A 55,753-nucleotide genomic window follows, 5' to 3' on the forward strand; every position below is an offset into this window, starting at 1 on the left:
GGAGCATGACGATCGAGTCCTTGCCCCCGGAGAACAGCAGACACGGACGCTCGAACTCCGCCGCCACCTCGCGCATGATGTGGATGGCCTCGGCCTCGAGTACGTCAAGCTGCGACGTCGTGTAGTCATGCGGCGGCATCAGTAGGCTGCCACCACGTCGAGCAGCATGAACGGCCGTTCGCGCCGCGGGTCGTGGTAGGGCCGCAGCGGCGCGGTGTCCGCCTTGTGCGCGTTGCCCCGCTCCCATGTCTCGAACGCCTGCCTGCTCTCCCACTCGCTGACCACCACGAAGTCGGCCCTGTCGTGCGCGGGGCGCCACAGCTCGCTGCCCAGCAGGCCGGGCGTGCCCCGCAACGTGCCGCTGATCGAGTGGAAGGCGTCGATGAGCCGCTGCTCCTCGCCCTCCGGGGCGCGGTACCAGAGCAGCACCCGCACTCTCGACGGGCTCATCCGACCTCCTCGCCGGACTTGAGCAAGTGACCCACCACGTGCATGGTCGAGATCGTGGCCGACTCGCGATAGGGGTGGAGCAGCGCGCGGTGCTCGCCGTGCTCCCAGCTCTCCTCGAACTCGCGAAACCGCTGCTCGTCCACCCAGTCGCTGCTGATGTAGTAGACGCCTTCCTCGCTCGTGCTGCGCATCAGCCAGTGACCGAGGTTGGCGGGATGATCCGTGACGGCGGCTCCCACCGACCGCCAGACCTTCTCGAACTCCTGCTCCATGCCGCTGTGGATGTGCATCCTGAGCATCACGCGGAAGCCGGGGCTGGTCATGTCAGGTACCTCCGTCGACGTTGATGGTCTCGCCGGTGATGTAGCTCGCCAGGTCGCTGGCCAGGAACGCGACCACGCCGGCGATCTCCTCGGGCCGGCCAAGGCGGCCGAGGCTGATGATCCGCTGGTACTGGGCGGTGCGCTCGGGAGGAAGCTCGGTCGTGTCGATGATCCCGGGCGCCACCACGTTGACCCGGATGCCCCGCGGGCCGAGCTCCTTGCAGAGCGTTCGGGCGAAGCCGACCAGCGCCGCCTTGGACGCCGTGTAGTGGGCCCGCATCGGCAGCCCGACCATGGCCACCTTCGAGCCGATGTAGATCAGGGACGAGCCGGGCCGCAGCAGTGGCAGCGCCTGCTGCGTGACGGTGAACGCCCCGGTCAGGTTGGTGTCGATGATCCGCCGCCACTCGTCCAGTTCGAGCTCGGGGAAGGGGATGTGGGAGATCGCCCCGGCGTTGCTCACCACGACGTCGAGGTGGCCGAGGGCGGATTCGCACTCCTCGATCAGCCGGGTGACCTCGGCGGGGTCCGCCACGTCGGCCTTGATGAGGCGGTGGTCGCCACCGGTCGTCTTGAGCTCGCGCGCGAGGCTCTCCACCGCGTCCGATTCGGTGCGATAACAGGCCAGCACGTCGGCGCCGGCCCTGGCCAGCCCGAGCGTCACCGCTCTGCCGATTCCCCGGGTGCCGCCCGTCACGAGAGCGGTCTTGCCGTCCAGTCGGATGTCCATGTTCCCTGCCTATCAACGCTGTCTACCACCCGCGGAAGGTCGCCTCCCCCGTGCAGGGGAGGCCGCGATCGGTACGTCAGCGGGAAGACGGCCGCCCGGGGACGGGGCCAGGCTGGCGCTGAACCCGAGCGACCATGGAGGATCGCCATGCAGCGACTGGCCATCATGTTCAGGATCAAGCCCGGTACCGAGGACAAGGTGCGCGACCTGCTCGCCAACTACGCGCCCCCGGTGCGGGTGACGGCCGACGGCACCAGGATGCTCAGCACGTCCGTCTTCATGAAGGACCGCATCGTGGTCCGGATGATCGAGATCGAGGGCGACGTGCCCTCGCTCATGGCGCACATCGCGCAGGACCCCAGCATCCAGTACGTGGAGAGCGAGCTGGACAAGTACGTGGTGGACGAGGACCGGCGCAGCGCGAACACGCCCGAGGGCGCCCGCGAGTTCTTCCTGCGCATGGGCATGGAGCACATCACCACCCGGCTGGCCCCGCTCGAGGGTGTCGAGGCATGAGCGAGGGCGGGACGTTCCTGGTCACCGGCGCCACCGGGCCGGTGGCCGAGGCCACGATCGCGCTGCTGGCCAAGCGGGGCGACGCCCTGCTGCTCACCGGCCGCAACGAGGCGCGCCTGGCCGAGCTGGAGCGCACGTACGGCACGCCGGGCAGGATCGAGACGTTCGCCACGGACGTGACGACCGAGCAGGGCGCGACCGCGGCGGCCGAGGCCGCGCTGTCCCGGCTGGGCCGGCTCGACGGGCTGATCCACATGGTGGGGAGCTTTCATGCCGGCCCCGTCTTCCTGACCCGGGTCGCGGAGTACGACCGGCTGATGCGGGTCAACTTCCTGTCCGCCGTCTGTGCGACGCAGGCCGTCCTGCCCCATCTCGGCAATGGCGGCCGGCTGGTGTTCTTCGGCTCGCCGCTGGCGAGCGAGCCGCTGGCCGCGCTCGGCGGGTACGCGGCCGGCAAGGCGGCGCTGCTCGCCTGGATGCGCGCGCTCTCCCACGAGGTGAAGCACCAGGGCATCCACGCCAACGCGGTGATCATGACGATGGCCGACACGCCGCAGGCCAGGCAGGAGCGGCCGCACGTGGACTTCGACCAGGCGATCACGCCGGAGCTGGTCGCGCGGGCGGTGGCGTTCCTGACCGGCGAGGGCGCCGACGGCCTGTACGGCGGCCTGGTGCCGGTCATGGGAAGGTTCGGCTTCAGCAGCGCGCTGGCCGGCCCGCCGCCGAAGGCGGGCTGATCGCATGCTCATCGACGTGCACGGCCACCTGGCACCGCCCGGCGAACGGGCGGGCGGGCCGCCGGGGCTGCACGACCCGGAGGCGATGATCGAGGCCAAACTGGCCCTCGGCGTCGAGATGACGATCATCGGCAGCCCGGTGGGAGCGGGCTCCATGCTGCCGGGCACGGGAGCCGCGAACTACCGCCAGGACGCCGCCACCGTACGGGCGCACAACGAGGCGCTGGCCGAGCTCGCCCGGCGGCACCCCGCCCACCTGCGCTGCTACGCCTACCTCGACCCCTTCGCAGGCGAGGCGATGCTGGGCCAGGCGGCCGAGCTGCTGGCTGAGCCCGAGTTCGTCGGGCTCATCGTCAACACCAGCGTCGAGGGCCGCTTCCTCAGCTCGCCGCGGGCGGACGACTTCTTCGCCTTCGCCGCCGAGGCCGGCGTGCCCGTGCTGCTGCATCCGCCCGCGGAGCCGGTGGGCGCCGACGCGGTCCTGGACCTGGGACCCGGTGTGGTCGAGCACCTGGCCCGGCTGAACGACGTCACCATGGGGGTCGCGGCCCTCGTGTGCGCGGGCCGGCTCGAACGCCATCCCGGGCTCCAGCTCATCGCGCCCGGTGGCGGCGGCGCACTGGGCCTGCTGGCGGAGAAGCTCGACCTGGCCATGGCGCCGCGGCCCGGCCGCGAGGAGCAGGCGCCCCGACGGCTGCCCAGCCGGTCACTGCGCAGGATCCTGGTGGACACCTCGTGTCCCAACCGGGCACAGCTGCGGGCCAACCTCGACTTCTTCGGGGTGGAACAGGTGCTGTTCGGCACCGACGCGCCGCCGCTGATGGGCGAACTGGAGCGGATGGTGGGGATCGTCTCCGAGCTGGCGCCCGGCGCCCTGGCGGCGAACGCCGAGCGCGTGTTCGGGCTGGGGGTGCGGGCATGAGCGGGCCGGTGCGGGCCGTGCTGACCATGGCGGTGCCGCCGGCGCGGGCCGAGGAGTTCGAACTCGCCTGGAAGCAGGTCGCCTCCTGGGCCCGGGAGCAGCCCGGCTGTCTGCGGCAGTCACTCTGTGTAGTTGACGGCGCCTACGTCATCACGTCCGACTGGTCCGACGAGGAGTCCTTCCGTCGCTTCGAGCGCAGCCCCGAGCAGGACGAGCGGACGGCCGGACTGCGGAGGCTGCGCACTTCGGCACGGATGGAGGTGCAGCGCATCCTGCATCATCACTGATCCCGGCCGAGCGTGGCCCCATGGAATGCCGCCTTCGCGAAGGCGGCATTTACCATGCCCGGAAACCCCCGTTTAGTGGCGTGTTTTATAACACAATGTTAATTGAATTCCTTCTTGTTTCATGACTTAAATACTCATAATGTTGGGCGTGCGTGATCACGGGGTCTCTGCCGCATTGATCGCTTTGCCACCGATTATGGGGAATTGGGGGCGGCGGCGGGCCTCTTCGGGGAAGGACAGGGGGTAACTACGCTGACGTGTCTGCAGAAAGTCGTAGTCGTACCCGGGCCCAATATCATGGAGTTCCTGCTGGGCATCGTGATCGGGCTGCTGATCGCCGCGGGGGTCTGGCTGACCAGGCGGCGCACCGTGAGCCGGCGTCCCGCGTCCGCTGACACGCTCGAAGAGCGGCGGCGCATCGCCAGGGAGTTGCACGACGGGCTGGGGCACGGGCTGATCGTCATCGCCATGCACGCCCGGCGCCTGCCCGCGCTCGCACCACAGACCAGGCCGATCGCCGAGGCCATCGACGAGACGGTGAGCGACATTCTCGGCCAGGTCCGCACGGTCATCGGTGTGCTGCGCGGCAGCAAGCAGCGGTCCGTGTCCGACCGGCCCGCGCCGCTGTCGGCGCAGGTCGCCGCCCTGATCTCCAACCTGCCGAGCGACGCCGCCGCCGTGCGGTTCGCGGTCAGAGGCGTGGAGCACCAGGTGGACGGGCGTATCAGGGACGTGGTGCTCAGGCTCGTACAGGAGGGCCTGACGAACGCCTTCAAGCACGGCAAGGATCTGCCCGTACGCGTCGATCTCGGCTTCGGGGACGACGAGCTGGAGGTGAGCGTGGTCAGCGGCGCGGGCGAGCTGGCCGAGCACGTGCATCAGCTGGCCGGTTACGGCCTGCTCGGCATGAGGGAAGGGGTGGTCGCGGCAGGCGGTGGGTTCGAATGCGGTCCATTGACCGACGGGGGCTTTCTGATCAGGGCCTGGTTGCCGACCGAGGAGAGAGTGCATGAAGCGCGTGCGTCTGGTGATCGTTGACGATCAGCCGTTGGTTCGCAGGGGGCTGCGGGCGACGTTCGATGATGTGGCTGATGTGGTGGTGGTGGGTGAGGCGGCCAACGGGGTGGAGGCGTTGCAGGGTTTGCGTGGGGGGCGGGTGGATGTGGTGTTGATGGATATCAATATGCCGCGGATGGGGGGTTTGGAGGCGACGCGGCGGATCTGTGAGGGGGAGGGTCCTCGGGTGATCATTTTGACGATGTATGACCAGGATGAGTTTGTGTTCGAGGCGTTGCGGGCGGGGGCGTCGGGTTTTGTGTTGAAGGATTCGTCGCCGGAGTTGCTGGTGGATGCGGTGCGGATGGTGGCGTCGGGTGAGGGGTTGCTGGCGCCGTCGGTGACGCGGCGGTTGATCGAGGAGTTCGCGCGGCGGCCGGTGGTGTCGGCGGCGGTGGTGCCTGATCTGGTGGGGTTGACGGATCGGGAGCTGGATGTGTTCCGGTTGCTGGTGCGGGGTTATCGCAATGAGGACATTGCGCGGTTGCTGGTGTTGGGGGAGTCGACGGTGAAGTCGCACGTGCAGCATCTGTATCAGAAGCTGGGGGTGCGGGATCGGGTGCAGGTGGTGATCTACGCCTACGAGAACGGGCTGGTGCAGCCAGGACGCGGCTGGGACTCCATCGAGGGGACGACCTCGTCCACCGCAAAGGGGAGACTGGAGTTCATGTCGGCGGCGGGAGACACACGCTGCGCAGCTACCTAGCGTGGCGCTGTCCGGATCCCGACGACGAGGAGATCCTCGTGACCGACAGGAGTCTGATAGTGGCCCGCCTGGAGCCGGGGGCGGCGGCCGACGTCGCCCGCCTCTTCGGGGCCTCCGACGCCACCCCACTACCGCTCGAACTGGGCGTCGTCCGCCGCCACCTGTTCCAGTACCACGACCTGTACTTCCACTACGTGGAGTTCGACGGAGACGCCCGTGCCCAGGTGGGCAAGGCCCGAGGCCGGGCGGACTTCCAGCGGCTCAGCGCCGACCTCGACCGTTACGTCAAACCGTTCGACCCGGCCACCTGGCGCAGCCCGGCCGACGCCATGGCCAGTGAGTTCTACGGGTGGGAGCGGCGCTCATGACACTCACCCTCGACGGCGCCACCACGTCGTGGACTGCCTGCGCCGGCTGCGGAAGCCTGCTCTACGTGCCCAAGCTGACGCGCGGCAAGCACGTCTGCCCCGACTGCGGCCACCACCACCGGCTGGGCGCGCGAGAGCGCTTGCGCCTGCTGCTGGACGAGGATTCCTTCCAGGCCGCCCCGGCCGTGGAGGGCGGCGACCCGCTCGGTTTCGCCGACTCCCGCCCGTATCCCGAGCGCCTGGCCGCCGCCAGGCGCGCCACCGGGCTCACCGACGCCGTGCTGCACGGCAAGGGCACACTCGGAGGCCGCCCGCTCATCGCGCTGGCCATGGACTTCGCGTTCATGGGCGGCAGCATGGGATCGGCGGTGGGCGAGACGGTGGCCAGGGCCGCCGACGAGGCGCTGGCCACCAGGAGCCCCCTGCTGCTCGTCGCGGCCAGTGGAGGCGCCCGCATGCAGGAGGGCAGCCTGTCGCTCATGCAGATGGCCAAGACCGCCCAGGCGGTGCGCCGGCTGCGCAGGGCCGGCGTGCCCTCCGTCTGCCTGCTGACCGATCCCACCTTCGGCGGGGTCACCGCGTCGTTCGCCACGCTGGCCGACATCCTGGTGGCCGAGCGCGGCAGCCTGATCGGCTTCGCCGGGCCCCGCGTCATCGCCGCCGCCACCCGCGAGCGCCTGCCCGAAGGGTTCCAGACGGCCGAGTACCTCTTCTCCCGCGGCATGCTCGACCGGGTCGAGTCACGCGAGTCGGTGCGCCCGCTGCTGGCACGCCTGCTCAACCTGCTGGACGGGGCCACGCCACCGTACCGGGACCAGCAGGGCGCGCCCGCCCACGACGGCGGCGAGACGGCGGCGAGCGCCTGGGAGACCGTCCGGCTGGCCCGCGACATCCAGCGGCCGAGCACGCTCGACTACATCAGCCACATGTGCGAGGACTTCGTCGAGCTCCACGGCGACCGGGTGCACGGCGACGACCCGGCCATCGTCGGCGGGCTCTGCTCCCTGGGCGGCGTCAACGCCATGATCATCGGCCACCAGAAGGGGCACGACACGCAGGAGCTGATCTCCCGCAACTTCGGCATGGCCCATCCCGAGGGCTACCGCAAGGCGCTGCGGCTCATGCGCCTGGCCGAGTCGTACGGCCTGCCGGTCATCACGCTGATCGACACCCAGGGCGCCGCGCCCGGCATCGGTGCGGAGGAACGCGGCCAGGCCTGGGCCATCGCCTCCGCCATCGCCGGGATGGGCGAGCTGACGGTGCCGATCGTGGCGACCGTCACCGGAGAGGGAGGCAGCGGCGGCGCGCTGGCGCTCGGCGTGGCCGACGAGGTGCTCATGATGCGCAACGCCTGCTACTCCGTCATCAGCCCGGAGAGCTGTTCGACGATCCTGTGCGGAGAGCCGTCCAGGGCGGAGCAGATGGCCGAGTCGCTCCGCCTCACCGCGCCCGAACTGCTGCGCCTGGGCGTGATCGACGGCATCGTGCCGGAGCCCGAGGGGGGCAGCCAGGCCGACCACCTGCAGGCCGCGGCGAACCTCAAGAGCATGATCCTCGACTCGCTCGGCCGGCTGTCCCGCTACGACCCGCACGAGCTGGTACGGCGGCGGCACGACAGGTTCCGGGCACTGGGATCGGTCTCGGATGTCTGAGCAGGCGTGGAGCGAGGAGTTCAAGCTGCTGCGCGCGGAGGTCAGCAGCCTGGTGAAGACCATTCCCGGCGCGGTGTCCACCGTCGTGCTCCGGTCCGGCGACCGCAGTGTGGAGGTCAGCTGGACGCACCAGGAGGGTCCGGTCACCCGGGCCTCCGGGGAGCCGGAGCCGCCCCGGGACGAGGTCGCCGACCCGGCGATCAGATCAGTCGTCGCACCGCTGGTCGGCACGTTCTACGTGGCCCCCGAGCCGGGCGCGGAGCCTTTCACCCGGCGCGGTGCCCGGGTGGAGTCCGGGCAGACCGTGGCCATAGTGGAGGCGATGAAGCTGATGAACCAGGTGCCGTCCGAATGGTCGGGAGAGGTGGTGGAGGTGCTGGTCGCCGACGGCCAGCCGGTGGAGTTCGGCCAGGAGCTGGTCCGCGTCCGGGTGGACGGCACATGACCGCGCCGCCGTTCCGCAAGGTGCTCATCGCCAACCGCGGCGAGATCGCCCTGCGAATCGCCAGGACCTGCAGGGAGCTGGGCATCGCCACGGTCGCGGTCTACTCCACCCCCGATCGCGACAGCGCGGCGGTGAGGTTCGCCGACGAGGCCGTGCACATCGGACCCGCCGCGCCCAGGCGCAGCTACCTGTCCATGCCGGGCCCCATCGAGGCGGCGCTGCGCTGCGGCGCCGACGCGGTGCACCCGGGCTACGGCTTCCTGTCGGAGGACCCGGACTTCGCCACCGTGTGCGCCGACAACGGCCTGACGTTCATTGGCCCGCGCCCCGAGGTGATGGCCGCGGTCGGCGACAAGGCCAGGGTCCGGGAGCTGATGCGCGCCGCCGGGCTGCCCGTGCTGCCCGGCAGCGACGGGGCGGTTCCGACGCTCGCCGAGGCCGGGCGGGTGGCATCGGAGATCGGCTATCCGGTGGTGGTCAAGGCGGCCGCGGGAGGCGGCGGCAGGGGCATCGGCGTCGCCAGGAGCGCGGCCGAGCTGCCGCGCGTGCACCAGGAGACGGTCGCGCTGGCCAGGGCGGTCTTCGGCAACGGCGAAGTCTACCTGGAGCGGTACGTGGAACGGGCCCGCCACGTCGAGGTCCAGGTGCTCGGTGACGAGGCGGGCAACGTCGTGCACCTGGGCGAACGCGACTGCTCGCTGCAGCGGCGCAACCAGAAGCTCGTCGAAGAGGCCCCCTCGCCCGGTCTCGACCCGCGCACGCGTGCCGCGCTGGGCGAGCACGCCGTCGCGGGGGCCAAGGCCGTCGGCTACACCGGGGCGGGCACCATGGAGTTCCTGGTGGACGAGGCGGGGACCGTGACGTTCATGGAGCTGAACGCCAGGATCCAGGTCGAGCATCCGGTCACCGAGGCGCTCACGGGGATCGACCTGATCCGCGAGCAGATCAGGATCGCCGCCGGGCTGCCGCTCGCCGTCAAGCAGGAGGACGTCCGCCTGTCCGGCACCGCGATCGAGTGCCGCGTCAACGCCGAGGATCCCGAGGCGGACTTCCGGCCGGCGCCGGGCCGGCTGGAGGTCTTCGACGTGCCCGGCGGCCCGTGGACGCGGGTCGACTCGGGTTTCGTGCGCGGCGACACCGTGCCGCCGTACTATGACTCCCTGCTCGCCAAGCTGATCGTCTGGGCCCCGACCAGGGCGGAGGCGCTCGCCAGGGCCGACCGGGCGCTGGCCGAGTTCACCGTGGCCGGGCCGGGCGTGGTCACCACGATCCCGCTGCTGCGCAGGCTGATCTCGCATCCCGTCTTCGCGGCGGGCCGGCACACCACCCGGTTCGTGCACGAGCTGCTCGACGGGTGACCCTGACGTGGTGGTCAGCGGACCTTCAGCTTTTCGTCAGTCTCGCCGATGATGATGACCTGCGAGATGAATGACACGAAGCGGGGTGGAGGCGTGGCCGAGACCGTCAGGCGACCGGAGGCGCGGCTGCTCGTCATCGAGGACGAACCGGACATCCTCGAGCTGCTCTCCGCCAGCCTGCGTTTCTCCGGGTTCGAGGTGGTCGGCGTCTCCAAGGGGGTGCGGGGGATCGAGGCGGCGCTGCGGCACCGCCCCGATCTGATCATCCTGGACGTGATGCTGCCCGACGTCGACGGGTTCGAGGTGATCAAGCGGCTGCGCTCGGGCGGCGACCGCACGCCCGTGCTGTTCCTGACCGCCCGCGACTCGGTCGACGACCGGATCAAGGGGCTCACTCTGGGTGGCGACGACTACGTGAGCAAGCCGTTCAGCCTCGACGAGGTCGTCGCCAGGATCAGGGCCGTGCTCAGGCGCCTGCGCGACGGCGCCACCACGCCGCCGCCCCGGCTCACGTTCGCCGACATCGAGCTCGACGAGGAGAGCCACCAGACCTGGCGGGGCGGCGAGCCGGTGCAGCTCTCCCCGACGGAGTTCAATCTGCTGCGCTACTTCATGCTCAACGTCGGCAGGGTGCTGTCGAAGGCGCAGATCCTCGACCACGTCTGGCACTACGACTTCCGCGGCGCCGACGCCATCGTGGAGAAGTACGTCTCGGCGCTGCGCAGAAAGGTGGACTACCGCGACCCGCGGCTGATCCACACGCTGCGCGGCGTCGGATACGTGCTCAGGCCACCACAGTGAGCCCGGCAGTGAGCCGGACCCCGCTGCGGGTCAAGCTCACCGTCATCGTGGTGCTCCTGGTGACGGTCGCCGCCATGGTGATCAGCGTGGCGAGCGTGGTGCTGCTGCGCGACCGCCTGCTCGACCGGGTGGACGACCAGATCAGGCGGGTCACGGAGACGCTGCACAACGACATGCGGGACGAGCGCCCCACTCCGCAGGGCCAGTTGCTCGTGTACGTGCCGAGCGACGTCTCCGTGCTGCGGGTGGGCCAGGACGGCACGGTGACCGCCCGCTCCAGGAACGCCGACCCGGACTTCGAGGCCGCGCTGCCGCCGAGCCTGCCCTCGGGCATCTCGACCGTGGAGCGCTGGCGGGTGCTCGCGGACGGCGGGCTGCTCGTCGCCATGCCGCTCACCCAGGTCGATGAGACCGTGACCCAGATGGCGTGGATCGGCGCGATCGTGGCCCTGGCCGTGGTGGCGATCGTGGCCGCCGTCGGCGTGATCGCCGTCAGGGGCAGTCTGCGGCCGCTGGAGGAGATCGAGCGCACGGCCCAGGTGATCGCCGCGGGTAACCTGTCGCACCGGGTCGAGGGCGAGGACCCGCGTACCGAGGTGGGGCGGCTGGCGCGGGCGCTGAACGGCATGCTGGCGCAGATCGAGTCCGCCTTCCGCGCCAGGGCCGCGTCCGAGGAGTACATGCGGCGCTTCGTCGCCGACGCCGGCCACGAGCTGCGCACCCCGCTGACCGCCATCCGCGGCTTCGCCGACCTGTTCAGGCGCCAGCGCGGCGAGGACGAGCTGGTCGCCAGGATCGGCAGGGCCGCGGGGAGGATGAGCCTGCTGGTGGAGGACCTGCTGCTGCTGGCCAGCCTCGACCAGCGCAGGCCACTGCGCAGTGACCGCGTCGATCTGCTGGCGGTCGCGGCCGAGGCCGTGCAGGAGGCGGCGCTGCTCGCGCGCGACCGGAAGATCGACCTGACGGTGAAGGGCGAGAACGCCCCCCTGGTGATCGGCGACGAGTCGCGGTTGCGCCAGGTCATCGGCAATCTGCTGAGCAACGCCGTACGGCACACGCCGCCGGGCACGGCCGTCGAGGTGCGGCTGCTGGAGGGACGGCTCGACGACGGCGGGCCCGCCGTCGTGCTGGAGGTCGCCGACCAGGGCCCCGGGCTGACGCCCGAGCAGGCCGAGCGGGTCTTCGAGCGGTTCTACCGCGCCGACAAGGCCCGCTCGCGCGACGAGGGCGGCAGCGGGCTGGGGCTGGCCATCGTCGCCGCGCTCGCCGCCGCGCACGGCGGCGTGGCCGAGGTGGACTCCGGCCCGGGCGCCACCTTCCGGGTACGCCTGCCGGCCGCTGACTGAACGGTCTGCCTGCGGTCAGGCGGCTTTCAGCCACGCTCGCTTCGATGAGTCCTCGTCCAAAGGATGAGAAGGCTTCTCATCACCATGGTGGAAGACCAGGGAAACAGGGGGTGCCTAGCGTGGCGGCCGTGGAAGAGATGGGTGTTTACCGACAGGGGCCGACCCGGCGCCAGGCGTTCGCGGGCGCGGGCGCGGTGTTCGGCCTGGCGATGGGCGGATGGGGATCGGCGGCGGTGGCGGCCCGCGCGGGTGAGCCGCCACGGGATCCGGCACTGCTGCTGACCAAGTTCGTTGACCGGCTGCCGATCCCGCCGGTGATCAAGCCGCAGCGGCGCGGGTCGCTGTGGGAGCTGACGATCCGCATGCGGGTGGCGCAGCGGCGGCTGCACTCGGAGCTGCCGCCCACCCGCCTATGGACCTACGAGGGCGGCTTCCCCGGACCCACCATCGACGTGGAGCGGGGGCAGCGGGTCAGGGTGACCTGGGCCAACCAGCTCGCGACCCCGTTCCCCGTCAGCGCGGTGCAGGTGTCGGACGAAGGGCTGCCGGCGGACAAGCCACCGGCGAACTACCCGGGCAGGGACGGCGTCGAGCCGATCGCGGACGTCGCCGCGTTACCCGCCTGGGCCGCGGTGCACCTGCACGGCTCGCGCACCGGCGGCGGCAACGACGGCTGGGCCGAGAACGCCGTCTACCCCGGCGACGCCCAGCTGTCGGAGTACCCCAACGACCAGCCGGCCGCCACGCTCTGGTACCACGACCACGCCATGCACCTGACCCGGTTCACCGTCTTCTCCGGGCTGGCCGGCATGTACTACATCAGGGACAAGGAGGAGGCGGCGCTCGGGCTGCCGCGCGGCGCGCACGAGATCCCGCTGGTGCTGTGCGACCGCAACTTCGACCTGGGCCAGGACGGCAAGCTCGACGGCAGGCTGCTCCACAAGGTCATCCTCGAACGGGAGGAGCCTCCGTCGCCGGGATTCTTCCTGGGGCCGTACAACCTGGTCAACGGCATGGTCTGGCCGTATCTCGACGTGGAGCCGCGCTGGTACCGGTTCAGGGTGCTGAACGCGTCCAACGCGCGTACGTACCGGCTCATGGTGCTGGGCCAGGACGGCAAGCCGCTGTCCGGCGCGCTGAAGGTGATCGGCTCGGACAACGGCCTGCTCGGCGCGCCCGCCCCGGTGACGGGCGCGCTCACCCTGGCGCCCGCCGAGCGGGCCGATGTGCTGGTGGACTTCTCCGCTCTCGGCGGCAGCACGCTCAAGCTGGTGGACACCTATCCGGGCATCACCCCGGGCGAGCCCAACCCGCGCAACGGCATACCCGAGCCGGACATCATGCAGATCAAGGTGTCGGACGGGCGCCCGGCCGATCGCTTCACGCTCCCGGCCACGATCTCACCGTCGTTCGATCGGCTGACCCACGACGACGTCCCGGCCGAGCACGGGCACCGGTGGATCGTCGTCCCGCCGTCGGCCACCTTCAGCGGCCAGCCCAATGAGCTGGGCATGTGGGAGATGGCAGAGGTCGATCCGAGCACGGTCACGATCCCGAGCGCCGGAGTCGTCCAGGTGCAGGGGCCGGACGGCAAGGTCAAGACGCTCAAACGGGTGGCGGGCGAGTACGCCGACCACAGCGACTTCGTCATCGCCCGCGGCAGCTGGGAGGCCTGGAACTTCCTGGTGCTGACCCGCCAGCCGCATCCGATGCACCTGCACATGGTCCGCTTCCAGACGCTGAACAGGGACGTCTACGACCGCAGCGGCTGGAACGAGGAGATCCGCGGCACCACCGCGCCGATCAAGTTCCTCCGCGAGGGGCCGCTCGAAGGGCACGAACAGGGCTGGAAGGACGTCGTCCGGGTGCAGGGCGTCGAGCTGGCCACCGTCGTCGGCCAGTTCGATCAGGTCGGCCGCTACGTCTACCACTGCCACATACTCGAACACGAGATGCACATGATGCGTCCCTTCGTGGTGATGCCGCCTGAAGTGCTGAAGCTCCACCCGCCCGGCGGCGGGCACCACTGAACTGTCAGGTTGTTTTCTGGCGGACGGGAAGGGCCTGGTCAGCTTCGGCCGCGAAGGTGAGCGCGGAGGTGATCGAAGATGAGACCACGATGGTCCATGATCCTTATCTGCGCCGCCGCCCTGCTGGCGCTCCCGGCCTGTGCGAGCACGCCGGAGCAGGCGGCGGCACCGCCCGCCGGATCCGCGTCGGCGTCGGCGTCGGCGTCCTCGACCGGCGGCACCGAAGACAGCCTGGCCAGGTGGATGACCTGTATGCGCGACAACGGCGTGCCGGTGGAGGACCCGAGGGAGAGCGGCCGGCTCAGCGCCGCCGACACCGGGGTCAGCCAGGAGGTGCTGGAGAAGGCCCAGGAGGCCTGCCGCCAGTACGTCCAGCCGGCCGCCGGCGACCGGCCCAACGCGAACGACCCCAGCGTGATGGACAAGTACCTGGCCTACGCCGCCTGCATGCGCGACAACGGCGTCGACATGCCCGACCCCAAGGCCGACGCCAACGGCGAGATCGTGATGGAGCCGAAGACGGCCACCGACTCTCCCCAGTACGTGAAGGCGAACAAGGCCTGCCAGAGCAAGCTCCCCGGCGGCGGTCCTGGCGGGGCACGGTGAGCAAGCGCGGAGTGATCGCGTCCGTCACGGTGGCGCTGGTGCTCGGCGCGGGGGCCGCGGCAGCGGCCCTGCTCGCGCCGGGCGGCGGCGCCGCGGCCGGAGGCGAGGCGGCGACGTTGCCCCCGGCCACCGCGACGGTGGAGCGCGGTGATCTGATCGACACCTTGACCGTCAGCGGCGTCCTCGGCCACGGTGCCGAGCAGCCGGTGATCAACTCTGCGGGCGGCACGCTCACCGCGCTGCCCGCGGCGGGCGCGGCGATAGGGCGCGGGGACGAGCTCTACGAGGTCGATCGCGACCCCGTGGTCCTGATGTACGGGCCCAAGCCCATGCACCGCACCCTCGAACTCGGCGTGACCGACGGCGCGGACGTGCGTCACCTGGAGAGGAACCTGAAGGCGCTCGGCCACGATCTCACCGTGGACGACCACTTCGGCCTGTCGACGCTGAGGGCCGTACGGGAATGGCAGGCCGACGCCGGGCTGCCCGTGACCGGCTCGGTCAGCAAGGCCCAGGTGGTGTTCCTGCCCGACAAGGTCCGCGTGCAGGCGCTGCGCGCCTCGGTGGGAGCGCCGGTCCGCAAGGGGCAGACCCTGCTGACCGTCACCGGAGTCGAGCGGTTGGTGACCGTCCAGCTCGACGCCGGCCGCCAGCGCCTGGCCAAGAAGGGCGCCCCCGTGGAGCTCCAGCTCCCCGGGGAGCTGGAGCTGACCGGGAAGATCGCCAAGGTCGGCACCGTGGCCAAGCCGGCCGGTGACGACGGCACCTCCACCGTGGAGGTGCGGATCACCTTGGACGACCCGGGCAAGGCCGGCACGCTGGACCAGGCGCCGGTCAGCGTGGAGCTGCAGAGCGAGATCCGCCGCGGCGTGCTGTTCGTGCCGGTGGAGGCGCTGCTCGCGCTGCGCGAGGGCGGCTACGGCGTCGAGGTGGTCGAGGGGTCGTCCGTGCGGGTCGTGCCCGTGAAGGCCGGGGTCTTCGCCGGCGGCCGCGTCGAGGTGTCCGGCGGCGACCTGCGCGAGGGCATGCGAGTGGGGGTGCCGGCGACGTGACAGCCATCGTCAGGCGAGCGGAGGTGCGGGCACCATGACGCCCATCGTCCGCATCGAGAACGTGGTGAAGACCTACGACGGCGGAGTGGCCGCGTTGCGCGGCGTCGACCTGGACATCTTCCCGGGAGAGCTGCTCGCCATCGTCGGCCCGTCCGGCTCGGGCAAGTCGACGCTCCTGCACATGATGGGCGTGCTCGACCGGCCGACCTCGGGGCGCGTGATCATCGCCGGGCACGACGTCGGGCGCCTGCCCGACCGCGAGCTGTCGGGTCTGCGCGCCTCGCTGCTCGGCTTCGTGTTCCAGCAGTTCCACCTGGCCGCGGGGGTGTCCGCGCTCGACAACGTGGCCGACGGGATGCTCTATTCGGGCGTGCCGCTGTCCGAGCGGCGCCGGCGCGCCGCGCTGGCGCTGGAGCGGGTGGGGCTGGGCGAACGCCTGACGCACCGGCCGCACGAGCTGTCCGGCGGTGAGCAGCAGCGCGTCGCCGTGGCCAGGGCCGTCGTCAGGGAGCCGGCGATACTCTACGCCGACGAGCCGACCGGCAACCTCGACACCGCCTCGGGGGCCGAGGTGCTCCACGTGCTCAGGACGCTCCACGCCGACGGCACCACCGTCGCGATCATCACCCATGAGCACGAGGTGGCCGCCGCGGCCGGCCGGCAGGTCAGCGTCCGCGACGGCCGCATCGTGTCCGACGTCAGGAGCCCGGCATGACCGCGGTGACGCCCGCCCGGCTGACCGCGCGCGACCTGCTCAGGGTCGGGCTGGCAGGGCTCAGGGTGCGGCGGACGCGGGTGGCGCTGGCCTCGCTGGGCATAGCGATCGGCATCGCCACCATGGTCGCGGTCGTCGGCATCTCCTCCTCCAGCCAGGCGGACCTGCTGCGCAGGCTCGACGAGCTCGGCACCAACATGCTCACGGTCAAGGCGGGACAGACCCTTCAGGGGGAAGACGCCAAGCTGCCGGAGCAGTCGGTCGCCATGGTGAGCAGGATCGACTCCGTCTACGCGGTGGCCGCCACCGGTGACCTCGAGGCGAGCGTCTACCGCACCGATCGCATCCCGGCCGACCGCACCGGCGGGATCTCGGTCCGCGCGGCCACGCTCGGGCTGCTGGAGACCGTACAGGGGCGGGTGCGCACGGGCTCCTGGTTCACCACGGCGAGCGAGAGCTTCCCCACCGTGGTCCTCGGCGACCTGGCCTCCCGGAGGCTGGGCGTCACCGCGCCGGGTGCGCAGGTCTGGCTGGGCGGGCGCTGGTTCACCGTGCTCGGCGTGCTGGATCCGGTGCCGCTCGCGCCGGGCATCGACCGGGCGGCGCTGGTCGGCTGGGAGGGGGCGCGCGACCTGCTGAGCTTCGACGGCCACCCGACCATGCTGTACGAGCGCTCCACGCCGGAGTCCGTCGAGGCAGTCAGGAGCGTCCTGCCCCGGACCGTGAACCCGGAGTACCCGGAGGAGGTGACGGTCAGCCGCCCGTCGGACGCGCTGGCCGCACGCGCGGCCACGGCGGGCGCCTTCACCAACCTGCTGCTCGGGCTGGGCGCCGTCGCACTGCTCGTCGGCGGCGTGGGCGTGGCCAACACCATGGTCGTCTCGGTGCTGGAGCGGCGCAGGGAGATCGGGCTGCGCCGGGCGCTCGGCGCCACCAGGGGCCACATCCGCGCGCAGTTCCTCGCCGAGTCGCTGCTGCTGTCCGGGCTTGGGGGCGTGGTCGGCCTGGCGCTCGGCACGCTGGTCACCATCGGGTACGCCGTCTCGAACGGCTTCCCGACCCTGGTGCCGCTCTGGGCGATCGGCGGCGGGCTGGCCGCGGTCGTGGTCATCGGCTCGGTCGCCGGGCTCTATCCGGCCGTACGCGCGGCCAGGCTCTCCCCGACGGTCGCCCTCAGTACCGCTTGAGACCCACCTCCGGGAGGGGGCTCTCCTCCCGGAGGCGCGGCCGGGTATTCATCACGGTGGCGGAAGACCCGGCCCACCACCCGCTCCTACCGTGAGCCGCATGCCAGCCAACACGTTCACCGAGGCAGACCTGAGGGCCCTTCTCCTGGCCGTGGGCCTGGGCCCCGCGCAGGACGACTACACCCTGACCTTCGAGCAGCTCGAACTCGACTCGCTGGCCAGGGTGGAGATCGCCACGAGGATCGAGGACCGGTTCGGCCTCATCCTGGAGATCGCCGCCGAGCAGAGCCCCGCGCAGGTGGCCGAGCTCGTCAACACCAGCCTGGCCGGAGCCGTTTCATGATCGGGCACACCGACAACGCCATCGAGATCGACGCGCCGATCGGCTTCGTCTGGGCGCAGACGAACGACGTACGCACCTGGCCCGACCTGTTCACCGAGTACGCCAAGGTCGAAGTGCTGGAGGAAGAGGCCGCCTCGGTCGTCTTCCGGCTCACCATGCACCCCGACGAGCAGGGCAGGGAGTGGTCGTGGATCTCCCAGCGCAGCTGGGACCGCGACACCTGGACCGTGCGGGCCCGCCGGGTCGAGACGGGCCCGTTCGAGTTCATGAACATCACCTGGACCTACGAGGAGCTCGCCGCCGACCGCACCCGCATGCGCTGGGTGCAGGACTTCCACATGAAGCCGGACGCGCCGGCCGACACCGAGGCGATGACCGAGCACATCAACCGCAACACCCGCATCCAGATGGAGATCATCAAGGACCGGGTCGAGCGCCGCCGCCGGGCCGTGGTCGGCTTCACCGACGTGCCCTCCAACACCCGCCGCGGCGGCGACCTGCGCACCCTGGTCTCGCCGGCCACCGTGGGCGCCAGCTCCGGCTTCCTCGGCGCGGTCCGCCTGGCCCCGGGCGAGAAGGTCGCCGAGCACTACCACCCCTACTCGGAGGAGTTCGTCTTCCTCGCGCGCGGCGAGCTCCGCGTCGACCTCGACGACGAGCCCGTGGCACTGGGCGAGGAGCAGTCGCTGCTGGTGCCCAGGAACGTGCGGCACCGGCTGACCAACGTCGGCCGCGACGAGGCACTGGTGATCTTCCAGCTGAGCCCGCTCGCCCCCCGGCCCGAGCTGGGCCACGTCGACACCGAGGAGGCCACGTGAACGGCGGCCTCAGGCGCAGCGTGGTCACCGGGATCGGGGTGATCGCCCCCGGCGGCGGCAGCCGCGAGGAGTTCTGGCAGCGCATCACCGGCGGCAAGCCCGCGATCCGGCGCATCACCGCGTTCGATCCCGAGCCGTTCCGGTCGCAGATCGCCGCGGAGTGCGACTTCGACCCGTCCGCCTACGGCCTCACCCCACGGGAGGTCAGGCGGCTGGACAGGTTCGTGCTCATGGCGCTGGCCTGCGCCGAGGAGGCGTTCGCCGACAGCGGTCTGACCTCGGCCGACCCCGAGCGGATGGGCGTCTCCCTCGGGACGGCGGTCGGCTCCACCATCAGGCTGGAGGAGGAGTACGTCGTCGCCAGCAACGGCGGCCGCGACTGGGTGGTCGATCCGACGCACGTCACGCCCTTCCTCTACCAGGCGCTGGTGCCGTCGAGCGCGGCCACCGAGCTGGCCGTCCGCTTCCACGCGCAGGGCCCGGCCGCGGTGATCTCGACCGGCTGCACCTCGGGCATCGACGCGATCGCGCACGCCCACACCCTGATCCAGGACGGCGAGGCCGACGTCGTCATCGCCGGCGCCTCCGACGCGCCCATCTCCCCGATCACCGTGGCCTGCTTCGACGCGATCAGGGCGACCAGCCCGCGCAACGCCGACCCGGAGCAGGCGTCGCGGCCCTTCGACGCCGACCGGCAGGGGTTCGTGCTCGGCGAGGGCGCCGCCGTGCTGATCGTCGAGGAGCTCCAGCACGCCCTGGCCCGCGGCGCCCGGGTGTACTGCGAGATCACCGGCTTCGGCGCCCGGGCGAACGCCTTCCACATGACCGGCCTGCGCGCGGACGGCTTCGAGCTGGGTGAGGCGATCATGGAGGCGATGGACCGGGCCCGACTGGCGCCGGAGGACCTCGGCTACATCAGCGCCCACGGATCCGGCACCAAGCAGAACGACCGGCACGAGACCGCCGCCTACAAGCGCGCCCTCGGCGAGGCGGCACGCGACGTCCCGATCAGCTCGATCAAGTCGGTCATCGGGCACTCGCTCGGCGCCATCGGCTCGATCGAGATGGCCGCGTGCGCGCTGGCCATCCAGCGCGGCGTGGTCCCGCCCACGGCGAACCTCACCACCCCCGACCCCGAATGCGACCTGGACTACACGCCGGGCACGGCCAGGGAGGTCACCGTGGATCACGCCCTGTCCGCCGGGAGCGGGTTCGGCGGATTCCAGTCCGCCATGGTCTTCTCGCGCCTGGAGGCCGCGTGAGCCACAGGATGGTGATCACCGGGATCGGCGTGGTCGCGCCCACCGGGCTCGGCGCGGTCGAGCACTGGGAGAACGGTCTCGTGGGGCGCTCCGGCATCAGACCGCTGGCCGACTCCGCCGCGCTGCCGGTGAAGGTGGCCGGCCAGGTGGCGGCCTTCGACGAGACCGAGCACGTCGAGCCGCGGCTGCGGGTCCAGACCGACAAATGGTCGTGGATGGCGCTGGCCGCGACCGAGTTCGCGCTGGCCGACGCGGCACTCGACCCGATGGGGGAGTTCCCGTTCCACCTGTCGGTGGTCACCGCCAGCTCCTCCGGCGGGAACGCGTTCGGTCAGCGGGAGATCGAGGCGCTCTACCGGTCGGGGCCGCGGGCCGTCAGCGCGTACCAGTCGATCGGCTGGTTCTATGCCGCGAGCAGCGGCCAGATCTCCATCCGCCACCGGGCGAAGGGGCCCTGCGGCGTGATCGTTTCCGACGGGGCGGGTGGAATCGACGCGCTCGCCCAGGCCGGGCGGCTCATCCGGCGGGGCGGCCAGGCGGTGATGGTCGGCGGCACGGAGGCGCCGCTGTCGCCGTACGCGCTGGTCTGCCAGGCCGGTCAGGGAACGCTCAGCGGCGAGCCGGACCCCGCCCGCGCCTACCGTCCCTTCGCGCGCGAGGCCGGCGGCTTCGTGCCCGGCGAGGGCGGCGCCATGCTCGTGGTCGAAGAGTGGCGCCGCGCCCACATGCGCCCGGCCGCCCAGGTGTACGCCGAGATCGCCGGCACCGCCGCCACCCACGACGCCCGCCACCCCGCCGCGCCCCCGGCGGACGGCGGGCAGCTGGCCCGGGCCATGCGCCTGGCGCTGGACCGGGCGGGGTGCGACGCCGGCGAGGTGGACGCGGTCTTCGCCGACGGCGCGGGAACCCCGGCGGGCGACGACGCGGAGGCGGCGGCGCTGGCCGAGGTGTTCCGCCGCCGGAGGGTGCCGGTCACCGTCCCCAAGACCATGACGGGCCGCCTCAACTCCGGCGGTGGCGCGCTCGACGTGGCCTGGGCGGCGCTCGCACTGCGTCACGGCGTACTGCCGCCCACGGTCAACGCCGGCGAGCCGGCCCACGACCTGGACCTGGTCACGCGGGCCAGGGAGCTGCCCGGCCTGCGCACGGTGCTCGTCGCGGCGCGCGGGGTCGGCGGGTTCAACGCGGCGGCGGTGCTGCGCGCCCCTGACAGATGAATACGGGCAGTGTCACAGGAAGCAGTCAGCCAGGCGTCAGCGCGATGGAAGGTAGCGGCCCGAGTGTGGCACTACGAGACACGCCAGGGAGGCCGCATGTCCAGTGATGAGCAGGGCCGCGACGGAGGCATCGTCTACACCTACTATCCCGGGCAGGGATCCTGGCAGGTCGAGCAGCCGGAGCCGCCCCCTGAGCGCCGCCGCGGCCGTCTCGGCGCGGCGGTCGCGGGGCTCGTCGCGGGCGCGCTGCTCGCCGCGCTGCTCGGCGGCCTCCTGCTCGACCGCGGAGGGGAACGGGACCGCGTGTCGGCCGCGATCACGCAGGCTCCCGCGCCCAGCGCGACCGCCCCCCGTCCGGCCCTCAGCCTGGCCGACATCGCCGACGCGGTACGCCCAAGCGTCGTCTCGGTGACCACCACGGGCGGCGCGGGCTCGGGGGTCGTGTACGACGCCGAGGGCACCGTGCTGACCAACGCGCACGTGGTCGAGGATGCCCTGGGAGGCGATGTGCGGCTCCGGCTCGCCGACGGCACCACGGCCGAGGCCAGGGTCCTGGGCGTCGACACCTTCTCCGACATCGCGGTGCTCAAGGCCGGCGAAGCCGCGGGCCTGCGGCCCGCCAAGCTCGGCGACAGCGACAAGATCAGGGCCGGCGACGAGGTGCTGGCCATCGGCAGCCCCTTCGGCTTCGACGGCTCGGTGACCGCGGGCATCGTCAGCGCCCTGCACCGGACGCTCTCCGGCGAGGGCGGCCGGGCCGTCCTCGCCGACGCGATACAGACCGACGCCGCCATCAACCCCGGCAAGTCGGGCGGCGCGCTCGTGGACGCGGCGGGGCAGGTGATCGGCATCAACACGGCCATCGCGAGCACCGGCACCGGCAACGTCGGTGTCGGCTTCGCCATACCGGTGAACGAGGCCAGGCGCGTCGCGGACCAGCTCATCGCCGAGGGCAGCGTCGTGCGCGCCCACCTCGGCGTCTCGGTCACCGACGCGTCGGGCAGGCCGGGAGCGCTGATCGACGACGTGGAGCGCTCCGGCGCGGCGGGCTCGGCGGGGCTGCGGCCGGGCGACCTGATCACCGGGCTGGGCGGGACGGCGGTCCGAGCGGAGGCCGACCTCATCGCGGCGGTACGCGCCCGCGTGCCGGGCGAGCGCGTCACCATCACCTACGAGCGCCAGGGTGTCGCGCACACCGTCGAGGTGATGCTCGCCAGCGCGTGAAGGCCGGCCCGGCACCGCGGCGGCCGGCTCAGACCGCGACGCGTCGTTGTGCGAGAAAGCGCACCTGGTCGCCCGGGCGGAGCTGGGCGGCGGCGGGCAGGTCGGCGGTGCGCACCACGGCGATGACCGGGTAGCCCCCGGTGGGTGGGTGGTCGGCCAGGAAGACGATCGGCTGCCCGCTCGGCGGCACCTGGACCGCTCCCGCGACCATGCCCTCGCTCGGCAGCTCTCCCTCCTTGGCCCGCGCCAGCTCACGACCGCGCAGCCGTACCCCCACGCGGTTGCTGTCCTGGCTCACCTCGTACGGTCCCGCGCACAGCGCCGCCGGCGCCTCCGGCACGAACCAGTCGTCGCGCGGCCCCGGCACCACCCGCAGCACGGCCGGCCCAGGCTCCGGCAGGGGCGCCAGGTCCACCGAGATGACGCCCTCGGGCGGACCGACCGGCAGCAGCGTGCCCGTACGCAGCGGCTCGGGCCCCAGCCCGGACAGCGAGTCGGTGGACCGGCTGCCGAGCACCGGCTCGACCGCGATCCCGCCGCGAACGGCCAGGTAGGTGCGCAACCCTCGGGAGGGCGCCCCGAACCGCAGCTCCGTCCCCGCGGGCACCCAGAACGGCGTCCCCATCCCGGGCCGCGCCTTCAGCGTCGCACCGGCCTTCGGGGGTGTGACGGCCTCCGCCGCCAGGGACGCGCCCGCCAGCGCCACCCAGGCCGCGTCGAGGAACCGCAGCCACGCCATGCCGAACGTCAGCTCGATCCCCGCCAGCCCCTCGGCGTTGCCCACGAGCCTGTTGGCCAGCCGCAGGCTCCCGGCGTCCGCCGCGCCGGAGTGCGGCACCCCCAGGTGGGCGTAGCCGGGTCGGCCCAGGTCCTGGACGGTCGCGTACGGGCCGGGCGCGAGCACCTCGATCATGCCGGTGCCGGCTCGAACCGCACGCGCATGCCGGGGCGGAACAGGGACGGCGGGTCGGCGGCCACGTCCCACACCCGCACGGACGTGCGCCCGAGCAGCCGCCACCCGCCGGGCGAGGCCGTCGGATAGACCGCCGAATACGGCCCCGCGATGGCCACGGACCCCGCCGGCACCGACGTGCGCGGCGTGTCGAGCCTGGGCGTCTCCAGCGCCGGATCCAGCCCGGTGAGATAGGCGAACCCCGGTGCGAACCCCAGCCACCCCACCACCAGCTCACGCCCCGCGTGCCGGGCGATCACCTCCTCCACAGGAATCCCCGCCAGCGCCGCCACGGAATCGAGATCCGCGCCGTCATAGACCACGGGAATCGTCACCACCGCACCCTCGGCCGGCGCCCGGACGGCGGCCCTGTCGCGTTCCACGGCGACGACCGCCTCCAGCCGCGCTCGCAGCCGGGCCTGGTCCACGCCGGGGGCCACCACGAGAACGCTCTCCGGCCCCGGCACGATCTCCACGACCCCCGCGGGCCGCTCCGCCCGCAGCGCCGCGTCCAGCCGGTGCGACAGCTCCAGCGAGCCCGTCTCCACGAGCAGCGCGTGCTCCCCGGCCACCCGGATCACGTGAACGCCTGCAGGACGACTCCGGCCGCCAGCAACGCGTCCCGCACCCCCTGCGCCAGCCGGACGGCGTCAGGCGTGTCTCCGTGGACGCAGATGGAACGGGCGGAAACCGGTACGGAAGTGCCGTCCACGGCCGTCACAGAGCCTTCCACGGCCATCTGGCGGGCACGGGCGGCCACCACGGCCACGTCGTGGAGCACCGCGCCCGGCTCCGTGCGCGGCAGCAGCATCCCCGCAGGTGTGTACGCCCGGTCCGCGAACGCCTCGCTCACCGTCGGCACGCCCTCGGCCGCCGCCACCTTGTGCACGACGGAGCCCGGCAGCGTGAGCACCGGCAGCGACGGGTCGTAGTCGGCCACCGCGTCGATCACGGCCGCCGCCTGGACCTCGTCGCGGCAGATCCGGTTGTAGAGCGCACCGTGCGGCTTGACGTAGGACACCCGGCCGCCCATCGCCCTGGCGATGCCGTCCACGGCCGCGAGCTGGTAGAGCACCTCCGCGCACAGCTCCTCCGGCTCGGCCTCCATCTCCCTGCGCCCGAAGTGCGCCAGGTCTCGGTAGGACACCTGCGCCCCGATCGCCACGCCCCGGTCGACGGCCGCCGCGCACGTGCGCCTGATCGTCACGGGGTCTCCGGCGTGGAAGCCGCAGGCCACGTTGGCACTCGTGACGATGTCGAGCAGTGCGAGGTCGTCGCCGAGGCGCCAGATTCCGAAGCCCTCACCCAGGTCCGCGTTGAGGTCGATCACCATGGCACCCATCATGGCAACTCGCCGTCATCTTGGCGCGACGAACAGAGTCTGAGTCGCCGTGCCGACCTCGCCGGTCTCGTCGTACAGGGTGGAGCGGGTCAGCCCGCGGCCGGCCGGGCCGATGACCGTCTCGGCGTCCATGCAGATCCACTCGCCCTCGGGGGCGCGGAACAGGGAGATCGTCAGGTCCACGTTCACGAACACGTGGGTGGCGAAGTCGACGGCGAAGCTGACGCCGTTGCCGCTGTCGGCGAACACCGCCAGGCGCTCCAGCGGGGCCGGCTCCTCGCCCTCGACCAGCGGGACCGTGAGCCTGCCCCACACCGTGGCGGGGCCGAGCTCCATGGGGCCGCCGGTGGCGAAACGCCAGTCGAGCGCCTTGCCGTAGCCGAAGCCGGAGCCCAGCCACGAGCGAGCGTGCTCCTCCGAGGGCGGCGGCACGGGGGCGGGCGGCCCCGGGACCGAGGTCGCGGGCGTGTCCGCCTCGCGGATGCGCCAGGCGCTCGCCCTGGCGTACTCGCGGCCGCCGGACGACACGCTCGCCGACAGGCACTGCACCCGCTTGCCGTCGCGCGTCACGTCGGCCGCGATCTCCAGCTCGGCCACCGGCACCGGCGCGAACACGTCCACGACCAGCCTGGACAGCTCCAATCCAGGGCGCGGCGCGGTCCTGGCCAGCTCGTGGACGATCAGGGCGGTGACCGGGCCCATGTGCTGGGTGCCCGGGTCCCAGGGGCCCTGCGTGTGCTCCGACGCCAGGTAGCGGCCCTCGGCCATGCGCGTGTACATCGACATAGAACTAAATTCTAGGATGGCCGCCGGACCTAGATCTCGTCGGGGATGTCGGCGATGTCGTCGAGCGCCGCGGCCAGCTCGTCCGGGTCGCCGCCGATCCGCTCGGCGATCTCGATCAGCACGTGGAGCACGTCGTGCCGATCGTGGCCGAGGTCGAGCAGGCGCTGCGCGGCCTCCCACAGCTGCGGCGGGTCGCCCTCCCACAGCCGGGTGGCGATCTCCTCGTGCCAGGCCAGGTGCTCCTGGTCGATCGTGCCGTCGTGGTCGATCTCGAGTAACGTACGCCGGTCGGCCTCGTCGGCCGGGTTGAGCCGGTCGAGCTCGATGCCGTTGTGCGTGCCCTGCAGATAGGGAAACGCGAAGACCCGTCTGGCCAGCGCCGACAGGTCGCCATCCGGCAGCAGGCGCTCCAGCAGCGGCCTGTCGAGCCCGAACGACGTCGGATCGCGGTACGCCTCCGGGAACTTTCCTGTGGCCTCCCACACCGCGTCAAGCGTGGCCTTGAGGCCCTGCTCGGGCAGCCCGGTGCGCTCCGCGGCGAAGCGGACCCACGCCGACAGCACGTGCGGCATCGCCTCCTGCTCGGCCACGCTCAGCATCACCTTGCGCGGCAGCCAGTCCAGCAGGAACGTCTCGCACTTGGTCGGGCTGACCCGCATCGGCCGGTTGAAGTCCTGCTCGCAGCCGTAGTCGATGATGTGGTCGGCGCACCGCGAGGCCGCCGACGGGTCGGACAGGTGCTCGGCCGCGTCCGAGGCCAGGAACTCCGCCGCCAGCATGGCCCGCCGCTCGCGGCTGTAAGGCGCCTCGATGTGCAGCGGGGCCGGGCGCTTGCGGCCCGGCGGCAGCGCCTTGATCCGGGCGCGGGCGAAGGCGTGGTAGGCGCTGTAGCTGTCGCTCACCGGGGGCGGCGTCTTCGGCTCCCTGGTGGCCTTCATCGCCGACTCCAGCAGCGCCCTGGCCTGCTCGGGCTGGATCTCCTCGAACAGCAGCATCGGGTTGCCCGCCGCCTCGGCCCTGGCCTGCTCGAGCAGCTTGTCGACCTGCGAGGACACCCAGGCGTCGCGGGCCATGCCGCTCATGTTGTAGTCGACGACCACGACCAGCGCGTGCCGGTCCGTCGGCTGGGCTGTCTCGTTCCAGCGGTAGGCGAAGGTGCAGATCACCGTGTCCTGGTCGCCGTAGGCGTCGCGGGAGACGTAGCAGCCGGCGGGCTTGACGGCGCCGACCTTGTCGGCCCAGCCGGGCCTGGCGACCCCCGACTCCATCATCGCCAGCGCCGCGCCCTCGGCCTTGGCGCCCTGGCGGGCCGTGCCGAGATAGGCCAGGCAGATCAGCAACGTCAGCGAGGCCGGGGTGCCGGCCTTGGCGGCGTAGTCGACCAGCCCCTCCCCGAGCACCTGCTCCACGTCGCCGCCCCTGACGCGCCTGCCCCACCAGGCGCCGATCATGTCGGAGACCATCAGCTCCGCGTCGAGAGCGGTGCGTACGGCGAGCAGCTCACGAGCCGCCTGCACCATCTCCTTGAACACGTCGTCTGGCGGGGTGCTCTCCCGGGGATCTCGTCGGTGTCGGCGCACACCCTCACTCTCTCGTATTCCAGGCGCAAACGGTGCGAGAACTCGGCCCGGTAACCCCGATGTTATCGGGGAAATAGTGCCGGAGGCGCGCTTTGGACATGGTGCCGGAGGTGTGAGCGGCATGGTGCCGGAGGCGCGCTATGGACATGGTGCGGAGGCGCGCTGTGGGCATGGTGCCGGAGGCGTGCTTCGGGCATCGTGTCCGAGGCACGCGAAGGACCTATGCCCGGAGCCGCGCGAACGGCCCTGTGCCCGGAGGCGTGCGATCGGCGCTATGCCGGAGGCACGCCTTATCGGGGTCCCCGCGGCGGAGGCGCCGAGTTCACGATCGCGAGCAGGTGCTCTCGCGCGATGCGTTCCACGATCTCGGGCGTCGCTGAGATGCCCAGATGCTGCGCACACGCGCACACGTCGGCGACACAGCGGTCGATCGTGTCCACGGGTACGGTCAGGAACTCTTCGGCCAGCCTGAGACTGACCGGTTCCCGCAGGAACCGTGTGGCCAGAGCGAGCATAGATGTGAGATTCCTCTGGAGACCCAGGGGCAAACCCCCAGGAATGTCTGCAGGGCGACTTGCGCTCTCATTTCACCTTTTCTCGGGCGGGTGTCAAGCCTCCTCGGAGCTTGTGTTCACTTCACCCGGTGCCCATTCATGCGAAGCTGTCTCCATGCGCATCCAGCTCGCCCAGCGGGACGAGGCAGACGAGCTCCTCGGCCGCAGCCCGCTCGCCCTGCTCGTCGGCATGCTGCTCGACCAGCAGATCCCCATGGAGTGGGCGTTCACGGGGCCTTACACCATCTCGGAGCGGCTCGGGCACGACCTCACAGCCGCGGAGATCGCCTCGTATGATCCTGAGGCGTTCGCCGCGCTGCTCGCCGAGAAGCCGGCCGTGCACCGCTACCCCAAGTCTATGGCGGCCAGGATCCAGCAGCTCGCGGCCTACCTCGTCGAACACTACGACGGACAGCCCGAGAAGATCTGGGCCGACGCCACGGACGGCAAAGAGTTGCTGAAACGACTCATGGCCCTTCCAGGATACGGCAAGCAGAAGGCCCAGATTTTTTTGGCATTGCTGGGGAAGCAGTTGGGGGTCCAGCCGTCAGGCTGGCGAGAGGCAGCCGGAGCCTACGGCGAGGAGGGGTCACACCGATCGGTCGCCGACGTCGTCGACGCCGAGAGCCTGGTCCGCGTACGTGCCGCCAAGCAGGAGGCCAAGCGCGCGACGACGGCCCGATAGCTGCGCTGTAACCTGATCTTGCTGCGCGACGTGGAGCGATTTTGACAGGATGCGTTGACCTTAGAGGCGACCGGGTGGCGGCGGGGGCTTCCGTCCGCACATGCCCATCGCCGATGATGTACTGCAGAATCCGGTCGCCCGGAGCTGCGCTACGCCGATACACGATTATGGAGATGTGCCGCGTGGGAGACCCTGGCACGCGACGGAGGTGCCGACCATGAGCGCCGAGACCTCCGTTCCCCGTCCCCGGGAGTCGGATGTGGACGTCTCAGACTCCGCCCTCTTCCAGGGCATGCTGTCGGAGGCCGAGTTCGCCTTCGCGTTCTTCGACGGCGACAGCCGCGTCCAGCGGGTCAACGAGGTGTTCTGTGATGTCGTCAGCGTGCCCGCCGAGCGCATGCTGGGCCGGCAGCCCGTCGAAGTGCTCGCCCCCGATCTCAGCCAGATCATCAGCCACGCCGTGCAGGCCGTCATCGAGACCGACGCGCCGGTCACCGAGGGCCGTGTGCGCGTGCGGTCGTCGGAGGGCGACACCAGGCACTGGTCGCTGTCGTTCTCGCCGGTCCACGACGACGCGGGCGAGCTGTGGGCGGTCGCGCTGGTCGGGCTCGACGTGACCGAGAGCCGCCAGACCGAGGAGGCGCTGCGCCGCAGCGAGGAGCGCTACCGCTCGCTGGTCGAGGCGCAGTCGCAGCTCGTCTGGATCACCTCGCCCACCGGCGCCGTCGTCGAGGACGCGCCGCAGTGGCGCGCCATCACCGGCCAGGGCCTGGAGGAATACCTCGCCAACGGCTGGCTGGAGGTCGTCCACCCCGACGAGCGCCAGCACACCGAGGAGGCGTGGCGCGAGGCGCTGCGCGGGCGCACCATGTTCGAGTGGAACTACCGGGTGCGCACCCGGGCCAGCGGCTACCGCCACTTCGAGGTGCGGGCCGTGCCGATCATCAGGCACGGCAGGGTCGTCGAGTGGGTCGGCGCCAACACCGACGTGACCCCGCAGCGCGAGGCCGAGGAGATGCGCGGCAGGCTGACCGACCAGCTCGGCGCCGCCGCCCTGCGCACCGCCCGGCTGCAGGGCGCCACCGCCCAGCTCGCCGAGGCGCTGACGGTCGAGCAGGTGGTGCAGGTCATCATCGACGTGGGCCGCACCGCCCTGGCCGCCGACCGCTCGGCGGTCGCGCTGCTCGACACCGACCGCGCGGCGCTCAAGCTGATCAACGGCGAGGGCATCCCCGAGGCGTCCGGCGCCTTCGGTGAGGAGATCCCGCTGTCCAGCTCCAGCGTGATGACCATGGCCGTCAACAGCCGCAGGCCGATGTTCGCCGAGTCGCCGGACAGCCTCAAGGCGCAGCTGCTGGAGGCCGGCGGCGACGAGGAGGTCCTGGCCAACTACCTCGCCCACAGCGACGAGCGGGCCTGGGTGGGGCTGCCGCTGCTGGCCGCGGGGCGGGCGCTGGGAGCGCTCCGATTCTCCTTCACCAGGCCGCAGAAGATCTCCCAGGAGGACGGCGTCTTCCTGGAGGCACTGGCCGGCCAGTGCGCGCTGGCGGTCGAGCGGGCCACGCTGTTCGAGCGCGAGCACCGCACCGCCGAGACGCTCCAGCGCAGCCTGCTGCCCGACCGCCTGCCCGTGGTCAAGGGCCTGGTGCTGGCCCAGCGCTTCCGCTCGGGCAGCCGCCACGTGCAGGTCGGCGGCGACTGGTACGACGCGTTCGTGCTGCAGGACGGGCGTGTCGCGGCCGTCGTCGGCGACGTCATGGGCAAGGGCGTCAAGGCCGCGGCGGGCATGGGCCGCATCCGCAACGCCATGCGCGCCCTGGCGCTGACCAACCCGCCGCCCGCGGCCGTGCTCACCGGGCTCGACCGCGTCTTCGAGGCGACCGAAGAGGAAGAGCAGGTCACGACCCTGGCCTACATGGTCGTCGAGCCTGTCACCGGCGAGGGCACGCTGGCCCTGGCCGGTCATCCGCCACCCGTTCTGGTTTCTCCGCAGGGCACGGCGATCCTGTGCGACGCCGAGCCCGGCACTCCGCTAGGCTGGCCGACCAGCCGCAGGCAGTTCCGGTTCGTGGTGCCGCCCGGCCATACCGCCGTGCTCTACTCCGACGGACTCGTGGAGAACAGGAAGCGCGGGCTGGATGCCGGACTCGCCGAGCTTTGCAGTGTTGTGACCGAAGCGCCGCCTGAGGTCGTAAGTAGTCCGCATATGTTGCTGGACTTCCTGGTTGACCGGATGCTGTCTGGATATGAACAGGATGATGACGTTACTGCGCTCGCAATACACGTCCCGCCAGCCACGAAGAGTGACTGAATGAAACAGTCATAACGGTTGCTTTCGGGTATCAGTGCCCCGCTTACGTACGCACTACTGTCTGGGTCGGCCTAGGGTGGAGGTCAACCGCCGGGAGGTGGCCGTACGGAGTGCGGGGTCATGCCAGAATGCTGTGCAGGTCCGTCGCGGTCCGCACGGCCTCACCGATCTCCGAGAGAGGCAACAGCCCCCCAGCGGGCATCTGGGTCCATTGTCGCCACGCGTTCGTTCGAGAGGTGTTCGTGTCGCCTGCAAGTTCGACTCGCTCGAAGCCACAAGAGCTGAACGAGCCCGTCATTCAGCGACTGCTCGAGCGTGGGCGCTCGCAGGGTTTCCTCGAGTCTGAGGATGTCCGTCAGGCCTTCGAGGAGGCGGACATCCCCATGTCGCACGCCGCCGCGTTTTTGCGGAACCTCAGCAAAGAGGGCGTGACCGTGGTGGTGACCGCCGCGGATTCGGCTGCGCCGAAGAAGTCTCGTGGTCCAGCAAAGCGCCGCACTGCCGCCCCCGTCAAGACCAAGACAGCGGCGGCCGCCAAAGAGCAGCAGCCCGAGACCGTGACCGCGGTCGTGGGAGCCGCTGAAGCCGAGCCGGCCGCCAAGAAGGCGGCCCCTGCCAAGAAGGCCGCCCCGGCGGCGAAGAAGGCCGCGGCTCCCGCCGCCGCCAAGAAGGCCGAGCCGAAGAGCGCTGGGCCTGCCGACAGTAAGCCGAAGGCATCCGAGTCCGACACGGACGACGACGAGGACATCGAGCTCGACGGCGACGTGGCGCTGGAGGACCTCGAGGACATCGAGGTCGACGACACCGACATCGTCGTGGCCGAGGTCGAGTCCGAGTCGTCCGAGGGTGACTCCGACACCGACGACTCCGAGGAGGGGCCAAAGCCCTCCGAGGTCGTGTCGCTGGAGAAGACCGAGGAAGAAGTCCTCATCCTCACCGACGACGACGATGACGCCCCGGTCGCGCAGGTCGCCGCCGCCGGCGCCACCGCCGACCCGGTCAAGGACTATCTCAAGCAGATCGGCAAGGTCCCCCTGCTCAACGCCGAGCAGGAGGTCGAGCTGGCCAAGCGCATCGAGGCGGGGCTGTTCGCCGAGGAGCAGCTCGGCGCCGGTGAGGCCGAGGGGCTGCCGGTCGACGTCAGGGCCGAGCTGGAGTGGATCGCCGAGGACGGTCGCCGGGCCAAGAACCACCTGCTGGAGGCCAACCTCCGGCTCGTGGTCTCGCTGGCCAAGCGCTACACCGGCCGCGGCATGCTCTTCCTCGACCTGATCCAGGAAGGCAACCTGGGCCTGATCAGGGCCGTCGAGAAGTTCGACTACACCAAGGGCTACAAGTTCTCCACCTACGCCACGTGGTGGATCCGGCAGGCGATCACGCGTGCCATGGCCGACCAGGCGCGGACCATCCGCATCCCGGTCCACATGGTCGAAGTGATCAACAAGCTGGCCCGTGTCCAGCGGCAGATGCTGCAGGACCTGGGCCGCGAGCCCACGCCGGAGGAGCTGGCCCGCGAGCTGGACATGACGCCCGAGAAGGTCGTCGAGGTCCAGAAGTACGGCCGCGAGCCCATCTCCCTCCACACCCCGCTGGGTGAGGAGGGCGACAGCGAGTTCGGCGACCTCATCGAGGACTCCGAGGCCATCGTCCCGGCCGACGCCGTCAGCTTCACGCTGCTCCAGGAGCAGCTGCACTCCGTTCTCGACACGTTGTCGGAGCGGGAGGCGGGCGTCGTCTCGATGCGCTTCGGGCTCACCGACGGGCAGCCGAAGACGCTGGACGAGATCGGCAAGGTTTACGGGGTGACCCGTGAGCGCATCCGCCAGATCGAGTCCAAGACCATGTCCAAGCTGCGTCACCCGTCCCGGTCCCAGGTGCTGCGCGACTACCTGGACTGAGCCGTCGCTTCACCGAGCCCCGCACGACATTTCGTGCGGGGCTCGATCATTTCTGCCATCTCTGCGCGCCCGGTCCCGTGACGCCGCCGCTCGGCGCCGTCAGGAGCCCGGTCTCGGCGGTGTCACGAGGCCGGTCTCGGCGTCGGGTGGCGTCGGCGCCGTCAGGAGGCGTCGGTGACGTGCACGTCCAGCGTCCAGGGGCGGTTGGCGCGCGACGGGGGCGTCAGGTCGACGGTGTAACCCATGGTGTCCAGGGTCTTGGCCAGCTCGTCCGGTGTCGACGGGGTGGCGTCCTGGCGCAGCAGGGCGCGGGCGATCTCGCCTCGGGTGGCCTTGGCCATGTGGCTGACGACCTTGCCGTCCCTGAACACCCGTACCGTCGCCGACCGCTCGCCCGGCTGCCAGGCCCCCGCGTAGGTGGCCGAGCGGAGATCCACCACCAAACCGGGGATCCGGTCCAGTTGCTTCGAGATTCGCGGCCGCCAGAAGGCCGCCAGGCCCCCGAGGGGCGGCAGGTTGACGCCCATCGAGAGCCGATAGGGCGGGATCTCGTCTGTGATTCGCACCACACCCCAGAGACCGGAGAAGATCAGCACCGACTCCTCCGCGCGGTTCCTGGCCGTGTCGTCCAGGGTGTTCAGGCCGAGGTTGTCGTAGAGGACACCGGTGTAGAGGTCGGCGGCGGGGAGCGCGGGGGCGGTCTTCAGCGCCGCGTTCTTGGCCAGTTCGCCCGCCAGGCCGGGCGTCAGGCCGAGCACGTCGAGGGCGTCGCGGCGCTTGGAGGCCCGGATGAGCGCGGTCATCACCCGCTTGCGGTCCTTGTCGAGCGCGGGAAGGGAGAGAGGCCCTATGGGAGGCCCGCTTCCCTCGGACGCCTTCCCCTCCGACGGCGGCAGCAAAATCAGCACAAGCACTTACCCTATTCGGGCTCTCATCGCGCTCTACCGCCGCACGTGGCTCGACGCCGGTCCGACGCTTTCCGCCGACAAGACACCCCAGTGGTCCGACGCTTTGCGTCGATGAAACACCCATCCTGTACGGCGGAGCCAACTGGGCTCCACCCGCCGACCAGGGCTGGGCTCTGTCCAGGGTGACGCTTACCAGGTGGGCGTGGCTGGGCGCCGCCACGGCGTCATCTGGGCCGCCCGCTTCGCCGAATCGTCGGCCCTTGCCCGCTGTCGCCGGTCGTCTGCGTAGGTCGCTAGGCTGCGCGGATGAATTTCGACTTGCTGTTTCACGAGGCGTGGCCCGCCTACGAGCAGTCCGTGCACGACGGATGGGTGCTGCGTTACGCGGGAGGTGTGACCAAACGGGCCAACTCGGTGCTGGCTCTGGGGCAGCCGGCCGACCTGGACGGTGCCATTGAGGCGGCCGAGGCGTTCTACGGCGAGCGGGGGCAGCGTTGTGTCTTCTCGCTGGGGCCGAACACCGCGCCCGGTCTGGACGAGAAGCTGGAGAGGCGGGGCTACGAGCTGGTCGACCCAACGGTGATCATGGTCGCTGGTTCCCGCGCCGTTGACGGCGCTGATGCCGGTGCGGGGGCACCGCTCGCGCAGGGGGTCAGGATCGGGAATCAGCCGTGGGCGGAATGGCTCAAGGCGTGGTGGGCCGTGGATGGGCGTTATGGGAGTGGGATCGACGATGCGGAGCGCATCTGTTCCGGCGTGCCGGCCTGGTACGGGGCTTATGAGGAGGGCGGGGTTGTGCTGGCCGTTGGGCGGGGGGTTCCGCAGGGGGACACGCTGGGGATTTCCTGTATGGCCACGTTGCCCGGGGCGCGTCGCCGTGGACTGGCCCGGGCGGTGCTGCGGGGCCTGGTGCGGCATGCGGCTGCAGGGTCCGCCTACCTGAGCGTCACCGCGCCCAATCTGGCCGCTCAGGCGCTGTATCGCGGTGAGGGGTTCGAGGTCGTGGGCCGGTATCACTATCGGGTTCGCTGATCATCTGGTGCGCCTGCGGCAAGGCCTTTACGCAGAACGGCGACCCCGGGCGTGCCCGGGGTCGCCGTCCTGATCATGCAATATGTGGTTATCTCATCACGACCAGCGCCGCCTTAGCGCTCGTCGTTGTTGGCTTTCGAAGGGGTTTCGCTGAGTCGAGCCGACTCGTCCAGGATGTCGGCGCCCTTATCGCGCAGCGCCGCAACGTGCTGACGCCCATGGTGGGCGCAGAACAGCAGCTCCCCGCCCACTGGCAGGGTTGCGCGAATGTAGGCCTGGGCGCCGCAGCGGTCGCAGCGGTCGAGGGCCGTCAGCGGCTTAACGGGGGCGAGAGCTCCAGTCACGTATCGCCTTTCGGGTCACCCCCGCCGAAGCGAGGATCTGGCGTCAGTCACTTGGACAACATCTAACCGGACGTGGAGCTTCCCAACCTCCCCCTCTCTACGCCCAGAGCAGAATGTGTCCCAAAGTAATGACGATCAGCCGGTTGGTAACAGCAAACGTGTCGCCATGGCAAGCTTGTACGCGTGCGCAGGGGAACAACGGTAGGCTACGCACACGTGTTCGATGCTTAGGACCAGGGGAGCTGGAGTGACGCTAGTGGAGGCGGGTTACACGGCTCGTCACCTGTCGGTGCTTGAGGGCCTCGAGGCTGTCCGCAAGCGCCCGGGCATGTACATCGGGTCCACCGACAGCCGCGGGCTCACGCACTGCCTCTGGGAGATCGTGGACAACGGCGTCGACGAGGCGCTTGCCGGTCACTGCGACCGGATCGAGGTCGAGCTCTATCCCGACGGCTCCATAGAGGTCCGCGACAACGGCCGCGGCATTCCCGTCGACGTCGAGCCCAAGAGCGGCCTGGCAGGCGTGGAGCTCGTCTACACCAAGCTGCACGCGGGCGGAAAGTTCGGCGGCGGCTCCTACGGCGCGTCCGGCGGCCTGCACGGCGTGGGCGCGTCCGTGGTCAACGCCCTGTCGGCGCGGCTCGACGTCGAGGTGGACCGCGACGGCCGCGTCCACGAGATCAGCTTCCGTCGCGGCGTCCCCGGGATCTTCGACGGCGACGGGCCCACCGCGAAGTTCAAGAAGAAGTCCGGGCTGCGCGTCGGCGCCCAGCTTCCCAAGAGGGTCACCGGCACCCGCGTGCGTTTCTGGGCCGACAAGCAGATCTTCCTGCCCGACGCCGAGGTCTCGCTCGACGAGATCCACGTGCGCCTGCGGCAGACCGCGTTCCTGGTGCCGGGGCTGACCCTGTCCGTCCGCGACAGCAGGCACGAGGAGCCCCTCGAGGAGGAGTTCCGCTTCGACGGCGGCATCTCCGAGTTCACCGAGTTCCTGGCCCGTGACGAGCCCGTCTGCGACGTGCTGCGGCTGCAGGGCGTGGGCCACTTCCACGAGACCGTGCCGGTCCTCGACGACCAGGGCCACATGACGCCCACCGAGGTGCAGCGCGAGCTGAGCGTCGACGTGGCGGTCCGCTGGGGCAAGGGCTACGAGTCGACCGTGCGGTCGTTCGTCAACGTGATCTCCACCCCCAAGGGCGGCACGCACCTGACCGGGTTCGAGCGCGGCCTGGTGCGCACGATCAACGAGCTGCTGCGCGAGACCCGTCTGCTGAAGAACGGCGACGACCCGGTCACCAAGGACGACATCTCCGAGGGCCTTACCGGCGTGGTCACGGTCAGGGTGCCGGAGCCGCAGTTCGAGGGCCAGACCAAGGAGGTCCTCGGCACCTCGGCGGCCACCCGCATCGTCTCCCACGTCGTCTCACGGGAGCTGAAGGAGCTGTTCACCAACCCGCCGCGCGGCTACAAGCAGCCGCTGCGGGCGGTTCTGGAGAAGATCGTCACGGCTGCCAAGGCCCGCATCGCGGCCCGCGAGCACCGCGACAACCAGCGGCGCAAGAGCGCGCTGGAGAGCTCGGCGCTGCCGGCCAAGCTGGTCGACTGCCGCAGCGACGGCGTGGACCGCAGCGAGCTGTTCATCGTCGAGGGCGACTCGGCGCTGGGCACGGCCAAGCTGGCCCGTGACTCGGAGTTCCAGGCCCTGCTGCCGATCCGGGGCAAGATCCTCAACGTACAGAAGGCGTCCGTGAGCGACATGCTCAAAAACGCCGAGTGCGCCGCCATCATCCAGGTCGTCGGCGCCGGCTCCGGGCGCTCGTTCGACATCGAGGCCGCCCGCTACGGCAAGGTCATCCTCATGGCCGACGCCGACGTCGACGGCGCCCACATCCGCTGCCTGCTGCTGACGCTCTTCCACCGCTACATGCGGCCGATGGTGGAGGCCGGGCGGGTGTTCGCCGCCGTGCCGCCGCTGCACCGCATCGAGCTCACCAACCCCGGCCGGGGCAAGGAGAAGTACATCTACTGCTACTCCGACGCCGAGCTGCAGAGGGTGCTGCGGGACCTGGAGCGGCGCGGCAAGCGGTGGAAGGACCCGGTGCAGCGCTACAAGGGTCTGGGCGAGATGGACGCCGACCAGCTGGCCGAGACCACGATGGACCCGCGGCACCGGATCCTGCGCAGGGTGCGGATCGAGGACGCCGAGGGCGCCGAGGGCATCTTCAACCTGCTCATGGGGAGCGAGGTGGCGCCGCGGCGAGAGTTCATCGTCAACAGCGCCGCCGAGGTCGACCGTGACCACATCGACGCCTAGAGGCGCGTGAGGCGTGCAGGGCCCCCTTACCCCCGCAGGGCCATGCGGGGGCGCGTAGGGGCACTACAGGGCGTTCCTGGGGCGGTTGGGCGGGAGAGCAGCGCCACCCGCAGTCGATGAACGCTGTATGACGACGTTCCGAAGCGAGATCAGCAGTCCGAAGCGGTCAGGCGGCCGGTGCGGACGTCGTAGATCGCGCCGGCCACCGGCATGTCCGCCGGCAGGAACGGGCTGGTCCTGATACGGGTGAGATCGTGGCGGAGCGCCTGGTTCTGGTCGGGCACCGTGTGGAACTCCAGGCTGCGGGTGTCCACCCCGCGCTCGCTGGTGAGAGCGTGTACGTCCGAGTCCGTCACCTTGGCCATGCCGCAGTCCGTATGGGGCATGACGAGCACCCGCTCGACGCCGAGCAGGTAGACGGCCAGCACCAGGGTACGCAGGACGTCGTCCGTCACGCGGGCGCCGGCGTTGCGGAGGATCTTGGCGTCGCCCGCCTCCAGGCCCAGCAGGCCCAGCGGGTCGATGCGGGAGTCCATGCAGGTCACGACCGCCAGCCCGCGGGCTGCCCGGCCGGTGAGCTCGGAGTATCCGAAGTCCTTCGCAAACTTGGTGTTGGCGGCATACAGGTCGTCGAACGCACTCATGTCAGAGATGATCCCGCATGTCCCAAAACGGGTGACTTCCGGGGTCGCGACAGGCTGGACTTCCCGAAGGTCCCACGAAAACACGTCACCTTGCGTGATGATGACGTAGCCGTATGTACGTGATCGAAGAAGGTTAGTCGTGAGTAGGTCCGAATCGCTCGCTGCGTATCTCCGTGCCCAAGCCTGGCGCCGCCTCGACCGCGTGGAGTCCAATGACGGCGGCCGCAACGCCAAGTGCGCGCTGGCCCTCCTCGACACCGCGATCTACGCGGCCGGCCTGCCCGACGACGACCCGCTCATCCTCATGCTGGACGAGGCGGGATGCTTCGGGCCGCTGGGATGTGAGCGGTTCGACCCGGGGGAGGCGGGCACCCGGCTGATCCGGCACTGGGAGGGCGGCGAGCCGCACGAGCTCCTGCTCGCGCTCCCGGCCGCCATCGCCGCCTCGGCCTCGTAACCGGTCGAGGATTGCCGGGGACTGCGGTCTGCGCGTGCGGTGACGGATTGCACCCCGGCGTGGGGGTCAGGGTTTGCGGCCGACTCTCACGTACCACCACTCGCTGCCCGCGAGCTCGGTCTCCCACGGCTCGTCGGGACGCCAGTCCGCCACGTGCGTCACCCCGGGCTCGACCAGGTCGAAGCCGTCGAACATGCGCGCCGTTGTCGGCCTTGGCGTACTCCTCGACCCCGGCGAACGTGGCGGCCGCGAACGAATTGGCCTTGGCGAAGCCGAAGAACCCGATGCGCTTCGGCCCGTTCGAGGCCGTGGCCGACGTGTGGCGCCCGGCTGGGCGCCGCCCGCGTCGGGATTCACGCAGGCGGCGGCCAGCAGGGCCACCGCGGCCAGAGCGGGTAACGCAGTCCACCGGACCATCTCGGTCTCCGTCGCATCGGCGACAGGCGTGGCAGAGGGGAGTGCCGGGACTTCGTGCCTGTGATCATAGAGAAGCCGATGCGAATGGGACTCATGTTTCAGGCGGGTTCGTTGCCCGGCTTCCACTTGATGCCGCAGCCGAGCGACGGGTTCTGCTCCGCGGGCACGTCACCGCCCTCCAGCAGGGCGTTGATGGCCGCCCGCAGGGACGAGCCGGTCACCGGCACGGAGTTGCCCGGCCGGGCGTCGTCGAACTCGCCCCGGTAGACGAGCTGGAGGTGGGCGTCGTACAGGAAGAAGTCCGGCGTGCACGCCGCCTTGTACGCCTTGGCCACCTCCTGGGTGTCGTCCAGCAGGTACGGGAACGTGAATCCGGCCCGGGCGGCCTGCTCCGCCAGGTGTGTGGGGTCGTCGTCGGGATAATTGACGCTGTCGTTGCTGCAGATGGCGACGATCGACAGCCTGGCCCCGTAGTCCGCGGCCAGCGCGCCGAGACCCTTCTCGATATGCCGCACGTAGGGACAGTGGTTGGACAGGAAGACCACGAGAGTGGCGGGAGAGCCCTTGAGGTCTCCCAGCGAGACGCTGCCGCCGTTGATGGCGGTGAGGTCGAAGTTGGGCGCTGGAGTGCCGAGCGGAACCATGAACGAGTTGACAGCCATGGCACCATTTTCGTCCGTAGACAGGCGTGCGAAACGACTCTCACTCTCTCAGAGGTGAATGATGAGCGGCATCGCGGAATTCCGGAGCGTGGTCCTCGACACTCCCGACCCCAAGGGGCTGGCGGAGTTCTACTCCCAGCTGCTGGGCTGGCCGGTCACGTCGGTCGAGGACGACTGGGTGGTCGTGTCCGACGGCGGGCCGCCCAGGCGGCTGGCCTTCCAGCTCGCGCCGGACTTCCGGCGGCCGACCTGGCCGGATCCGGAGCGGCCGCAGCAGTTTCACCTCGACCTCCACGTGGACGACCTGGACGAGGCGGAGAAGCGGGCGTTGGGCATCGGCGCGGTCAAGCATGAGCACCAGCCCAGCGAGGAGGACAGCTTCCGGGTGTTCCTCGATCCGGCCGGCCACCCGTTCTGCCTCTGCCGGGACTGAGCCGCCGCCCGCCGTGACCGGCCCCGCCGCGGGGCGGGGCCGGCGGGCTCCGCGCCGGCGAAGCCCAGCGGATGCACGTGCCACCAGATCGCGTGCTCTTTCCACGACGTCACGCTAGTGAGCCTAGGTAACGCCGGCGTGCGCCACGGAGCGCACGGCGGCACGCCACACCACGACCCGGGGCCGGATCGGCGGCCGGGTCGCGGAGAGGGCGTCAGAGGGACGTCGGCTCGTCCCCAGGCGGGGCCGACGGCCTGTCGCCTGCGGGCAGAACGTCGGGTCCGGAGGCCAGGGCGCCGCCGATGGCGCCGATGGTGTGGGTGAGGCGGACGCCGGAGCCGTCCCGCCGCCCGAGCTCCTCCGGCAGCGGCACCGGCTTGCCCACCGCCGAGACCGCCTTGGCAGGCGCGGTCCCGGCCCACGCCAGCAGCAACTCGTCCTCGCCCCTCAGGAACCGCTGGGCCCGCACCCCGCCGGTCGCCCGCCCCTTGGCCGGGAACTCGGCGTAGTCGGACACCTTGCCGCCACCCACCTGCGTCCCGGGCAGCGCGGTGGACGACCCGGCGACCGTGACGACCTGCGCGGGACGGTCCGGATCGACCACGCCGAACCAGACCACCCTGGCCCCGCCGTCCAGCCGGATGCCGGACATGCCGCCCGCCGGCCGCCCCTGCGGGCGCACGAGCGCGGCGGAGAAACGCAGGAGCTGCGCGTCGGAGGAGATGAACACCAGATCGTGCGACTCCGACACCAGCTCAACGGCCCCCACCACGCTGTCGCCGTCCTTCAGCGTGATGACCTCGAAGTCGTCGCGGTTGGCCGGATAGTCCGGCACCACCCGTTTGACCACGCCCTGCGCCGTGCCCAGCGCCAGCCCGGGCCCGTCGGGATCGAGCGAGCCCAGGCCGACGACCTTCTCGTCGGGCTGCAGGGAGACGTATTCGGAGACCGGATGGCCGCCCGACAGCGAAGGCGGGTTGTTCGTGGGCGGCAAGGTGGGCAGGTCCACGACCTGGACGCGGATGAGCCGGCCCAGCGACGTGACGACGCCCACCTCGCCGCGTACGGAGGTGCGTACCACGGAGACCAGCACGTCGTGCGCCTGGCGCTCGCCCTCGCCCGGCAGCGGCGTGGCGTCGGGGGTGCGGGCCAGCAGGCCGGTCGACGACAGCAGCGCCAGGCACGGGTCGTCGGCCACCTGGAGCGAGACCATCGGGGTGCGGGCGACGCCCGGCGACTCCAGCAGGATCGTGCGGCGCGGCGTGGCGTACTTCTTGGCCACGTCGGCCAGCTCGCCGGAGACGACCTGGCGCAGCTTGGTCTCCGAGGACAGGATCTCCGTGAGCTTGGCGATCTCGTCGCTCAGCGTCTCCTTCTCGCGGTCGAGCTCCAGCTTGTCGTAGCGGGTCAGGCGGCGCAGCGGCGTGTCGAGGATGTAGGCGGCCTGGATCTCGGTCAGGTCGAACACGTCCATCAGCCGCGTCCGCGCCTGCGCCGAGTCGTCGGAGGCGCGGATGACCTGGATGACCTCGTCGATGTTGAGCAGCGCGGTGATCAGGCCGTCGACCAGGTGCAGGCGCTCCTCGCGCTTGCGGCGCCGGAACTCGGACCTGCGGCGCACGACCTCCAGCCGGTGGTCGACGTAGACCTGGAGCAGCTCGCGCAGCCCGAGCGTACGCGGCTCGCCGTCGACCAGGGCGACGTTGTTGATGCCGAACGTCTCCTCCATCGGCGTCAGCCGGTAGAGCTCCTCCAGGACGGCCTCGGGGATGAAGCCGTTCTTGATCTCGATGACCAGCCGCAGGCCCTTGTGCCGGTCGGTGAGGTCCTTGAGATCGGCGATGCCCTGGAGCTTCTTGCTGTTCACCAGCTCCTTGATCTTGGTGACCACGCGCTCGGGGCCGACGTTGTAGGGCAGCTCGGTGACGATGATGCCCTTGCGGCGCGGCGTGATCTGCTCGACCACGCACTTGGCCCGCATCCGGAACGTGCCGCGCCCGGTCTCGTACGCGTCTCGCACCCCCTGCAGCCCGATGATCGAGCCGCCGGTCGGCAGGTCGGGGCCCGGCACGAACTTCATCAGCTCGTCGAGCGTCGCGCCAGGATTCTTGATCAGGTGCCGGGCGGCGGCCACGACCTCGGTGAGGTTGTGCGGCGCCATGTTGGTCGCCATGCCGACCGCGATGCCGCTCGTGCCGTTGACCAGCAGGTTGGGGAACGCCGACGGCATGACGACCGGCTCGGTCTCCTGGCCGTCGTAGTTGGGCTTGAAGCCCACGGTGTCTTCGTCGAGCGACTCGACCATGAGCATGGCCGCCGGGGCCAGCCTGGCCTCGGTGTATCGCATGGCGGCGGGCAGGTCGTCGGGCGAGCCGAAGTTGCCGTGCCCGTCCACCAGCGGCAGCCGCATGGAGAACGGCTGCGCCAGCCGCACCAGGGCGTCGTAGATGGCGGAGTCGCCGTGCGGGTGCAGCTTGCCCATGACGTCGCCGACGACGCGCGAGCACTTGACGTGGCCGCGGTCAGGACGCAGCCCCATCTCGCTCATCGAGTAGAGGATGCGCCGCTGCACGGGCTTGAGGCCGTCACGAGCGTCGGGCAATGCCCGCTGGTAGATCACCGAGTAGGCGTACTCGAGAAAGCTCGTGCGCATTTCGGAGGAGACGTCGATGTCGACGATCCGCTCCTCGAAGTCCTCGGGCGGGGGTGCTGTCGTGCGTCGGGCCATGTCGAACATTGTGCCGAAGGTATTCGGGTGCCCGCGACTCGTTCGCGTGATGAGTCGCGTGAGGAGGCGAGGGTCTTGACCAAGCAATTGCTTGGGTCGTACGTTCGGGTCGTGGACTACCCCTTGTCTCCGGAGGCGTCATGATCGAGTTCCATCCCGTGACCAAGCACATCGGCGCCGAGGTCACCGGGGTCGATCTGCGCAAGCCGCTGTCGCAGGAAGAGGCGGCGACCCTGCGGGAGGGCTGGCTCAAGCACCTCGTTCTGTTCTTCCGCGACCAGCACATCGAAGACGAGCAGCACCTGCAGTTCGCCCTGAACTTCGGCACGCTCAACCACCCCGCCTTCAAGAAGGACTCCACCAGCCCCATCCACGTGCTCGACCAGACCTCCCCCAAGGGGGAGGGCGGCGACGAGTGGCACAGCGACAACACCTTCGAGCCCACGCCGCCGATGGGCTCCCTGCTGCGCTGCGTCCAGCTGCCCAGCGTGGGCGGCGACACGTGCTGGGCCAACACCTACCTGGCGTACGAGACGCTCTCGCCGTCCATCCAGCGGCTGTGCGACGAGCTGACGGCCGTGCACGACATCACGATGTCGATGAAGAAGGCGATCTCGAAGGGGCACCCGTTCGACCTGGAGGAGATCCAGGCCAAGTGGCCCCCGATCGAGCGCCCGGTGGTACGCGTGCACGCGGAGACGGGCAGGAAGGCCCTCTTCGTGAACCGCTCCTCCACGACCCGCCTCGTCGGCCTGTCGGACCGGGAGAACGAGGCCCTGCTGCCGCTCCTGATCGACCACATCCGCTCCCCGGAGTACCAGTGCCGCCTCAAATGGCGACCGGGCACGATGGCCTTCTGGGACAACAGGCCGACGCAGCACTACGCGGTGGCGGACTACACCGAACGCCGCCGCATGCACCGGGTCACGATCAACGCTTTCCCGGAACACGCGGACCCATCCTGACGTGTCTCGCCGCAACCACCTGGCCGGCCCACAATGCGCACGTAACAGCGCCCGGCCCCGTGAACCGGAGGAGCGTTCCCCTGGACGGGGCCTGGCCACGTGCGGAGGGTGGGGACAACTTGGCGAAGCCGTAAAGAATGATCTGGGTTTAAAGGAGGATGCGCGTTTCGTCGGGAGGAGGTGGTAGCAAGGGGGACATGATTGATGCCCCCGATGCCACCGCGCTCCGCGAAGAGGCCGAAGCGCGCCTGCGGGCGCTGGCCGGCGACCACGCCGTGCTCCGTGACGACCAGTGGGCCGCCATCGAGGCACTCGTCGTCGACCGGCGCAGGGTCCTCGTCGTGCAGCGCACCGGCTGGGGCAAGTCAGCCGTCTACTTCGTGGCCACCGCGCTCCTGCGCGAGCTGGGTGAGGGCCCCACGGTCATCGTCTCGCCGCTGCTGGCGCTGATGCGCAACCAGATCGCCGCCGCCGAGCGCGCCGGCATCAGGGCCGTCACGATCAACTCCGCCAACCCCGAGGCGTGGGAGGAGATCTACGGCCAGGTCGCCGACGGCATGGTCGACGTGCTGCTGGTCAGCCCCGAGCGGCTCAACAACCCCGACTTCCGCGACAACGTGCTGCCCGAGCTGGCCGAGAGCGCCGGGCTCGTGGTGGTCGACGAGGCGCACTGCATCTCCGACTGGGGTCACGACTTCAGGCCCGACTACCGCAGGCTGGCCAGGCTGTTCGAGGAGCTGCCGCCCGGCATCCCCGTCCTGGCCACCACCGCCACCGCCAACGCCCGCGTCACCCGCGACGTGGCCGAGCAGATGCGCCTGCCCGCCGAGCTGCGGCCCGACGGGGACGCCACGCTCGTGCTGCGCGGGCCGCTGGAGCGCGAGAGCCTGCACCTCAGCGTGGTCCGCCTGCCCACCGCCGAGCAGCGGCTGGCCTGGCTCGCCCAGACGCTGCGCGAGCTTCCCGGCTCCGGCATCGTCTACACGCTGACCGTGGCAGCCGCCCACGAGATCGCCGGCTACCTGCGCGAGCAGGGGCACGAGGTGGCCGCATACTCCGGGCAGACCGACCCGGCCGAGCGGCTGGCGGCCGAGGAGGCGCTGCTCAACAACAAGATCAAGGCGCTGGTGGCGACGAGCGCGCTCGGGATGGGGTTCGACAAGCCGGACCTGGGGTTCGTCGTGCACGTGGGGGCGCCGCAGTCGCCGGTCGCCTACTACCAGCAGGTCGGCCGGGCCGGGCGCGGCGTCGAGCGGGCCGAGGTGATCCTGCTGCCCGGCACCGAGGACCGCGACATCTGGGCCTATTTCGCCTCGCTGGCCTTCCCGCCCGAGCCCGTCGTACGCACCACGCTCCAGACGCTCGAAGAGCGCGGCCTCATGTCCACTCCGGCCCTCGAGACCGCCGTCGACCTGAGCCGCAGCCGCCTGGAGATGATGCTCAAGGTCCTCGACGTGGACGGCGCCGTCCGGCGGGTCAAGGGCGGCTGGGAGGCCACGGGGCAGGAGTGGGCTTACGACACCGAGCGCTACACCCGCATCGCCGCCGAGCGCCGGGCCGAGCAGGAGGCCATGCTGGGCTACCTGACGACGACCGAGTGCCGGGAGCACTACCTGCGCCGGCACCTCGACGACGACGCCGCCAAGCCCTGCGGCCGCTGCGACAACTGCACCGGCAGGCACCGGTCGCCGGACATCGGCGCGCAGGCCGTCGAGACCGCCCGCGAGCGGCTGAGCAGGCCTGGCGTAGAGATCGAGGCCCGCAGGCAGTGGCCCACCGGCCTGCCCGACCTGTCCGGGCGGATCAAGCCCGAGCTGGGCGCCGAGCCCGGCAGGGCGCTCGGGCGGCTCACCGACATCGGGTGGGGCAACCGGCTGCGGGAGCTGTTCGGCGGCGGCGACGGGCCGATGCCCGACGACCTGTTCAAGGCCATGGTCCAGGTGCTCTCGGCCTGGGACTGGCGGGCGCGCCCGGTGGCCGTGGTCAGCGTGCCGTCCGCGACGCGGCCGCAGCTCCTGCGCTCCTTCGCCGAGCGGCTGGCCCAGGTCGGCCGGCTGTCCTACCTGGGTGAGCTGGGCTATCGGGCGGGCTCGCCGGGGCGGCAGTTCAACAGCGCCAAGCGGGTGCAGGCGATCAGGGGCACCCTGGCCATGCCGAAGGACCTCGGCGCCCAGATCGCGCAGTGCGGCGGGCCCGTCCTGCTGATCGACGACCGTATCGACACCGGGTGGACGATGACGCTGGCCACCGCCCTGATCCGGCACGCGGGCGCCCCCGCCGTGCTGCCGCTGGCCCTGGCGACCGTCAGCTGACACCCATCGTCAGCCCTGGGCTCTGGACGTCGAGCGCCCGCTCGCCCACGGCAGCGGGCGCCTAGAAGGGAGGACGGGCGCCCAGGTGCATGATCGCCTTGGCGGCCAGCCGGCATCCCGACTCCAGCGACTCGGCCGGCGGCTTGCCCTCCAGCCACGGCGGCAGGAAACCGGCGCAGAACGCGTCTCCCGCCCCCGTGCCGTCAACGATCTTGTCGACCGGCTGGGCGGGCACGTGCACCGGGTCGGGGCGGCCGTTGCTGAACCACAGCGCGCCCTCGGCGGTCATCTTGATAACGACCTGCGGGAACCACGCGGTCAGCACCTTGGCGGCGGCCTCCGCGTCGTCGCGGCCGGTCAGCACCTTGGCCTGGTCGATGTTGGCGAACAGCAGCTTGGCGCCGTTGGTCCACTCCAGGAACGGCTCGGCCCCCGTGCGCTCCAGCGGCGCGGACGAGGCGCAGTCGACCGAGATCGACATTCCGCCGCGCCTGGCCATGTCGAGCGCCGCGAGGCCGGCGTCGCGCGAGCCCTCGTTGATCAGCGTGTAGCCCGACAGGTGCAGATGAGCGCCCGAGTGGAACAGGTCGCGCGGCAGATCCTCCGGCGACAGCGCGGCGTTGGCGCCAGGGTCGGAGAGCATGGTGCGCTCGCCCTTGTGGGTGACGAGCACCACGCAGGTGCCGGTCGGCCGCTCGGGATCCATGACGAGCCGGGCGTCGACGCCGTAGCCCATCAGCTCCATGTCGCGGTTTCGCCCGGTGATGTCGGCGCCCCTGCGGCCGATGAAGGCCACTTCGGCGCCCTCGACGGCGAGCCACGAGGCGATGTTCGCCCCAGAGCCGCCACCGTGCATCGTGACGATCGCCGGGGTGTCGCTCGCCCTGGCGAGCGCATAACGGGCGCGCGCGACCGCGTCGGTCATGAGATCGCCCACCACGACGACCCGCGTCATGATGTCACCACCTTGCTGCCTTCAGAACGAGCCTGGCCACGGGCAAAACTAACAGCTTCCGGGCGGCCCGTGGGGCGGACCGGTGACACCAGCCTGGAGTCGATGCACAAGCGTTGCCCAACAGGCCCTCTGGTCTTGGCATTTGGGATGCGGGTTACGCTCGAGACTGTGGAGGCACACTATCCGGCCCACTGGGAGGCCGATGTCGTCCTGGCCGACGGTGGCACCGCTCACGTTCGCCCGATCAGGCCCGCTGACGCGGACCGCCTCCGTTCCTTCTACTCGCGCCTGTCCGACGAGTCGATCTATTTCCGGTTCTTCGGGCCCCGGCCGCGGCTGTCCGACAGGGACGTCGAGCGCTTCACGAACGTCGACTACGTCAGCAGGGTCGCGCTGATCGCCACCATCGGCACCGAGATGGTCGCCGTGATCCGCTACGACCGCACCGGGCCCGGCGAGGCCGAGGTGGCCTTCCTCGTCGAGGACGCCCACCAGGGCAGGGGAGTGGCCTCCGTGCTCCTGGAGCACCTGGCCGCCACCGCCCGCGAGCACGGCATCGAACGCTTCATCGCCGACGTCCTGCCCGCCAACATGCGCATGATGGGCCTGCTGCGCCAGGCCGGCTACACGGCCCAGAGCCAGTTCGCCGACGGCGTCGTACGCATGACGCTCGACCTCACCCCCACCGACACCTCCGCCGAGGTGACGGCGGCACGCGAGCACCGGGCCGAGGCCCGGTCGATCGCCAGGCTCCTCACCCCCGGCTCGGTCGCGGTCATCGGCGCCTCCCGCGAGCCCGGCGGGGTCGGCCAGACCGTGCTGCGCAACCTGCTGGCCGCCGACTTCACCGGCCCCGTCTACCCGGTGCACCGCGAGGCGCGGGCGGTGGCGGGCGTGCGTGCCTACCCGAGCGTGACCGCGATCGACGGCGACGTGGACCTGGCCGTGGTCGCCGTGCCCGCCGAGAGCGTGGTCGACGTGGTCAAGGAGTGCGCGGAGAAGGGCGTGCACGGGCTGGTCGTGGTCTCCTCCGGCTTCGGCGAGACGGGCGCGCCAGGCCGGGCCAGGCAGGACGAGCTGGCCCGCATCGCCCGCTCCTATGGTCTGCGCGTGGTCGGCCCCAACTGCCTCGGGATCGCCAACACCGACCCCGCCGTCCGGCTCAACGCGACCCTCGCCGCCACCGTGCCGGGCCGGGGCCGGGTCGGCTTCTTCAGCCAGTCGGGCGCGCTCGGCACCGCGCTGCTGCAGCGGGTGGCGCAGCGCGGCATGGGCATCTCGTCGTTCGTCTCCGCGGGCAACCGGGCCGACGTGTCGGGCAACGACCTGCTCCAGTACTGGGAGGAGGACGACTCGACCGAGGTGATCCTGCTCTACCTGGAGTCGCTGGGCAATCCGCGCAAGTTCACCAGGCTGGCCAGGCGCATCGCGCGCAGCAAGCCGATCGTGGTGGTCAAGAGCGGCGGCACCCCGTCGGGGCACTCGGCGGAGGAGCTGGGGTTGCCGGACTCGGCGATCAGCTCGCTGTTCGCGCAGGCGGGACTGATCAGGGTCGACGACCTCATCCAGCTCTTCGACGTGGGGCAGCTGCTGGCCTACCAGCCGCTGCCCGCCGGGCCCCGGGTCGCGCTCGTGACCAACTCCGACGCGCTCGGCCTGCTCGCCGCCGACGCCTGCGTCTCCGCCGGGCTCGAGCCCCGCCCGCCGGTCAACCTGGGTGCCGCCGCGGGAGCCTCGGAGTTCGGTACGGCGCTCGCCGGCGAACTCCACTCCTCCGACGTGGACGCCGCCGTCGTGATCTACATGCCGCCGCTTCCCGGCGACACGGAGAAGGTGGCGGCCGAGCTGCTGCGGGTCTCGAAGGACGTCCCCAAGCCGGTGCTGACCACCTTCCACGGCCATCTGGGCATGCACCCGGCGCTGCGCGTGGAGGCCCAGGAGCCGTCCCGCGCCCAGTCGACGCCCGCGCGCGGGTCCATCCCCTCGTACGCGGCCCCTGAGGAGGCGGTCAGGGCCCTGGCCCACGTGGTCCGGTACGCCACCTGGCGCGCCCACCCGGCGGTGCCCCCACCGGACCTCGACGACATCGAAACTGACCGCGCCCAGGCCCTGGTCCGCGCCACCTTGGCGACCGCCCACATCGACCCGGGCCCTACCACCTCGGCCGAAGCGCCCACAGCCGCGCCCGGCGCCGCCTCGGTGGAGCCGGACACCGCCGCCCAACGCGGCTCGGCGACGCCCGCGGAAGGGGCGACCGGACCGGCGTCGGCATCCGCCGGTGAGGCGGCGGCGGGGCGCAAACCTGCCGCCCGGTCGAGTGTCTTCGCGGAGCCCGGGCCGCCGGTCGAGATCGACGCCGCCGAGTTGCTGTCCTGCTACGGCCTGACGGTCTGGCCGGCCGAGGTGGTGCGCTCGCCCGACGAGGCCGTGGCCGCCGCCGAGCGGCTCGGCTGGCCCGTGGTGCTCAAGGTGGCCGACCCGGGTGCCTCACGCCGGGCGGGCACCGTTCGCCTGGGGCTGACGGGCCCCGAGATGGTGCGCCACGCTTACGACGAGTTCGCCGACCAGCTGGGGGAGAAGGTGCGACTGGCCGTCCAGCGCATGGCGCCGCAGCCGGCCGTCCCCACCGTGGTGGGCGTGATCGAGGACCCGGCGTTCGGCCCCGTGGTGTCGTTCGGGCTCGGCGAGGTGACCGCGCGTCTCCTGCTCGACCAGGGCTTCCGCCTCGCCCCCCTGACCGGCGAGGACGCCGCCGCCCTCGTCCGTTCGGTACGCGCCGCGCCGCTCCTCTTCGGCCAGTACGGCTACCCGCCCGTGGCCGTCGACGCCCTGGAGAACCTCCTCGTACGCGTCGGCCGCCTGGCCTGCGACCTGCCCGAGGTGGCCCGCCTGGACCTGGACCAAGTGCTGGTGGGGGAGTCGAGCGTGATGATCCTCGGCGCCCGCGCCACCCTCCGCACCCCGGCGGGCCCGCGCCTGGACGGCGGCCCCCGCAGGCTTTCCTGACCGGACACCGGCAAAGGTGCCGTACCAGAGTGACCGCTGGTACCCCTGTTGAAGACGTTATAGAGCGTTATGTCCAGCGGGTGAGTGCACTGCCCGGTCCTGGCAGGATGGAGCCATGAGGGAAACCCGAGTCTCAGCCGCGGGCCTGCGTGAAGCGATCGAGCGCAGCGGCTACTATCCCGACCTCGTCACCGATGCGGTCGAATCCGCGCTGGGCAAGGAGGCCGTGACCGCGTTCGTGGTCCATCACGAGGCGACGTTCGATCCCGCGATGGAGGTGCGCAGGCACGTCACCGTGCTGGTGCTGACGGCGTCGCGGCTGCTGGTCTGCCACACCGATGAGCATCCCGCGGTGGAGGGCGTCTCGACGTCCCATGCCTCCACGACCACGGAGGCCGTCCGCCTGACCCGCATCCAGTCGGTCGCGGTCACCAGGGTCGTGCCCGATCCCGCCTCCTACGTCCCCGGCGTCCCTCCCACAGAGGCGACGCTCACCATCGGCTGGGGGGCCATCTCCCACGTGGACCTGGAGCCCGCCACATGCGGCGACGAGAACTGCGAGGCCGACCACGGCTACACGGGTGCGATCACCGCCGACGACCTGTCCCTCAGGGTCAGCGAGGCGGCCGACGGCCCGGAGGCGGTCACCCACGTCCTGTCCTTCGCCAAGGCCCTCTCCGAGGCCACCGCCCGCGCCGGCTCCTGACCCTGCACCGCTCACCGTCAGGCCCGAGGCCGGCAGTCACGATGTCAGCGAAGACGCAGGGCAAGCATGCGCTCGTCGCGGCGAGCACCCCGTGAGCCCTCACGACCGGCCATGACGGGCGGAAACCGGCGACGGCGAGTGCGGGCAACCCGGCCGGCCGTAGAGATAAACCGGAGAGATCCACAAGAAAGGGAGAGATCCGCGAAAGGCTAGGATGTGGGACATGCTGGTGCCAGGGTACGGCGGCGGGTCGCTGGCGGATCTGCCTGGTGCGCTGCTGGCCGCGCTGGGCGTCCGAGACGCAGGCGAGCCGGGCGCGCCGAACCCCCTCTCCCTAGAGCCCGCCGAGCGCGTATGCCTGTTCCTGATCGACGGCCTGGGCGCAGATCTGCTGCGGGCCCACCCTGAGACCGCCCCCTTCCTGTCCGGGCTGGCGAGCAGGACGCTCACGGCCGGATTCCCCGCCACCACCGTCACCAGCCTCTGCTCCCTCGGCACGGGCATGACGCCGGGCGAGCACGGCATGCTGGGCCTGACGCTGGCCGTGCCGGGCACCGGGCACCTGTTCAACTGCCTGAAGTGGACGCTGCCCGACGGCCAGACGATGGACCCCGAGCAGTGGCAGCCCGCCCAGACCGTCTACCAGCGCGCCGCCCGGGCCGGGATCGAGCCCGTCTACGTCGGCCCCGCCCAGTTCGAGGGCACCGGGCTGACCAGGGCCGTCTACCGGGGCGTGCGCTACGCGGCCGCTGAGAGCGTGGACGACCGGGTCGCCCGCGTACACGACGCGATGCGGGCTCGGCCCGCCCACGTCAGCGTCTACTACGGCGATCTCGACTCCACCGGCCACATGGTCGGATGGGGCGGCGAGGAGTGGCTGCGGCAGCTCTCCATCGTCGACGACATGGCCCAGCGGCTGGCCGCCGGGCTGCCTCCCGGCTCCGCCCTGTACATCACCGCCGACCACGGCATGGTCAACGCCACCGAGAAGATCGACGCCGAGAGCGTCCCCGAGCTGACCGAAGGCGTGGCGCTGCTCGGCGGCGAGGCCCGGGCCAGGCACGTCTACGCCAAGCCGGGCGCCGCGCAACAGGTCCTGGAGGCGTGGCGCGCGACCCTTCGGGGCAAGGCCTGGGTAGTGTCCAGGCAGGAGGCGGTCGAGTCCGGCTGGTTCGGGCCCCGGGTGCGCGACGCGTGGCTGGAGCGCATCGGCGACGTCGTGGCCGTCCCCTACACCGACCTGGCCATCACCGCCCCGGCGAAGCACCCGGTCGAGGCCGTCTTCACCGGCTACCACGGTTCGATGACGCCGGCCGAGCAGAACGTCCCGCTCCTGGAGGTACGCACATGACCAGCCCGAAAAGCTTGGAGGTGCGCCCGTGACCAGCCCGCTGATCACTCCTGCCGAACTCGCCGCGCTCGGCGACGTGACGGTGCTCGACGTGCGCTGGCGGCTGGGCGGCCCGCCCGGGGTGGAGCTCTACCGCGAGGGCCACATCGACGGCGCCGTCTACTGCGACCTCGACACCGATCTCGCGGCCCCTCCGGGCGAGGGCGGACGGCATCCGCTGCCCGAGGCCGGCGCGTTCCAGCGGGCGATGCGGCGCCTGGGGGTGTCCGGCGACCGGCCGGTGGTGGTCTACGACGACGCCGGCTCCACCGTGGCCGCCAGGGCCTGGTGGGCGCTGCGCTATTTCGGGCACCAGGACGTCCGCGTGCTCGACGGCGGCCTGTCCGCGTGGACCGAGGCCGGGCTGCCGACCACGAAGGAGCCGCCGGAGCCGGTCGAGGAGGGAGACTTCACCGCGCGGCCGGGCGGGATGCCGGTGCTGACCGCCGGCGAGGCGGCGGCGCTGGCCGCCGAGGGCGTGCTGCTCGACGCCAGGGCGGCGGAGCGATATCGGGGCGAGGTGGAGCCGGTCGATCCGGTGGCCGGACACGTTCCGGGGGCCGTCAACGCGCCCACTGTGGAGAACATCGGTCCTGACGGCAGGTTCCTCGATCCTGCCGCGCTCCGGGCCAGGTTCGCCGGGCTCGGCGTCGGTGAAGGCATCCGGGCGGGGGCGTACTGCGGCTCCGGGGTGACGGCCGCCCACGAGGTGCTCGCGCTGGAGCTGGCGGGCGTGCCTGCCGCCCTCTACGTGGGCTCCTGGTCCAACTGGGTCGCCGACTCGTCAAGGCCCGTCGCCACGGGCTGAGCACCGCCACCTAATACAGGGCGCTGTCGCCGGCGCCGAAGCAGCTGAACTCGAACACCCCGGTCTTGGCCGAGGCGCACGCCAGCGCCGCGTCCGGCGGCTGCCCGGCCGCGACGAGCTCGTGGAACGTGCTCATCACCGCCCGCGCCGCCTCGTCCTGCACCGGCACCATCCCCGCGATCACACACGACGACCCCTTGGCCAGGAACGTTCCGGGCAACCCCAGCGGCGCCCCCTCCACCGGCGTACGCGACATGCCGGAATTGCACGCGGAAAGCACCACGAGCCCCGGTGACCGCGGCACAGTCAGCAGGTCGTACGCCATGAGCGCGCCATCCTCCAGCGTGATCCCGGACACCAGCGGGCTCCGCGCGTGGAACACCCCGTGCGCCGCCAGATGCAGCACGTCCGCGTCCCCCAGCGCCTCCAGCACCGCCCCGGTGCGCCCCGGCACCGCGCGCCCGCCCGGATGGCAGGCCAGCACGTGCGCCACCTCCGCATGCGCGTGGGCGAGCGCCGGCCCGGCCGCCGCCACCACCGCCGGAGGCCCGTCCCCGCGAGCGTTTCCGAGCTCCCGCGCCCGCACCCACGCGGCCGCGCTGGCCGCCACGCTCACCGGACGCTCGCGCAGGCACGGGAGCGCGCCCCACGGCAGCGTGTGCAGCGCGCCCACGGGCACGATCACCAGCGGCCGGTCGCCCATCGCCGCCGCCAGCGGCCGGAACAGCAGCCGCTCGATCTCCCGGCCCGCCGTCTCGACGTCCCCCACGCCACCCGGCCCGGTGCCACGCAGCCAATCTCGAGTCTCCCCCTGCCGGCGGACCGCATAGCGGAGCCGGACGATCGCCTCCTCGACCGGCCGCACGTCCCCGAGCCACCGCAGCAGCATCCGCTCCCCGGCGATCAGTACGGCCAGCAGTATCCCCTCGTCGACCACGAACTCCACCAGAGCTCCCCGCCCCAGCTCCGCCCGCACCCGTTCGGGATCCACCAGCGCGCAGGCATGGGCGGGCGCCGTGACGGCCCGCCACCGCTCGGCCCACTCGAACACGTCCCCAGCGCCCCCGTCACGCACCGCCAGCCCCAGCCCGAACGCCGCGAGCCGCTCCCCGGCCCTGGCCGCGTGGGCGCGCAGCGACGGATCGTCGAACGTCTCCACCCGCTCGCTCACCTCGGCCAGCCCGTCGCGGACCGCGCGAAAAGCCCCCGTGACGTCCTCCTGCAGCGCCGCTTCCAGAGCCAGCGCGTGCTGGCGCACCGGTGCCGGGATCTGCGACGCCCGCGCGAGCTGCCTGGCCTGCGGCTCCGAGGCGAGCGAGGTCAGCCGGGTCCCCGCGGGCGCCCACTGCTCGCCCCGCTCGGCGTGCCGGGTGAGCCGGGCCAGCTGCGCCGAGGCCGTCGGGTGGTCGTCGACGGTGAGCGCGGCCTCGGCCGCCACCAGCCGCAACGCCGCCGCCCCCGCGAGATGGTCGAACCCGTCCTCCAGCTCGTCCGCACACGCGATCAGCTCGGCGACCAGGCCGGGCGTGGCGGGTTCGAGGGCCAGCCGGGCGCGCAGCACGACCTCCCTGGCCAGCGGCAGCCACGACGCCCGGTCCTGCGCGGCCAGCTCGGCCGCCGCCTGCTCGGCCACCTGCCGCGCCCGGTGCGGGTCGCCGGTCAGCAGCTCCACCTGGGCCAGCTTGAGCCGCGCCTCGGCCAGCGCCACGTGGGCCCCGGACGCCTCGAGGTCGGGCACGGCCAGGTTCAGCATGGCCCTGGCCTCGCCCGGGAGGTGGGCGGCCAGCAAGGCGCCGGCGAAGTCGGCGCGCATCGTGGCCAGCCGCTCGGGGAAGCCGACCAGGGTGTCCTCGGCCTCCCGGTAGTGGTGGAACGCCCCGGCGATGTCGCCCCGCCGCACCGCGAGAAAGGGCAGGTTGGCGGCCGACAGCCGGGCCAGGTGCTGCAGCCCGGAGTTCTGGGAGATCTGCAGGCAGGCCGTGAGGTCGCGCATGGCGGCGTCCCAGTCTCCCCGGTACGAGTGGATGAGCCCACGGTTGAGCAGGCCGCCCGCCAGGAACCTGCGGTCGTCGACGGTGCCCGGCGCGGCCACGAGTGCCCGCAGCGCGCGGTCGCAGGAGGCGATGGCCTCCTGGAAGCGGCCGAGGCGGGCCAGCGCGACCGCGCGCTGGGTGTCCAGCTTGGCGCGGTCGAGCGGGGACAGGTAGGCCCAGGCCAGGGCGGCCACGCGCAGTGCCTGGAGGGGGTGGCCGCGCTCGGTGCGTACGGTGACGAGCGACAGCCGCGCCTGGGCGACCCGCTCCCGCGGCGCTCCCGGGGTGGAGATGGCCTGACGGAGGTGGCGTTCGGCGCCCTCGAGATCGCCCAGCTCTCGGGCGGCCAGCGCCATCGCCCGGAGCGCGACGGTCTCTGCCTCGGCGGATCCGGTGCGGCGGGCCGCCGCGAGCACGACGCGGCCCGCGTACATGGCATGGCCGGGATCGACCAGAGAACGCATCATGGCGGCCTCGGCCGCGGCGATGAGCGGGCCGGGGCCGCCGGGTGCGTGGTGTTCCTCCGAGGTGTCGCTCATGGCGGGCCTTGGTCGAGACGGCAGGAGAAGGCGTGGCTCTCCCGGCCGGCTGGCTGCGAGGTCAGGCCGGAACCGGCTGGTCACGGCTCAGGGTCGGGGGAGACCGGCGACTGGACCGGTGCGGGTCAGGGGCGGATGCGTACCCACCTGGTCTGTACGGGTGCGTGCCCGGGCCGGTGGCACACCACGCTCAGCCAGCCCGGAGGCAGGCCGGTGGCGGCGAAATGGCCGTTGTGAGCTATCCGCCTGGTCAGCGTCAGATGCGGGGTCTTTACATCGACGAGGGCGCCCTCTCCTGGGTAGGGGAAGACCTGGCCGGCGACGTCGATGAGCCCGTCGCCCACCGTCACCTCCAGGTCGAAGGTGAGCCCGGCCGCGACGAAGCGCACCAGGTGCGAGCCGTCGTCACCGCGCGGGCCGGAGCTCGTGCGGATGGCGGCGCTCTCGGCGGGGGCGGCGGTCACCGCCCGGGGGACCCGGAGCCCGTAGACGTCGCGCGCGGCGGAGGACACGTGAGCCGGGATCGGGTCGTTCCCGGCGGCCAGCCGGAGCGCCGCCAGGAAGTATTCGTCGTTGATCATTGCGCCGTCTCCTGAGATGAGATCAGAGTGCGCAGTTTTTCCAGGCAGCGGGCCCGGGTCGGGCCGACGCTGCCGATCGGTAGTCCGAGCCGCATCGCCGTCTGCCGGCTCCCAAGATCGATCGCGACCAGCTGGAGCAGCGTGCGGCAGGGTTCGTGCAGGGTGGAGACCGTCTTCCAGAGCAGCTGCCTGCCGTCGGTCTCCAGGACGGCGGCGGCCGGGTCGGGGTCCTCGACAACCTCGGAGGAGAAGACTCCCGG

The 55,753-nt window shown here is 71.4% G+C and carries 54 protein-coding genes and 1 pseudogene (1 of these 55 cut by a window edge); 35 read left to right on the forward strand and 20 right to left on the reverse strand.

Going from position 1 to position 55,753, the window contains the following annotated elements:
- From EJK15_RS29900 to EJK15_RS29915, 4 genes and pseudogenes are all read right to left on the reverse strand, one after another.
- Positions 1-139: pseudogene (locus tag EJK15_RS29900) on the reverse strand (sulfate adenylyltransferase subunit CysD); the annotation flags it as partial.
- Positions 139-450: an antibiotic biosynthesis monooxygenase family protein gene (locus tag EJK15_RS29905; protein WP_138713816.1), complete on the reverse strand. Its 312-nt coding sequence runs from the start codon at positions 448-450 to the stop codon at positions 139-141. The pseudogene EJK15_RS29900 and the gene EJK15_RS29905, both read right to left, overlap by 1 nt.
- Positions 447-773: an antibiotic biosynthesis monooxygenase family protein gene (locus EJK15_RS29910; RefSeq protein WP_138713817.1), complete on the reverse strand. Its 327-nt coding sequence runs from the start codon at positions 771-773 to the stop codon at positions 447-449. Before EJK15_RS29910 ends, EJK15_RS29905 begins: the two co-directional genes overlap by 4 nt.
- A 1-nt stretch (position 774) precedes the next feature.
- Positions 775-1,503, reverse strand: a complete 729-nt coding sequence (locus EJK15_RS29915; RefSeq protein ID WP_138713818.1) for an SDR family NAD(P)-dependent oxidoreductase — start codon at positions 1,501-1,503, stop codon at positions 775-777.
- 147 nt (positions 1,504-1,650) lie between these two features.
- On the opposite strand from EJK15_RS29915, the gene EJK15_RS29920 reads away from it, so the two are divergent.
- From EJK15_RS29920 to EJK15_RS30025, 22 genes are all read left to right on the forward strand, one after another.
- Positions 1,651-2,019, forward strand: coding sequence for a SchA/CurD-like domain-containing protein (locus tag EJK15_RS29920; protein ID WP_138713819.1), 369 nt, complete (start codon positions 1,651-1,653; stop codon positions 2,017-2,019).
- The gene (locus EJK15_RS29925; protein ID WP_138713820.1) at positions 2,016-2,756 is read left to right on the forward strand and encodes an SDR family oxidoreductase; all 741 of its coding nucleotides are present in this window, start codon (positions 2,016-2,018) and stop codon (positions 2,754-2,756) included. Before EJK15_RS29920 ends, EJK15_RS29925 begins: the two co-directional genes overlap by 4 nt.
- 4 nt (positions 2,757-2,760) lie before the next feature.
- Positions 2,761-3,678, forward strand: a complete 918-nt coding sequence (locus tag EJK15_RS29930; RefSeq protein WP_138713821.1) for an amidohydrolase family protein — start codon at positions 2,761-2,763, stop codon at positions 3,676-3,678.
- Positions 3,675-3,965 (forward strand): antibiotic biosynthesis monooxygenase family protein, encoded by a 291-nt coding sequence (locus EJK15_RS29935; RefSeq protein ID WP_138713822.1) that lies wholly within the window; start codon positions 3,675-3,677, stop codon positions 3,963-3,965. The genes EJK15_RS29930 and EJK15_RS29935 overlap by 4 nt, the downstream gene beginning before the upstream one ends.
- Positions 3,966-4,262: 297 nt before the next feature.
- A complete protein-coding gene (locus EJK15_RS29940; protein WP_138713823.1) occupies positions 4,263-5,003 on the forward strand; it encodes a sensor histidine kinase in 741 nt (246 codons plus the stop codon).
- Positions 4,975-5,727 carry a response regulator gene (locus EJK15_RS29945; protein WP_138713824.1) on the forward strand — a complete coding sequence of 251 codons (753 nt, stop codon included), beginning with the start codon at positions 4,975-4,977 and terminating at the stop codon, positions 5,725-5,727. Before EJK15_RS29940 ends, EJK15_RS29945 begins: the two co-directional genes overlap by 29 nt.
- A gap of 38 nt (positions 5,728-5,765) precedes the next feature.
- A complete protein-coding gene (locus tag EJK15_RS29950; protein WP_138713825.1) occupies positions 5,766-6,095 on the forward strand; it encodes a TcmI family type II polyketide cyclase in 330 nt (109 codons plus the stop codon).
- Positions 6,092-7,747 (forward strand): acetyl-CoA carboxylase carboxyltransferase subunit alpha, encoded by a 1,656-nt coding sequence (locus EJK15_RS29955; protein ID WP_138713826.1) that lies wholly within the window; start codon positions 6,092-6,094, stop codon positions 7,745-7,747. Before EJK15_RS29950 ends, EJK15_RS29955 begins: the two co-directional genes overlap by 4 nt.
- Positions 7,740-8,192 (forward strand): acetyl-CoA carboxylase biotin carboxyl carrier protein, encoded by a 453-nt coding sequence (locus EJK15_RS29960; RefSeq protein WP_138713827.1) that lies wholly within the window; start codon positions 7,740-7,742, stop codon positions 8,190-8,192. The genes EJK15_RS29955 and EJK15_RS29960 overlap by 8 nt, the downstream gene beginning before the upstream one ends.
- Entirely contained in the window at positions 8,189-9,550 is a 1,362-nt protein-coding gene (locus tag EJK15_RS29965) for an acetyl-CoA carboxylase biotin carboxylase subunit (protein WP_138713828.1), read from the forward strand. The genes EJK15_RS29960 and EJK15_RS29965 overlap by 4 nt, the downstream gene beginning before the upstream one ends.
- A 66-nt stretch (positions 9,551-9,616) precedes the next feature.
- Positions 9,617-10,351 (forward strand): response regulator transcription factor, encoded by a 735-nt coding sequence (locus tag EJK15_RS29970; RefSeq protein ID WP_138713829.1) that lies wholly within the window; start codon positions 9,617-9,619, stop codon positions 10,349-10,351.
- Positions 10,352-10,359: 8 nt separating this feature from the next.
- On the forward strand, positions 10,360-11,697 hold the full coding sequence (locus tag EJK15_RS29975; protein ID WP_138713830.1) for a sensor histidine kinase: 1,338 nt from the start codon (positions 10,360-10,362) through the stop codon (positions 11,695-11,697).
- A gap of 137 nt (positions 11,698-11,834) precedes the next feature.
- Positions 11,835-13,727 (forward strand): multicopper oxidase family protein, encoded by a 1,893-nt coding sequence (locus EJK15_RS29980; RefSeq protein WP_240777302.1) that lies wholly within the window; start codon positions 11,835-11,837, stop codon positions 13,725-13,727.
- 96 nt (positions 13,728-13,823) lie between these two features.
- A complete protein-coding gene (locus EJK15_RS29985) occupies positions 13,824-14,333 on the forward strand; it encodes a hypothetical protein (RefSeq protein ID WP_171074609.1) in 510 nt (169 codons plus the stop codon).
- Positions 14,330-15,385, forward strand: a complete 1,056-nt coding sequence (locus EJK15_RS29990; RefSeq protein WP_240777298.1) for a peptidoglycan-binding protein — start codon at positions 14,330-14,332, stop codon at positions 15,383-15,385. The genes EJK15_RS29985 and EJK15_RS29990 overlap by 4 nt, the downstream gene beginning before the upstream one ends.
- Before the next feature lie 34 nt (positions 15,386-15,419).
- Positions 15,420-16,100, forward strand: a complete 681-nt coding sequence (locus EJK15_RS29995; RefSeq protein ID WP_138713832.1) for an ABC transporter ATP-binding protein — start codon at positions 15,420-15,422, stop codon at positions 16,098-16,100.
- Positions 16,097-17,287, forward strand: coding sequence for an ABC transporter permease (locus EJK15_RS30000; RefSeq protein WP_138713833.1), 1,191 nt, complete (start codon positions 16,097-16,099; stop codon positions 17,285-17,287). The genes EJK15_RS29995 and EJK15_RS30000 overlap by 4 nt, the downstream gene beginning before the upstream one ends.
- Positions 17,288-17,387: 100 nt before the next feature.
- Entirely contained in the window at positions 17,388-17,630 is a 243-nt protein-coding gene (locus EJK15_RS30005; protein WP_138713834.1) for an acyl carrier protein, read from the forward strand.
- A complete protein-coding gene (locus EJK15_RS77205) occupies positions 17,627-18,448 on the forward strand; it encodes a cupin domain-containing protein (protein WP_138713835.1) in 822 nt (273 codons plus the stop codon). Before EJK15_RS30005 ends, EJK15_RS77205 begins: the two co-directional genes overlap by 4 nt.
- Positions 18,445-19,710: a beta-ketoacyl-[acyl-carrier-protein] synthase family protein gene (locus tag EJK15_RS30015; RefSeq protein ID WP_138713836.1), complete on the forward strand. Its 1,266-nt coding sequence runs from the start codon at positions 18,445-18,447 to the stop codon at positions 19,708-19,710. Before EJK15_RS77205 ends, EJK15_RS30015 begins: the two co-directional genes overlap by 4 nt.
- Positions 19,707-20,927, forward strand: a complete 1,221-nt coding sequence (locus EJK15_RS30020; protein ID WP_276615441.1) for a beta-ketoacyl synthase N-terminal-like domain-containing protein — start codon at positions 19,707-19,709, stop codon at positions 20,925-20,927. Before EJK15_RS30015 ends, EJK15_RS30020 begins: the two co-directional genes overlap by 4 nt.
- 96 nt (positions 20,928-21,023) lie before the next feature.
- Positions 21,024-22,151, forward strand: coding sequence for a S1C family serine protease (locus EJK15_RS30025; protein ID WP_138713837.1), 1,128 nt, complete (start codon positions 21,024-21,026; stop codon positions 22,149-22,151).
- Positions 22,152-22,179: 28 nt separating this feature from the next.
- Here EJK15_RS30025 and EJK15_RS30030 read toward each other — a convergent pair whose 3' ends face one another.
- The 6 genes from EJK15_RS30030 to EJK15_RS30055 form a co-directional block, all read right to left on the reverse strand.
- Positions 22,180-23,064, reverse strand: coding sequence for a 5-oxoprolinase subunit C family protein (locus EJK15_RS30030; RefSeq protein ID WP_138713838.1), 885 nt, complete (start codon positions 23,062-23,064; stop codon positions 22,180-22,182).
- Positions 23,061-23,684, reverse strand: a complete 624-nt coding sequence (locus tag EJK15_RS30035; protein WP_138713839.1) for a 5-oxoprolinase subunit B family protein — start codon at positions 23,682-23,684, stop codon at positions 23,061-23,063. Before EJK15_RS30035 ends, EJK15_RS30030 begins: the two co-directional genes overlap by 4 nt.
- The gene (locus tag EJK15_RS30040) at positions 23,681-24,436 is read right to left on the reverse strand and encodes a LamB/YcsF family protein (protein ID WP_138713840.1); all 756 of its coding nucleotides are present in this window, start codon (positions 24,434-24,436) and stop codon (positions 23,681-23,683) included. Before EJK15_RS30040 ends, EJK15_RS30035 begins: the two co-directional genes overlap by 4 nt.
- A 24-nt stretch (positions 24,437-24,460) precedes the next feature.
- Positions 24,461-25,231 (reverse strand): thioesterase family protein, encoded by a 771-nt coding sequence (locus EJK15_RS30045; protein ID WP_138713841.1) that lies wholly within the window; start codon positions 25,229-25,231, stop codon positions 24,461-24,463.
- A 29-nt stretch (positions 25,232-25,260) separates the two neighbouring features.
- Entirely contained in the window at positions 25,261-26,751 is a 1,491-nt protein-coding gene (locus EJK15_RS30050) for a hypothetical protein (RefSeq protein ID WP_240777304.1), read from the reverse strand.
- A gap of 350 nt (positions 26,752-27,101) precedes the next feature.
- Positions 27,102-27,326 carry a hypothetical protein gene (locus EJK15_RS30055; RefSeq protein WP_138713842.1) on the reverse strand — a complete coding sequence of 75 codons (225 nt, stop codon included), beginning with the start codon at positions 27,324-27,326 and terminating at the stop codon, positions 27,102-27,104.
- Positions 27,327-27,480: 154 nt separating this feature from the next.
- Between EJK15_RS30055 and EJK15_RS30060 the strand changes: the two genes are divergently transcribed.
- The 3 genes from EJK15_RS30060 (at position 27,481) to EJK15_RS30070 (ending at position 32,259) form a co-directional block, all read left to right on the forward strand.
- The gene (locus EJK15_RS30060) at positions 27,481-28,050 is read left to right on the forward strand and encodes an HhH-GPD-type base excision DNA repair protein (protein WP_138713843.1); all 570 of its coding nucleotides are present in this window, start codon (positions 27,481-27,483) and stop codon (positions 28,048-28,050) included.
- Positions 28,051-28,267: 217 nt separating this feature from the next.
- Positions 28,268-30,361 (forward strand): SpoIIE family protein phosphatase, encoded by a 2,094-nt coding sequence (locus tag EJK15_RS30065; RefSeq protein ID WP_138713844.1) that lies wholly within the window; start codon positions 28,268-28,270, stop codon positions 30,359-30,361.
- A 242-nt stretch (positions 30,362-30,603) separates the two neighbouring features.
- Positions 30,604-32,259, forward strand: a complete 1,656-nt coding sequence (locus tag EJK15_RS30070; RefSeq protein WP_138713845.1) for an RNA polymerase sigma factor — start codon at positions 30,604-30,606, stop codon at positions 32,257-32,259.
- Positions 32,260-32,420: 161 nt separating this feature from the next.
- Here EJK15_RS30070 and EJK15_RS30075 read toward each other — a convergent pair whose 3' ends face one another.
- Positions 32,421-33,167, reverse strand: a complete 747-nt coding sequence (locus tag EJK15_RS30075; RefSeq protein ID WP_138713846.1) for a YaaA family protein — start codon at positions 33,165-33,167, stop codon at positions 32,421-32,423.
- Positions 33,168-33,473: 306 nt separating this feature from the next.
- Between EJK15_RS30075 and EJK15_RS30080 the strand changes: the two genes are divergently transcribed.
- A complete protein-coding gene (locus EJK15_RS30080; protein WP_138713847.1) occupies positions 33,474-34,199 on the forward strand; it encodes a GNAT family N-acetyltransferase in 726 nt (241 codons plus the stop codon).
- Between the two features lie 113 nt (positions 34,200-34,312).
- Here EJK15_RS30080 and EJK15_RS30085 read toward each other — a convergent pair whose 3' ends face one another.
- A complete protein-coding gene (locus EJK15_RS30085) occupies positions 34,313-34,543 on the reverse strand; it encodes a DUF7455 domain-containing protein (RefSeq protein WP_138713848.1) in 231 nt (76 codons plus the stop codon).
- Between the two features lie 223 nt (positions 34,544-34,766).
- Here EJK15_RS30085 and EJK15_RS30090 point away from each other — a divergent pair, with 223 nt between their 5' ends.
- Positions 34,767-36,857: a DNA gyrase/topoisomerase IV subunit B gene (locus EJK15_RS30090; RefSeq protein WP_138713849.1), complete on the forward strand. Its 2,091-nt coding sequence runs from the start codon at positions 34,767-34,769 to the stop codon at positions 36,855-36,857.
- A 149-nt stretch (positions 36,858-37,006) separates the two neighbouring features.
- On the opposite strand, the gene EJK15_RS30095 is transcribed toward EJK15_RS30090, so the two are convergent.
- On the reverse strand, positions 37,007-37,501 hold the full coding sequence (locus tag EJK15_RS30095; protein ID WP_138713850.1) for a beta-class carbonic anhydrase: 495 nt from the start codon (positions 37,499-37,501) through the stop codon (positions 37,007-37,009).
- Between the two features lie 139 nt (positions 37,502-37,640).
- Here EJK15_RS30095 and EJK15_RS30100 point away from each other — a divergent pair, with 139 nt between their 5' ends.
- Positions 37,641-37,958: a hypothetical protein gene (locus EJK15_RS30100; protein WP_138713851.1), complete on the forward strand. Its 318-nt coding sequence runs from the start codon at positions 37,641-37,643 to the stop codon at positions 37,956-37,958.
- Between the two features lie 66 nt (positions 37,959-38,024).
- On the opposite strand, the gene EJK15_RS30105 is transcribed toward EJK15_RS30100, so the two are convergent.
- Together EJK15_RS30105 and EJK15_RS30110 are read right to left on the reverse strand one after the other, a co-directional pair.
- Positions 38,025-38,153: an SAM-dependent methyltransferase gene (locus EJK15_RS30105; protein WP_138713852.1), complete on the reverse strand. Its 129-nt coding sequence runs from the start codon at positions 38,151-38,153 to the stop codon at positions 38,025-38,027.
- Between the two features lie 320 nt (positions 38,154-38,473).
- Positions 38,474-39,037, reverse strand: coding sequence for a thioredoxin family protein (locus EJK15_RS30110; RefSeq protein ID WP_138713853.1), 564 nt, complete (start codon positions 39,035-39,037; stop codon positions 38,474-38,476).
- Positions 39,038-39,098: 61 nt separating this feature from the next.
- On the opposite strand from EJK15_RS30110, the gene EJK15_RS30115 reads away from it, so the two are divergent.
- A complete protein-coding gene (locus EJK15_RS30115) occupies positions 39,099-39,470 on the forward strand; it encodes a VOC family protein (RefSeq protein ID WP_138713871.1) in 372 nt (123 codons plus the stop codon).
- Positions 39,471-39,684: 214 nt separating this feature from the next.
- Here the strand turns inward: EJK15_RS30115 and EJK15_RS30120 are convergent, their stop codons facing one another.
- Positions 39,685-42,207, reverse strand: coding sequence for a DNA gyrase/topoisomerase IV subunit A (locus tag EJK15_RS30120; RefSeq protein ID WP_240777299.1), 2,523 nt, complete (start codon positions 42,205-42,207; stop codon positions 39,685-39,687).
- 131 nt (positions 42,208-42,338) lie between these two features.
- On the opposite strand from EJK15_RS30120, the gene EJK15_RS30125 reads away from it, so the two are divergent.
- Both EJK15_RS30125 and EJK15_RS30130 read left to right on the forward strand, forming a co-directional pair.
- The gene (locus EJK15_RS30125; protein WP_138713855.1) at positions 42,339-43,163 is read left to right on the forward strand and encodes a TauD/TfdA dioxygenase family protein; all 825 of its coding nucleotides are present in this window, start codon (positions 42,339-42,341) and stop codon (positions 43,161-43,163) included.
- 197 nt (positions 43,164-43,360) lie between these two features.
- Entirely contained in the window at positions 43,361-45,475 is a 2,115-nt protein-coding gene (locus tag EJK15_RS30130; RefSeq protein ID WP_138713856.1) for a RecQ family ATP-dependent DNA helicase, read from the forward strand.
- 61 nt (positions 45,476-45,536) lie between these two features.
- Here EJK15_RS30130 and EJK15_RS30135 read toward each other — a convergent pair whose 3' ends face one another.
- Entirely contained in the window at positions 45,537-46,430 is an 894-nt protein-coding gene (locus EJK15_RS30135) for a carbohydrate kinase family protein (protein WP_138713857.1), read from the reverse strand.
- A 147-nt stretch (positions 46,431-46,577) separates the two neighbouring features.
- Between EJK15_RS30135 and EJK15_RS30140 the strand changes: the two genes are divergently transcribed.
- The 4 genes from EJK15_RS30140 (at position 46,578) to EJK15_RS30155 (ending at position 52,340) form a co-directional block, all read left to right on the forward strand.
- Positions 46,578-49,436, forward strand: coding sequence for a bifunctional acetate--CoA ligase family protein/GNAT family N-acetyltransferase (locus EJK15_RS30140; protein ID WP_138713858.1), 2,859 nt, complete (start codon positions 46,578-46,580; stop codon positions 49,434-49,436).
- Positions 49,437-49,551: 115 nt separating this feature from the next.
- Positions 49,552-50,142 (forward strand): DUF5998 family protein, encoded by a 591-nt coding sequence (locus EJK15_RS30145; RefSeq protein ID WP_138713859.1) that lies wholly within the window; start codon positions 49,552-49,554, stop codon positions 50,140-50,142.
- Between the two features lie 223 nt (positions 50,143-50,365).
- The gene (locus EJK15_RS30150) at positions 50,366-51,493 is read left to right on the forward strand and encodes an alkaline phosphatase family protein (protein ID WP_240777300.1); all 1,128 of its coding nucleotides are present in this window, start codon (positions 50,366-50,368) and stop codon (positions 51,491-51,493) included.
- A 28-nt stretch (positions 51,494-51,521) separates the two neighbouring features.
- Positions 51,522-52,340, forward strand: coding sequence for a sulfurtransferase (locus tag EJK15_RS30155; protein ID WP_138713861.1), 819 nt, complete (start codon positions 51,522-51,524; stop codon positions 52,338-52,340).
- A gap of 10 nt (positions 52,341-52,350) precedes the next feature.
- Here EJK15_RS30155 and EJK15_RS30160 read toward each other — a convergent pair whose 3' ends face one another.
- From EJK15_RS30160 to EJK15_RS30170, 3 genes are all read right to left on the reverse strand, one after another.
- Positions 52,351-54,912 carry a CHAT domain-containing protein gene (locus tag EJK15_RS30160; protein ID WP_138713862.1) on the reverse strand — a complete coding sequence of 854 codons (2,562 nt, stop codon included), beginning with the start codon at positions 54,910-54,912 and terminating at the stop codon, positions 52,351-52,353.
- Between the two features lie 125 nt (positions 54,913-55,037).
- Complete coding sequence (locus EJK15_RS30165; RefSeq protein ID WP_138713863.1) at positions 55,038-55,493, reverse strand: hypothetical protein; 456 nt, start codon at positions 55,491-55,493, stop codon at positions 55,038-55,040.
- Positions 55,490-55,753, reverse strand: partial view of an RNA polymerase sigma factor gene (locus EJK15_RS30170; protein ID WP_240777301.1) — the 3' portion only. It continues 273 nt past the right edge of the window; 264 of the gene's 537 nt are visible here — the last part of the coding sequence; its start codon lies beyond the right edge, outside the window; its stop codon occupies positions 55,490-55,492. The genes EJK15_RS30165 and EJK15_RS30170 overlap by 4 nt, the downstream gene beginning before the upstream one ends.

This window comes from Nonomuraea basaltis (assembly GCF_005893125.1).
GTDB classification, from domain to species: Bacteria; Actinomycetota; Actinomycetes; order Streptosporangiales; family Streptosporangiaceae; genus Nonomuraea; species Nonomuraea basaltis.

Bases quoted from the DNA above. Each gene is read 5' to 3' on its own strand.
- EJK15_RS29905 (WP_138713816.1), bottom strand. From the start codon at position 450: ATGAGCCCGTCGAGAGTGCGGGTGCTGCTCTGGTACCGCGCCCCGGAG.
- EJK15_RS29910 (WP_138713817.1), bottom strand. From the start codon at position 773: ATGACCAGCCCCGGCTTCCGCGTGATGCTCAGGATGCACATCCACAGC.
- EJK15_RS29915 (WP_138713818.1), bottom strand. From the start codon at position 1,503: ATGGACATCCGACTGGACGGCAAGACCGCTCTCGTGACGGGCGGCACC.
- EJK15_RS29920 (WP_138713819.1), top strand. From the start codon at position 1,651: ATGCAGCGACTGGCCATCATGTTCAGGATCAAGCCCGGTACCGAGGAC.
- EJK15_RS29925 (WP_138713820.1), top strand. From the start codon at position 2,016: ATGAGCGAGGGCGGGACGTTCCTGGTCACCGGCGCCACCGGGCCGGTG.
- EJK15_RS29930 (WP_138713821.1), top strand. From the start codon at position 2,761: ATGCTCATCGACGTGCACGGCCACCTGGCACCGCCCGGCGAACGGGCG.
- EJK15_RS29935 (WP_138713822.1), top strand. From the start codon at position 3,675: ATGAGCGGGCCGGTGCGGGCCGTGCTGACCATGGCGGTGCCGCCGGCG.
- EJK15_RS29940 (WP_138713823.1), top strand. From the start codon at position 4,263: ATGGAGTTCCTGCTGGGCATCGTGATCGGGCTGCTGATCGCCGCGGGG.
- EJK15_RS29945 (WP_138713824.1), top strand. From the start codon at position 4,975: ATGAAGCGCGTGCGTCTGGTGATCGTTGACGATCAGCCGTTGGTTCGC.
- EJK15_RS29955 (WP_138713826.1), top strand. From the start codon at position 6,092: ATGACACTCACCCTCGACGGCGCCACCACGTCGTGGACTGCCTGCGCC.
- EJK15_RS29960 (WP_138713827.1), top strand. From the start codon at position 7,740: ATGTCTGAGCAGGCGTGGAGCGAGGAGTTCAAGCTGCTGCGCGCGGAG.
- EJK15_RS29965 (WP_138713828.1), top strand. From the start codon at position 8,189: ATGACCGCGCCGCCGTTCCGCAAGGTGCTCATCGCCAACCGCGGCGAG.
- EJK15_RS29970 (WP_138713829.1), top strand. From the start codon at position 9,617: ATGAATGACACGAAGCGGGGTGGAGGCGTGGCCGAGACCGTCAGGCGA.
- EJK15_RS29980 (WP_240777302.1), top strand. From the start codon at position 11,835: ATGGGTGTTTACCGACAGGGGCCGACCCGGCGCCAGGCGTTCGCGGGC.
- EJK15_RS29985 (WP_171074609.1), top strand. From the start codon at position 13,824: ATGATCCTTATCTGCGCCGCCGCCCTGCTGGCGCTCCCGGCCTGTGCG.
- EJK15_RS29995 (WP_138713832.1), top strand. From the start codon at position 15,420: ATGACGCCCATCGTCCGCATCGAGAACGTGGTGAAGACCTACGACGGC.
- EJK15_RS30000 (WP_138713833.1), top strand. From the start codon at position 16,097: ATGACCGCGGTGACGCCCGCCCGGCTGACCGCGCGCGACCTGCTCAGG.
- EJK15_RS30005 (WP_138713834.1), top strand. From the start codon at position 17,388: ATGCCAGCCAACACGTTCACCGAGGCAGACCTGAGGGCCCTTCTCCTG.
- EJK15_RS77205 (WP_138713835.1), top strand. From the start codon at position 17,627: ATGATCGGGCACACCGACAACGCCATCGAGATCGACGCGCCGATCGGC.
- EJK15_RS30025 (WP_138713837.1), top strand. From the start codon at position 21,024: ATGTCCAGTGATGAGCAGGGCCGCGACGGAGGCATCGTCTACACCTAC.
- EJK15_RS30030 (WP_138713838.1), bottom strand. From the start codon at position 23,064: ATGATCGAGGTGCTCGCGCCCGGCCCGTACGCGACCGTCCAGGACCTG.
- EJK15_RS30040 (WP_138713840.1), bottom strand. From the start codon at position 24,436: ATGGTGATCGACCTCAACGCGGACCTGGGTGAGGGCTTCGGAATCTGG.
- EJK15_RS30045 (WP_138713841.1), bottom strand. From the start codon at position 25,231: ATGTCGATGTACACGCGCATGGCCGAGGGCCGCTACCTGGCGTCGGAG.
- EJK15_RS30050 (WP_240777304.1), bottom strand. From the start codon at position 26,751: ATGGTGCAGGCGGCTCGTGAGCTGCTCGCCGTACGCACCGCTCTCGAC.
- EJK15_RS30055 (WP_138713842.1), bottom strand. From the start codon at position 27,326: ATGCTCGCTCTGGCCACACGGTTCCTGCGGGAACCGGTCAGTCTCAGG.
- EJK15_RS30060 (WP_138713843.1), top strand. From the start codon at position 27,481: ATGCGCATCCAGCTCGCCCAGCGGGACGAGGCAGACGAGCTCCTCGGC.
- EJK15_RS30065 (WP_138713844.1), top strand. From the start codon at position 28,268: ATGAGCGCCGAGACCTCCGTTCCCCGTCCCCGGGAGTCGGATGTGGAC.
- EJK15_RS30080 (WP_138713847.1), top strand. From the start codon at position 33,474: ATGAATTTCGACTTGCTGTTTCACGAGGCGTGGCCCGCCTACGAGCAG.
- EJK15_RS30090 (WP_138713849.1), top strand. From the start codon at position 34,767: ATGCTTAGGACCAGGGGAGCTGGAGTGACGCTAGTGGAGGCGGGTTAC.
- EJK15_RS30095 (WP_138713850.1), bottom strand. From the start codon at position 37,501: ATGAGTGCGTTCGACGACCTGTATGCCGCCAACACCAAGTTTGCGAAG.
- EJK15_RS30105 (WP_138713852.1), bottom strand. From the start codon at position 38,153: ATGTTCGACGGCTTCGACCTGGTCGAGCCCGGGGTGACGCACGTGGCG.
- EJK15_RS30110 (WP_138713853.1), bottom strand. From the start codon at position 39,037: ATGGCTGTCAACTCGTTCATGGTTCCGCTCGGCACTCCAGCGCCCAAC.
- EJK15_RS30115 (WP_138713871.1), top strand. From the start codon at position 39,099: ATGAGCGGCATCGCGGAATTCCGGAGCGTGGTCCTCGACACTCCCGAC.
- EJK15_RS30120 (WP_240777299.1), bottom strand. From the start codon at position 42,207: ATGTTCGACATGGCCCGACGCACGACAGCACCCCCGCCCGAGGACTTC.
- EJK15_RS30125 (WP_138713855.1), top strand. From the start codon at position 42,339: ATGATCGAGTTCCATCCCGTGACCAAGCACATCGGCGCCGAGGTCACC.
- EJK15_RS30130 (WP_138713856.1), top strand. From the start codon at position 43,361: ATGATTGATGCCCCCGATGCCACCGCGCTCCGCGAAGAGGCCGAAGCG.
- EJK15_RS30135 (WP_138713857.1), bottom strand. From the start codon at position 46,430: ATGACGCGGGTCGTCGTGGTGGGCGATCTCATGACCGACGCGGTCGCG.
- EJK15_RS30140 (WP_138713858.1), top strand. From the start codon at position 46,578: ATGCGGGTTACGCTCGAGACTGTGGAGGCACACTATCCGGCCCACTGG.
- EJK15_RS30145 (WP_138713859.1), top strand. From the start codon at position 49,552: ATGAGGGAAACCCGAGTCTCAGCCGCGGGCCTGCGTGAAGCGATCGAG.
- EJK15_RS30150 (WP_240777300.1), top strand. From the start codon at position 50,366: ATGCTGGTGCCAGGGTACGGCGGCGGGTCGCTGGCGGATCTGCCTGGT.
- EJK15_RS30160 (WP_138713862.1), bottom strand. From the start codon at position 54,912: ATGAGCGACACCTCGGAGGAACACCACGCACCCGGCGGCCCCGGCCCG.
- EJK15_RS30165 (WP_138713863.1), bottom strand. From the start codon at position 55,493: ATGATCAACGACGAATACTTCCTGGCGGCGCTCCGGCTGGCCGCCGGG.